Annotated in this window: 40 protein-coding genes (2 of these 40 cut by a window edge); 30 read left to right on the top strand and 10 right to left on the bottom strand. The window is 39.6% G+C overall.

All coding sequences use genetic code 11. The features are described 5' to 3' along the window. Both GSQ84_RS17430 and GSQ84_RS17425 read right to left on the bottom strand, forming a co-directional pair. A protein-coding gene (locus tag GSQ84_RS17430) for a RagB/SusD family nutrient uptake outer membrane protein (protein ID WP_158798545.1) crosses the window boundary here: on the bottom strand, positions 1-1418 show its 5' portion. Its footprint begins 115 nt before the window's first position; only the first 1418 of its 1533 coding nucleotides appear in the window; the start codon lies at positions 1416-1418; the stop codon falls past the left edge of the window. A gap of 10 nt (positions 1419-1428) precedes the next feature. Next, positions 1429-3594: a SusC/RagA family TonB-linked outer membrane protein gene (locus tag GSQ84_RS17425; RefSeq protein ID WP_158798544.1), complete on the bottom strand. Its 2166-nt coding sequence runs from the start codon at positions 3592-3594 to the stop codon at positions 1429-1431. Positions 3595-4334: 740 nt separating this feature from the next. Between GSQ84_RS17425 and GSQ84_RS17420 the strand changes: the two genes are divergently transcribed. From GSQ84_RS17420 to GSQ84_RS17400, 5 genes are all read left to right on the top strand, one after another. Next, entirely contained in the window at positions 4335-6902 is a 2568-nt protein-coding gene (locus tag GSQ84_RS17420) for a hypothetical protein (protein ID WP_158798543.1), read from the top strand. 174 nt (positions 6903-7076) lie between these two features. Next, entirely contained in the window at positions 7077-10250 is a 3174-nt protein-coding gene (locus tag GSQ84_RS17415; RefSeq protein ID WP_216848955.1) for a TonB-dependent receptor, read from the top strand. Between the two features lie 13 nt (positions 10251-10263). After that, positions 10264-12177 carry a RagB/SusD family nutrient uptake outer membrane protein gene (locus tag GSQ84_RS17410; protein ID WP_158798542.1) on the top strand — a complete coding sequence of 638 codons (1914 nt, stop codon included), beginning with the start codon at positions 10264-10266 and terminating at the stop codon, positions 12175-12177. A gap of 28 nt (positions 12178-12205) precedes the next feature. Continuing rightward, positions 12206-12967 carry a DUF3823 domain-containing protein gene (locus GSQ84_RS17405; RefSeq protein WP_158798541.1) on the top strand — a complete coding sequence of 254 codons (762 nt, stop codon included), beginning with the start codon at positions 12206-12208 and terminating at the stop codon, positions 12965-12967. Positions 12968-13013: 46 nt separating this feature from the next. Beyond that, complete coding sequence (locus tag GSQ84_RS17400; protein WP_158798540.1) at positions 13014-15263, top strand: hypothetical protein; 2250 nt, start codon at positions 13014-13016, stop codon at positions 15261-15263. Positions 15264-15417: 154 nt separating this feature from the next. On the opposite strand, the gene GSQ84_RS17395 is transcribed toward GSQ84_RS17400, so the two are convergent. After that, complete coding sequence (locus GSQ84_RS17395) at positions 15418-16623, bottom strand: AGE family epimerase/isomerase (protein ID WP_216848953.1); 1206 nt, start codon at positions 16621-16623, stop codon at positions 15418-15420. Further along, entirely contained in the window at positions 16620-17747 is a 1128-nt protein-coding gene (locus GSQ84_RS17390) for a glycoside hydrolase family 26 protein (protein WP_158798539.1), read from the bottom strand. The genes GSQ84_RS17395 and GSQ84_RS17390 overlap by 4 nt, the downstream gene beginning before the upstream one ends. A 322-nt stretch (positions 17748-18069) precedes the next feature. Here GSQ84_RS17390 and GSQ84_RS17385 point away from each other — a divergent pair, with 322 nt between their 5' ends. The 7 genes from GSQ84_RS17385 to GSQ84_RS17355 are packed head-to-tail and all read left to right on the top strand — an operon-like array spanning position 18070 to position 29489. Continuing rightward, positions 18070-21225 carry a TonB-dependent receptor gene (locus GSQ84_RS17385; RefSeq protein ID WP_158798538.1) on the top strand — a complete coding sequence of 1052 codons (3156 nt, stop codon included), beginning with the start codon at positions 18070-18072 and terminating at the stop codon, positions 21223-21225. Between the two features lie 20 nt (positions 21226-21245). Beyond that, entirely contained in the window at positions 21246-22907 is a 1662-nt protein-coding gene (locus GSQ84_RS17380; protein WP_158798537.1) for a RagB/SusD family nutrient uptake outer membrane protein, read from the top strand. 6 nt (positions 22908-22913) lie between these two features. Further along, a complete protein-coding gene (locus GSQ84_RS17375; protein WP_158798536.1) occupies positions 22914-24086 on the top strand; it encodes an IPT/TIG domain-containing protein in 1173 nt (390 codons plus the stop codon). 15 nt (positions 24087-24101) lie between these two features. Beyond that, on the top strand, positions 24102-25337 hold the full coding sequence (locus GSQ84_RS17370; RefSeq protein WP_158798535.1) for a glycoside hydrolase family 27 protein: 1236 nt from the start codon (positions 24102-24104) through the stop codon (positions 25335-25337). A 9-nt stretch (positions 25338-25346) separates the two neighbouring features. After that, on the top strand, positions 25347-26420 hold the full coding sequence (locus GSQ84_RS17365; RefSeq protein WP_158798534.1) for an SGNH/GDSL hydrolase family protein: 1074 nt from the start codon (positions 25347-25349) through the stop codon (positions 26418-26420). 4 nt (positions 26421-26424) lie between these two features. Further along, entirely contained in the window at positions 26425-28272 is a 1848-nt protein-coding gene (locus GSQ84_RS17360) for a sodium:solute symporter family protein (protein ID WP_158798533.1), read from the top strand. Between the two features lie 26 nt (positions 28273-28298). Continuing rightward, the gene (locus tag GSQ84_RS17355; RefSeq protein ID WP_158798532.1) at positions 28299-29489 is read left to right on the top strand and encodes a glycosidase; all 1191 of its coding nucleotides are present in this window, start codon (positions 28299-28301) and stop codon (positions 29487-29489) included. A 306-nt stretch (positions 29490-29795) separates the two neighbouring features. Here the strand turns inward: GSQ84_RS17355 and GSQ84_RS17350 are convergent, their stop codons facing one another. From GSQ84_RS17350 to GSQ84_RS17335, 4 genes are all read right to left on the bottom strand, one after another. After that, positions 29796-30671: an AraC family transcriptional regulator gene (locus GSQ84_RS17350; protein ID WP_158798531.1), complete on the bottom strand. Its 876-nt coding sequence runs from the start codon at positions 30669-30671 to the stop codon at positions 29796-29798. 301 nt (positions 30672-30972) lie between these two features. Next, positions 30973-31200, bottom strand: coding sequence for a hypothetical protein (locus tag GSQ84_RS17345; protein ID WP_158798530.1), 228 nt, complete (start codon positions 31198-31200; stop codon positions 30973-30975). 41 nt (positions 31201-31241) lie between these two features. Next, the gene (locus GSQ84_RS17340) at positions 31242-32528 is read right to left on the bottom strand and encodes an ATP-binding protein (RefSeq protein ID WP_158798529.1); all 1287 of its coding nucleotides are present in this window, start codon (positions 32526-32528) and stop codon (positions 31242-31244) included. A gap of 179 nt (positions 32529-32707) precedes the next feature. Continuing rightward, on the bottom strand, positions 32708-34489 hold the full coding sequence (locus GSQ84_RS17335; protein WP_158798528.1) for an ATP-binding protein: 1782 nt from the start codon (positions 34487-34489) through the stop codon (positions 32708-32710). Positions 34490-34874: 385 nt separating this feature from the next. Between GSQ84_RS17335 and GSQ84_RS17330 the strand changes: the two genes are divergently transcribed. Beyond that, positions 34875-36437, top strand: a complete 1563-nt coding sequence (locus GSQ84_RS17330; RefSeq protein ID WP_158798527.1) for an ATP-binding protein — start codon at positions 34875-34877, stop codon at positions 36435-36437. On the opposite strand, the gene GSQ84_RS17325 is transcribed toward GSQ84_RS17330, so the two are convergent. Beyond that, a complete protein-coding gene (locus tag GSQ84_RS17325; protein ID WP_158798526.1) occupies positions 36434-37063 on the bottom strand; it encodes an acyltransferase in 630 nt (209 codons plus the stop codon). The genes GSQ84_RS17330 and GSQ84_RS17325 overlap by 4 nt on opposite strands. A gap of 247 nt (positions 37064-37310) precedes the next feature. Here GSQ84_RS17325 and GSQ84_RS17320 point away from each other — a divergent pair, with 247 nt between their 5' ends. After that, entirely contained in the window at positions 37311-37682 is a 372-nt protein-coding gene (locus GSQ84_RS17320; protein WP_158798525.1) for a helix-turn-helix domain-containing protein, read from the top strand. Next, the gene (locus GSQ84_RS17315; protein ID WP_158798524.1) at positions 37679-38563 is read left to right on the top strand and encodes an IS3 family transposase; all 885 of its coding nucleotides are present in this window, start codon (positions 37679-37681) and stop codon (positions 38561-38563) included. The genes GSQ84_RS17320 and GSQ84_RS17315 overlap by 4 nt, the downstream gene beginning before the upstream one ends. Before the next feature lie 341 nt (positions 38564-38904). On the opposite strand, the gene GSQ84_RS17310 is transcribed toward GSQ84_RS17315, so the two are convergent. Then, positions 38905-39996: a GAF domain-containing protein gene (locus GSQ84_RS17310; protein WP_158798523.1), complete on the bottom strand. Its 1092-nt coding sequence runs from the start codon at positions 39994-39996 to the stop codon at positions 38905-38907. Positions 39997-40220: 224 nt separating this feature from the next. Here GSQ84_RS17310 and GSQ84_RS17305 point away from each other — a divergent pair, with 224 nt between their 5' ends. The 15 genes from GSQ84_RS17305 to GSQ84_RS17235 form a co-directional block, all read left to right on the top strand. Continuing rightward, positions 40221-41504 carry a nucleotide sugar dehydrogenase gene (locus tag GSQ84_RS17305; protein WP_158798522.1) on the top strand — a complete coding sequence of 428 codons (1284 nt, stop codon included), beginning with the start codon at positions 40221-40223 and terminating at the stop codon, positions 41502-41504. A gap of 49 nt (positions 41505-41553) precedes the next feature. After that, positions 41554-42405: a dTDP-4-dehydrorhamnose reductase gene (gene rfbD, locus GSQ84_RS17300; RefSeq protein WP_158798521.1), complete on the top strand. Its 852-nt coding sequence runs from the start codon at positions 41554-41556 to the stop codon at positions 42403-42405. An 81-nt stretch (positions 42406-42486) separates the two neighbouring features. Beyond that, positions 42487-43623 (top strand): GDP-mannose 4,6-dehydratase, encoded by a 1137-nt coding sequence (gene gmd, locus GSQ84_RS17295; protein WP_158798520.1) that lies wholly within the window; start codon positions 42487-42489, stop codon positions 43621-43623. A 29-nt stretch (positions 43624-43652) separates the two neighbouring features. Beyond that, positions 43653-46259 carry an SLBB domain-containing protein gene (locus GSQ84_RS17290; protein WP_158798519.1) on the top strand — a complete coding sequence of 869 codons (2607 nt, stop codon included), beginning with the start codon at positions 43653-43655 and terminating at the stop codon, positions 46257-46259. 22 nt (positions 46260-46281) lie between these two features. Beyond that, a complete protein-coding gene (locus GSQ84_RS17285) occupies positions 46282-47388 on the top strand; it encodes a Wzz/FepE/Etk N-terminal domain-containing protein (RefSeq protein WP_158798518.1) in 1107 nt (368 codons plus the stop codon). After that, positions 47381-48784 (top strand): lipopolysaccharide biosynthesis protein, encoded by a 1404-nt coding sequence (locus GSQ84_RS17280; protein WP_158798517.1) that lies wholly within the window; start codon positions 47381-47383, stop codon positions 48782-48784. Before GSQ84_RS17285 ends, GSQ84_RS17280 begins: the two co-directional genes overlap by 8 nt. Positions 48785-48829: 45 nt before the next feature. Continuing rightward, a complete protein-coding gene (locus GSQ84_RS17275; protein WP_158798516.1) occupies positions 48830-50080 on the top strand; it encodes an NAD(P)/FAD-dependent oxidoreductase in 1251 nt (416 codons plus the stop codon). Between the two features lie 15 nt (positions 50081-50095). Beyond that, positions 50096-51259, top strand: coding sequence for a glycosyltransferase family 4 protein (locus tag GSQ84_RS17270; RefSeq protein ID WP_158798515.1), 1164 nt, complete (start codon positions 50096-50098; stop codon positions 51257-51259). A 188-nt stretch (positions 51260-51447) separates the two neighbouring features. Beyond that, positions 51448-52617, top strand: coding sequence for a hypothetical protein (locus tag GSQ84_RS17265; RefSeq protein ID WP_158798514.1), 1170 nt, complete (start codon positions 51448-51450; stop codon positions 52615-52617). After that, positions 52611-53321: a glycosyltransferase family 2 protein gene (locus GSQ84_RS17260; RefSeq protein ID WP_158798513.1), complete on the top strand. Its 711-nt coding sequence runs from the start codon at positions 52611-52613 to the stop codon at positions 53319-53321. The genes GSQ84_RS17265 and GSQ84_RS17260 overlap by 7 nt, the downstream gene beginning before the upstream one ends. After that, a complete protein-coding gene (locus tag GSQ84_RS17255; RefSeq protein ID WP_158798512.1) occupies positions 53314-54228 on the top strand; it encodes a glycosyltransferase family 2 protein in 915 nt (304 codons plus the stop codon). The genes GSQ84_RS17260 and GSQ84_RS17255 overlap by 8 nt, the downstream gene beginning before the upstream one ends. A 10-nt stretch (positions 54229-54238) precedes the next feature. Then, positions 54239-55345 (top strand): glycosyltransferase family 4 protein, encoded by a 1107-nt coding sequence (locus GSQ84_RS17250; protein WP_158798511.1) that lies wholly within the window; start codon positions 54239-54241, stop codon positions 55343-55345. Next, positions 55345-56250: an NAD-dependent epimerase/dehydratase family protein gene (locus tag GSQ84_RS17245; RefSeq protein ID WP_158798510.1), complete on the top strand. Its 906-nt coding sequence runs from the start codon at positions 55345-55347 to the stop codon at positions 56248-56250. The genes GSQ84_RS17250 and GSQ84_RS17245 overlap by 1 nt, the downstream gene beginning before the upstream one ends. 4 nt (positions 56251-56254) lie before the next feature. After that, complete coding sequence (locus GSQ84_RS17240) at positions 56255-57232, top strand: glycosyltransferase family 4 protein (protein WP_158798509.1); 978 nt, start codon at positions 56255-56257, stop codon at positions 57230-57232. A gap of 46 nt (positions 57233-57278) precedes the next feature. Then, positions 57279-57671 carry the 5' portion of a hypothetical protein gene (locus tag GSQ84_RS17235; RefSeq protein WP_158798508.1) on the top strand. 261 nt of this gene lie beyond the right edge of the window, so 393 of the gene's 654 nt are visible here — the first part of the coding sequence; its start codon is at positions 57279-57281; its stop codon lies beyond the right edge, outside the window.

The raw sequence follows: 57671 nt of genomic DNA, 5'->3' as shown, positions 1-57671 counted from the left end.
CTTGCGGCTGTACCCCATCTGATCAGGTCAAAATAGCGGATTCCTTCACCTGCAAGTTCCAAACGTCTTTCATTCATGATGTTTGGCATCGTTACATCAATCGGGTTAAGGCCAACACGGGCTCTCACGGCGTTAAATAATATGTATGCCCTGCTTCCTGCAGAACCTGAACCGCCACTATTGATCAGCGCTTCCGCTTCCATCATATACGTATCTGCTAAACGAATCTCATAAATGTCCTGAGGAAAGTTCAGTTCAATTTGTCCGGTAGTAGTTTTATCAGATTGTCTTCCAATATATTTACCCAGGAAGTAACCAGTATTATCATAACCAGGAGAGTAATTGGCAATACCATTGGTTTGCAAACTGTCCAGGTTAGCCACTGTAGCCATATTCCTTGGGTCATAGTGAATAAAATCATAGAAAGCCTTGGTAAATACCAGGAAGCTGTATCCAGGATAATAATCAGGAGCACCTGTTTTCACGGTACTGTATCCCCTTGGGCCAGTAATAATGTTTAACAAGTTACCTTCGGAAGCGCCTGCATTACTCCATGCACCATTTGATGTGCTGCTATGGACAATCTCTAAAACAGATTCTGAATTGAATTTATTGGTTGGGTTCCACAAGTCTGCATAATTAGGCAATAAAGCATAACCATAAGTCGTGTTTGGTTGTCCCGGAGTAGTACCGTTAACAATCGCAAACTGTGCTGCGGCTAAATCATATTTCTTTTCAGTCAGGTAAACTTTTCCCAGGACAGCTTGTGCCGCGCCTTTAGTTAAACGTCCGCCTTCAGTAGCAGCTGGTACAGTTGCCGGAAGACCCGGAATAGCTGCGATCAGATCTTTTTCAATCAGCGCATACACATCTGTAGGAGGTGCTTGTACCACGTTATACAAATCAGTCTGAGGAACAGGTTCAGTTAACAAAGGAACGTTTTTAAAGAAACGAACCAGGTCGAAGTAAAATATCGCACGCAGGGCCTGGGTTTCAGCCAGGAGCCTTGTTTTCAGCGCCGCATCCATTGTGATGCCCGGAACTTTCTGCAAGACCACATTGGCCCTGTAGATCCCTGTAAATCCTCTGGTCCAAAGATACAATTGCGGACCAATCGTTGGGTTTAAGGTATAGTGCGAAAGTACCTGCAGATCGTTTAAATCTGTAGGGCTACCGCCTCCTGTAAGCTGATCATCACTGGCTACATCTGCAATAGCTACTTTGTCATACAATCCGCTGGTCTGATAACCAAACTGATCGTAAACCGAAACCACTCCTGCAAAAGCATCAGCTGATGTTTTATAATAATTATCTACTAATATACGGTCCTGGGGATTTACGTCCAGCGCTTTTTTACATGAACCCAGCAACATTACACCGGCTGCAAAGGCAATTATATAAGATATATTTCTTTTCATTTTCTTTAAATTAGAATCCAACATTTAAGCCAATCAGGAAAGAACGGGCCTGAGGATAAGCACCACGGTCAACGCTGAATACTCCACCACCACCAGCATCATTACTCACACCCAGTTCAGGATCATATCCGTTATATTTGGTGATCGTGAACAAGTTTTCGCTCATGATGTAGATACGCAGTTTCTGCATCTTCATTTTGTCTGTTATAGCTTTAGGGAAAGTGTAACCTACCTGAAGTGTTCTTAACCTGAAGTAATTACCGCTTTGCAGATAAACCGAAGAGAATTTGGTATAGTTTCCGTTTGGATCATTTGCCACCAGTCTTGGAATAGACGTATTGGTATTGGTCGGCGTCCATGCATTCAGGATATCTGTCTGATAATTTGCACTTGGAATATCCAGACGACGTAAGCCCTGGAAGATTTGGTTACCGGCAACACCACTGCCAAAGGCAACCAGATCGAAGTTTTTATAACCTACATTGATCGTTATACCATAAGTCATTTTAGGCGTTGGATTACCTATGTAAGTACGGTCACTGGCATCAATTGTATTGTCCCCGTTTAAGTTGGCAAATTTAATATCACCCGGTTTTGCGTTGGGTTGTAACAAAGCACCACTAGGTCCTCTGTAGGCATTGATCTCAGCCTGGCTTTGGAAGATCCCTAAGTTTTTATAGCCATAAAACTCATTATAAGCACCGCCAACAGCTGTACGGGTAATGTTTCCAAGTGTTTGGAAAGCTGCAGTATTGTCTTCAATATAATCAACACCTGGCAGTAATTTGGTGACTTTGTTTTTCAGGAATGAAGCGTTAGCATTGATGCCCAGATTAAAGTCGCCCACTTTTTTATGATAGCCTACTTCAAACTCAATACCGGTATTCTGCATATCTGCAGCATTCTCTGCAGAACTCAGGTAACCTACGTAAGCAGGAGTAGGTGGGTTCTGAAGGATACCAGTGGTTTTTTTTCTGTACCAGTCTGCTGTAAAGGTCAGGTTCTGGAAGAATGTTGCATCGATACCAATGTCAGTTTGTGCTGTTTGTTCCCATTTCAGGTCAGGATTAGCTGCCGTGGCTGGTGAATAACCTACGTTGATCAGCTGACTCGATCCTGAACCAAAAGGATAGTTAGATCCGCTGGCTACTAAAGGTACATAAGAGAAATCTCCGATTACGTCGTTACCTGTAATACCGTAACTGGCACGTATTTTCATGAAATTAAGGACATCATTTTTAGGGATGAAGTCTTCACGGGTTGGTACCCATCCTGCCGAGAACGAAGGGAAATAACCAAATTTGTGGTTGGCGCCAAACCTGGATGAACCATCTCTTCTCACCAATGCAGTAAACAGGTATTTCTCATCGTAGTCATATTGTACGCGGGAGAATAAAGAGTTTACAATATGGTCTGTTCCGTCAGAAGCATCAGAAGTCCTGTCTGCCGCTGTAGGTTTATAATTAAAAGAGGCAGAACCGAAATCTGTTGCCGGGATATTGTAAAACGTAGTATTTACACCTCTCGAGTAGTTATCCCTGTAATAACCTTCACCCAATAAAAAGTTGAAGTTGTTTTTACCAAAAGATTTAGTGTAAGTAGCTGTATTTTCCTGGGTATAAGCCAGTGTATAATTGATCGCCCTGTAGAAAGTTGAAGTAGCATTGCTAGACGATGTACTGTAATAAGCAACAGGTGTGAAAGCATCATTTCCGTAGAAAGACATTTTTGTACCTATCGTAGAGCGCAATTTTAATCCTGGAATTGGTGAAGCTTCTACATAAGCATTACCAACAATGTCATGCGACCAGTTGTAGTTTCCTAAGTTGTTTTGGATATAAGCCAATGGATTGGTCATCTCCTGGAACCCTAAACCTGGAATACCATAGTAACTTCCGTTAGGTGCTCTAACTGCTGCCGGGTTATTGTATAATAATCTTTGTGCCGGATCAGTGATGGTATTCAAATCTGAAACTGTAACCGGAGTAAGCGGGCTCAGGTTGATCGCTGAAGTAGCCCGGGTAGTGCCTTCTAAGCTAACTGTGACTCCAGGCAGCGGTCCTCCATCTGTCTGGTCAGTTACTTTTCCTGATACTTTGATGTCCTGTGCAAACAGCGCAGCAGGAAATAGGAGTATGCAGAAAATAAAGAAAATAAGAGTAGATCTCCCTTTCATACATTGTGATTTAAAGTAAATATTTGGTTAGTTAATGATGCGAATGGAGGTAAACTAATATCGTTTACGAGAGATTAAAAAGTTCATACAGTTTATATTTGGTGAGAATATGTTATTGTGTTTTTAACACTAACCCAAATCTAGAACTAAAATTTATTGCCTGTATATAAAATGTTAAATTTTGTTAAAATATTTTATATATATCTGAATTATAAATTATTAAAATTTTTAATAATGTGTCTTTTTAAACATTTTTGTCTTTTTGTTCTGTTTTTTTGACTACCTGATTCTTAATGTTTGAATAGTGTTATACGTACACTATGTTAAAATAATACCACTATATCTTTTAGGTTAAATGTTGCTTTTTAAGCACTAGGGGGCTATATATGTTTAAACGTGCAGCTAACGTTTATTATTAAATCGCGTTAAAATCGTATTAAAATGTCATTTATCGTTTTAATGCGAATTAAATGGGTTTTTTGACCTTTCTAAAGCATGAAAAACGAAGAAAATTTTTGAATGAGGCGCTATCTAGCCAGCTCATTCTTCTATAAATTCCGGGCCTCAGCAAAGCCGCCGGATGAACCCGATGTTCCTGAGTACTGCGGATCATTTAAGGCTCAGGCAACATAGACCGAAAATTAATCTTTGAACATGCGTATCCTGATTATAATAAAATTGTAATATTGCTTTTTCTAATTTCGTAACGGCGCTCAGCGGTTAATTAAAACTGTAATCTAATGACGATAAAATGTAAGGTTTTATGGCTTCACCAAAGGGCACATAAAATTGGATTTCTTTTATTTCTGCTTTTTCCTTTTATAAAGGGACATGCTCAGGGACTGCTGTTTAACTCCAATGATAGCCTGGTGGGCAAGCGGACTTCTTACGAGGTCTTCAAAAAAAATGTACCGGCATTTTCTGATCATTTACAAATCAAATTTGATCTCTCTTTATGGGATAATGATCACCTGGGTTATATCTTTAGTATCACCGACCAGCAACACAATTCATACAGTTTAAGTTACCTGCATACAGATACTGTTGGCTGGCTTAACTTTAATATTGACAGTAAAAGCAATAAGATTAAAATTCCCCTGGCTATCAGTCAGCTGGAAAAAAGGAAATGGATGAAAGTAACGGTCGATCTTAATTTGGCAGCCGACAGGGTAACTATTCTTTTCAACGGCAGGTCTTATACTGCACATGGTTTTGGGTTTTCACCTGCCCTCAGGCCGAAGATTATTTTCGGGAAAAATGAACGTTACAGTGAAGTGCCCAACATGGCTATTAAAAATTTAATAGTGAATGATAGCCACAGTGTTTATTCTTTTCCGCTGAATGAGTGGGCGAAAAATGGTGTGCATGACCAGGATGGGGAAGTGGTAGGAGAAGTTCAAAACCCGGTTTGGCTAATCAATGAGTCCTATTTCTGGACAGCAAGGTTAGTAAAAAGCTTTGATGAAATTGCAGGCTTAAACTATGATGACCGGCGACAGCAGCTATTTATATTTGATAAGGATCATTTAACAACTTATGATACCGAACACGATAAACTAGCTGTTCAGGCTTATCAGAACCCGCTTCCTTTAGTAATGATATTGGGCAAAAGCATTATCAACACGAAAGAGAATAAATTATATAGCTATGAAGCGAACAGGGTAAAGGAAAACGGGCCCAATGTAGCTGCCCTTGATTTGAATACGCTTAAATGGAAGGTTGAAGGAAGTGCCATGGTGCCGCAGCAAAGGCATCATCACAATATATTTTATGATCAGAAGCAGGAGCAATTCTTCCTGTTTGGCGGTTATGGGTCCTTTGCTTATTATAATGATTTCTTTGCGTTTAATAAAATGACCGACCATTGGGACCGCATTTCATTCTCGGGTGATACGATCAGACCGCGTTTCTTTTCAGGATGTTCGGCCGTCAATGAGCGGAATGAGGTGTATATATTTGGCGGTTACGGTAATGAAACCGGAAGTCAGGTAGTTGGCGGCAGGAACTTTTACGACCTTTACCGCGTAAACCTCAGCACCCGCAGCATAAAAAAATGCTGGGAAATTGTACCCAAGGGTAACGATTTTGTTCCGGCAAATAACCTGATCATTTCAAAAGACCAAAAGTATTTTTATGCCTTATGTTATCCGCATAGTACGCCAAAAACTACCTTAAGATTGTACCGCTTTTCTATCAAAGACGGTTCTTTTCAGCTGGTCAGTGGTGCTATTCCAGTGACTTCAGAACGTATAGAATCAGATATTAATCTATTTTTTAATCCTAAACTCCAGGAATTTGTGTGCGCTATACAAGAGTTTACAGATGTCAAACACTCTATTGTTAAACTCTATTCTTTATATGCACCACCCATTAGCAGACAGGAGTATTTAAATTCTTATGATAAAAAACCGCCTTCCAGAATTTTCTTTTTCTATGGTGTTTTCCTGATACTGCTATTGCTGGGCGGTGGTTTGATTTTCTTTTTTGTCAAACGCAAAACAATCCGTGTCAAATTAAACGAACTCTCTGCGCGCGATGAGGAGCTCCCTTCCTGTGATCCTGATATACAGGAAAAAAGAATAAACGCAGTTTACCTTCTCGGTGAATTTATAGTGTATGATAAAAATCAAAGGAACGTTACTTATCTCTTTAGTCCTAAACTCAAACAGTTATTTGTGCTGATCCTTTTACACAGTCAGGATGGTGCTGGTGTGGTTTCAAAGAAAATATCTTCGGTATTGTGGCCGGACAAAGAAATCTCCAGGACAAAAAATATCAAAGGCGTTACCATCAACCACCTCAGAAATGTAATTGCGGACATTGATGGAATTGAACTTACTTTTCTAAATGATACTTACTGTTTTAGCTTTAGCCCGCAATTCTTTTGCGATTATTTCGCCGTTATCCGTCAGATCAGTAAGCCTGCTTCCACCGTTTCAATACCTGAAATTTTTGATCATTTTGATCTCATTGCCAGAGGGAGCCTGCTGCCTTTCATCCCTGAACCATGGCTGGATGATTTTAAATTGGTTTATGAAGAAGCGCTCATCAGGATATTTCTTCCGGAACTGAAAAAAAGTTACGCCCTCAGGGACCTGAAAAAGGTGCAGGATATAACCCGTATTATCTTAAACATAGATCCTTTCCATGAAGAGGCGCTCCAGTATAAGTTAAAAGGCCTGCGCCGGACTAAAGGCATCGTCTATGCCCATAAAATATACAGTGGATTTGCGCTGGAATACAAAAGGTCGATGGGGGTGGACTACCCCGTGCCATTTGATCAGATCTGCGCTGGTGACGTCAAATAGTAAATCGTATTAGTTGTATTCAGAATAAAGGTTAACGATTTTCAGGAATATAATTTTATTTGGGCTGGTTAATAAGTTTTTATAGCAGTTAACCCATTTTTTAACCCGCCTTTTAATACCCTCCTGTCTATCATTGCGTGGCTTTTTAAGAAAGTCATCTAAACCAAATTCTGTATGAATAAAAATTTTACCAGCCTTAAGGGATGCCGCGGCATTCGTTACCGGGAAAAATTCAACGTGATGATACGCTATTGTATTTTCCCGCTTTTGTTTTTTATCCTGTCCAATTCAGCTTTAGCACAAGGGAGCTATTTCCTTACCGGAACCGTAACCGATGAAAAGGGAGTGCCCTTGCCCGGTGCAAGTATTACCGTTAAAGGAACTACCGTCGGGACAACAACCAATGGTGAAGGTAAGTATGCAATTAACGTTAGTGCAGGACAAATTATTGTCTTTACTGTAGTCGGTTATACCGCTCAGGAAGTAACGGTTAAAAGTCAGAAAACTATCAATGTGTCCCTTGCAGAGAAGACCAATACCATGAATGAAGTGGTGGTAGTGGGTTACGGTACCCAAAAGAAGGTTTCCCTAACCAGCTCGGTGGCCTCCATTTCTGGTGCAGACATCGTCACCACTAAAAATGAAAATGTCCAGAACATGTTAACCGGTAAGGTTGCCGGTTTACGCGTGGTGCAGCCTACCAGCGAACCCGGATCTTTCAGCAATACATTTGATATCAGGGGAATGGGTAGTCCATTGGTCGTAATTGATGGTATCCCCAGGGATAACATTACCCGTCTTGATCCCAATGATATTGAAAGCATTTCCGTGTTAAAAGACGGTGGGGCTGCGGTATATGGGGTACGTGCAGCAAACGGGGTCGTATTGATCACCACAAAAAAAGGTAAAAAAGGTACGGTAGAGTTTAACTACTCAGGAAATTATGGCATTCAGGTTCCTTCGGGCTTACCTAAGCCTGTTGGCGCTGTGGATTACATGACGCTGGTGAATGAAAGTTTAATGCACAATGTAAACGGCGGTCACCTGGGTTTTAGTGATGCCGATATTGCTGCTTACCAGAATGGAAGCAAACAAAGTACAGACTGGTACACCCCGGTGATCAATAACCATGCGCCACAATCGCAGCATAATTTAAGTGCCAGCGGTGGAAGTGAGAATACACGTTATTTCATCAGTTTCGGAACAACCGATCAGGATGGGTTTTTGAGAAGCAAAGACCTTGATTATAAGCGCTATAATATCCGTTCCAATATTTCTACCAAAGTCTCTAAAAACCTGACCGTTGATTTGAACCTCAACGGCACCATGGATCAAAAAAACCAGCCTTATACTGATGCCTGGAACATCTTTCGTTCTTATTGGCGACAACTGCCTACCCAATCTATCTATGCGAACAATAATCCCGCTTACCTGAACAATGGCCAGGTAGATGGTACCAATCCTATCGCACTGGCAGATCAGGATGTGTCCGGTTATAAGATCTATAACAACAAATGGTTTCAGTCGTCGGTCTCTGCGGTTTATCAGGTTCCTTTTATCAAAGGGCTAAGTGCCAAAGGATTGTTTAGCTACGATTATTACATGTCCAGCAATAAGATGTACCAGAAATCATATGATCAGTACAATTATGACGGAGCTGCCGATAGCTACAATTCTATAGCCAATCAAACACCTGCTACTATCCGCCAGGAGTTTTATGAAAAACCTAGTACATTAAGCCAGTTGTCACTGAACTATGACCATGCTTTCACTAGTGGCCACAATATCAGCGCTTTGCTGCTGTATGAAGAAAGTGAAAATAGCGGCAGTAATTTTTATGCACAGCGCGAGCTGACGCTGCCCGTAGATCAGCTGCTTGCTGGTAACAGCCTTAATCAACAAGGTTATACAGACCCAACGGTTATCTATCAGAATGCAAATAGAGGCTTAGTCGGCCGGATCAACTACAATTACAAATCGAAATATCTTGCCGAGGGAAGTTTTAGGGAAGATGGATCTTCAAAGTTTGGATCGGGGCACCAATGGGGCTTCTTTCCTTCCGCATCGGTAGGCTGGGTACTTTCTCAGGAGAATTTCTGGAAGAACAGCACAGCCTTGTCCTTTATTGATTTGCTTAAATTCCGGGCCTCTTTTGGCAGGCTGGGAGATGATTCAGCTTCCAGTTATCAGTTTATTTCGGGATATATCTATCCGGCAAACGGAGCGAATAACGGGCAGCCGGGTGGTTCTGTGTTTGACCAGAATTTTGTCAATGCAGTGCAGAGTAAGGGGATCGCCAATCCCAATATTACATGGTATACCTCTAATACGTATAATGTTGGTGTTGATCTGCAAGCCTGGAAAGGTTTACTGGGAATTACTTTTGATGTTTTCAGGCGTGACCGCAGCGGTTTGCTGGCTACAGAAGTGCTTAGTTTGCCGGGGGTAGTGGGAGCAGATCTGCCGCAGGAAAATCTAAACAGCGACAGAACGCAGGGTTTTGACATGGAACTGAGTCACCATAGCCACATTGGCAATTTCAATTATAACCTCAAAGGTACCTTCGGTTACACACGTACCATGAACAGGAATGTGGTCATGGCTGCAGCGGGTAATTCTTACCTCAACTATCAGAATAACTCCAACAACCGTTATGTTAACCTCACCAGCCCAAACAATATTACCTGGGGTTACGGGGGCTCCGGCCGTTATACTTCTTACGGTGATATAGCCAATAGCTCCGTTGCTGTAGGCCGCGGTACAGTGGTAGGCGATTATATTTACCAGGATTGGAATGGCGATGGACAGATCAACTCTCAGGATATTCATCCTATCGCTTATGACACCACACCGATGGTTACTTTCGGCTTAAATGTAGGCGGCTCTTACAAAAACTTCGATTTTAACCTGCTCTTTCAGGGAGCTGCACTGGTTAATGTAGAATATGCCGAACAGCTAACTACGCCTTTGTGGGGAGGAGGAAGTGCATTGACACAGTTCCTCGACAGGTACCACCCTACAGATCCCAAGGCAGATCCTTATGATCCAAATACGCAATGGACTTCCGGCAGTTTTGCTTATACCGGCACTACGCCATTCAGCAATTCCAGCTTTAATATTCAGAATGGAACTTATGTCAGGCTAAAATCTGCAGAATTAGGATATAGCTTACCGCAAAAGTTTGCAGAAAGGGTTGGTATTAAAGGCGCCAGGTTATTTGTAAATGGCTATAACCTGCTTACCGTTACTGGATTGAAGTATGTAGATCCGGAGCATAATTCTGGTAACTACGGCTATTCCTATCCATTAAACAAGACCTACTCCGTTGGCGTAAATATTAAATTATAGTAAACAGATCATCATGAAAAAATATATATATATCCTGCTCTTCCTCTCAGTCTGCTGGGCACCGGCGTGTAAAAAACTGGATATCGCACCCATGAACATTATACAGGATAAAGATGTGTTCACCACCGAAGGGGGGATCCAGTCTTATATGGCCAGAATATACAGTGAATTGCCTATCGAAGATTTCAGGTATTCCTCTACGATGGGCTTTAACCACTTCTGGCTGGTTAACCCCTTCAGCGCTACCAGTGGCGAAGCACTCAGCCGCGATCAGAACGGCGATACACAGGAAACCTTTGGTTACTGGGATGATGCTTATCATTTGATACGCGAAGCCAATTATTTTATGGAAACGCTGCCTTCTTTTAAAGGTTCTTACACCACTGCGCAAATCAATTCATGGCTGGGAGAAGCCCGGTTTATCAGGGCGGCAACCTATTTTGCTTTGGCCAAACGTTATGGTGGCGTGCCTATTGTAGATAAAGTATTACAGTATCCTGAACAGAGTATCGCAGAGTTACAGATTCCCCGGTCATCGGAGGAAAAAGTATACGACTTCATCGCTGCAGATTTGGATTACGCCTATGCCAATATAGGTGAAACTAATCAGGTGGGCAGGGCTAACCGCTATGTTGCCGCAGCCTTTAAATCGAGGGCCATGTTATTCGCCGGTTCCATCGCCAAATATAACCAGATCACCCTCTTTGATGGAAGCAACAACAGGTTATGCGGTATCCCTTCAGGCAGGGCGGCCGATTATTTTAAGGCAAGTTATGACGCTGCGGTTTTGCTGAATGGTAAATATAGCCTCTATAGAAAAACATGGGCACCGGGAGATAAAGAAGCGCAATTTCAGAATTATGTCAACCTGTTTTTTGATGCCAGCAGCAGTGAGAATATCTTTGTAAAAGAATATCAGTATCCTAATTCCGTACATGGTTATGATGCATATAACGTACCCCGCCAGCTGATGGGCGCCAATGGTTATTCTGCAGAGATCAATCCTACGCTGAATTTTGTGGAGCTATTTGACGGATTCCCTAAAAATGCAGATGGCACCATTAAAACTTTGGGTGCAGATGGAAAATATTTGCTGTATACCAATACGATGGATCTTTTTGCCAATGTTGAACCGAGGTTAAGGGCCACTGTAATTCTCCCTGGTGATGTATTCAAGAACCAGAATATCGAAATCCGCAGGGGCATTTTCACAGGAGGCGTTTCAGGTGGTATCAGTCCTTTACTGCCTCCGGGATCCACTTCCATTTACCCGACAGCTAATATCGTTTCTTCATCCACGGGAGCTTCACAAGTACCCTATACTTTGCCTGACGGAACCACCATGAACCCCGCGGGATTGAGCGGTGTGTTTACTGCCGATGGAACAGGAGCCGTATCAGGCTTCGCTATCCGTAAGTACCTGGTTCCTGATAAGCCTACTTCAGATGTGCTGGAAAATCACTCCGATCAGACCTGGATTGAAATGCGTTATGCCGAGGTGCTACTAAACCGTGCTGAAGCCGCGTTTGAGCTGACCACACTTGGCCAGGGAACTGGCAGTTATTTGTCGGATGCGTCCACGATCATTGACCAGCTGCGCGACCGTGCCGGAGCTGATCCTCTTGCGCTTACTGGCGGATTAACAGATGTCAATGTGATCCGCAGGGAAAGAAGAAAGGAACTCGGCTTCGAAAACAAAACCTGGTGGGACCTCAGGAGATGGAGGATCATTGATAAAGAGCAGAACAGTACTATCTACCGTACTCTAATGCCTTTTTACGCCGCCGGCGCCGGGAAATACTTTTTTGATGCCCGTTTGGATGAAAGGAACTCACGCTATACGTTTGACACCCGTTGGTACTATGAACAAATACCACAGGCAGACATTGCGAAAAGCCAAAACCTGATTCAAAACCCTGGTTACTAATCTTAAAAATCAGCTAAATCTTAATAAAATGAAACAACTATTCTATTATATCTTTCTCAGTATCCTGCTCTGTACGGCTTATTCCTGTAAAAAGGATAATTATGATGCTCCTAATGCTACCTTAAATGGCGCTGTAACAGATGCGGCCACAGGACAGACCGTTCAAACGGAAATAGGCAGTGGCGGCACAAGGATCAAATTGCTGGAGATCAGCTGGAGTGCTACACCCACACCCTATTATATTTTCTCCATGCAGGACGGAACCTATAACAATACCAAAATCTTTGCCAGCACCAATAAGATCACTGCCGAAGGGGCCTTTGTACCGATGGTACAAACCGATGCCGCGGGTAACACCACGATCGACCAAACGCAGACGGTAACAATCAAAGGTAAGGGTACTGCGACCGTGAATTTTTCTGTAGAACCCTTTTTAAGGATTGATTGGATAGGTACGCCGGTTTACAATGCCGATGGCACAATTACTGCCCAGTTTAAAATTACAAGAGGTACAGCTAATCCTGCTTTTCAGCTGAATATCAGCGATGTGTTCTTGTTTGTCAGCTCAACCAGGTACCTTGGTAACAACGACTATGATAACAGGTACTCCAATCACGTCACTTATGATGGGGCATCAGGAAATAATATCATCGGTCAGACGCTCACATACACTACTACCGGCGGTGCGCTGCCAACCAAAAGAGACTGGTTTTTGAGGATTGGTGCAAGGGTAGCCTATGGCCTCAATTACTACAATTATACTGACGTAAAAACCGTAACTGTACCCTAATTTTAATGATCAATAATTTTAGTTAATGATCTGTAATCGAAATCTAATGAAGAAAATTCCAATTTTTATTTGCCTGTTAGCCGCATCAATCGGCACTCAGGCACAGCTTTCCGATCCTGCTCTGCTACGTGCTGCGGCTCCACTTAAAGAAAAAACGGCTTTCCAGACCAGCAGCGCCTGGATACCCGAAATTGATGTGCGCTCCGATATAGCTATTGTTTATGGAGCGAATGATAAACCCGGACTTACTTTTGAACAAAGGGTGAAATCGTGGCGCGACCATGGTTACCAAACCCAGTTTATGACAGGGATTGCCTGGGGTGAATACCAGGATTATCACCTGGGTAAATGGGACGGAAAAAACCACTTGGGTGAAGGACAGATTACTCAAAAGGGAGATACGATCTTCCATGGCAGGAATATGCCTTATGTTGTTCCTGTCCAGTCTTTTATCGAGTACATGAAAACTGCAGTGGTCAAAAAGGTGATCGATGCAGGGATCAGTACCATTTTCCTGGAAGAGCCTGAGTTTTGGGCACGCGCTGGTTACGGAGAAGTATTTAAACAGGAATGGCAGAAATATTATGGATTCCCATGGAGGGCACAGGACCAGTCGGCAGAAAATACGTACTTATCCAGTAAACTGAAATATCACCTGTATTACAATGCTATTGATCAGGTTTCTACTTATGCCAAAGCCTATGGGAAAACAAAAGGAGTAGCCGTAAAAGTATTTATCGCCACACATTCCCTGGTTAATTATTCATCCTGGCAAATCGTAAGTCCGGAAGCCAGCTTAGCTTCACTGCCGGGTATTGACGGTTATATTGCCCAGGTATGGACAGGAACAGCCCGTGAACCTACCTATTTCAACGGAAAAGAAAAGGAGCGTGTTTTTGAAAATGCGTTTTTGGAATATGGCTCCATGGTATCTATGACTGCCCCTACAGGAAGAAAAATGTTTTTCCTCACCGATCCTATTGAAGACAGGGCGCGGGACTGGGCAGATTACAAAAGAAATTACCAGGCTACATTTACTGCCAAATTGTTATATCCCATGGTAGCCGATTATGAGGTGATGCCCTGGCCGGAACGCATCTATACACATCCTTACAAAGTAGCCAACAGTGACAAAAAGATATTGATCCCGCAATTTTATTCTACCCAAATGCAGATCATGGTGAACTCCCTCAATCAGATGCCTAAATCGGCTAACCGGGTATCCGGCGTAAATGGCATTGGCGTTTTGATGAGCAATACGCTGATGTTCCAGCGCTTTCCTACGCACAACGGTTTTGAAGATCCTCAGTTCTCTAATTTTTACGGACAAACCATGCCGCTGCTCAAACGCGGTATACCCGTTCAGACCGTTCATATGGAGAACCTTTCCTATGCGAATACCCTTGAACATATCAAAGTATTGATCGTTAGTTATTCCAATATGAAACCTGTGTCTGCGCTGGTTCATCAGCAGCTGGCCGACTGGGTGAAAAAAGGAGGGATATTGATTTACTGCGGCAGGGATGATGACCCTTATCAATCGGTAATGGAGTGGTGGAATACAAAAGGGAATACTTTTACCGCACCTTCACAGCACCTGTTTAAACTGCTGGATATATCTCCTTCAGCTCAGGTTTTGTCAGACGGGAAAGCCGCTGCTACTGATGTTGCTGTTCCTGCAAAAGCCCAGAAATATAAAGCAGGTAAGGGTGAGGTATATATCATCAGGGAAAATCCCAAAGAGTTTGTCCTGCAACCCAATAATGATGGCAATTACATTGATCTGGTTAAACAAGCTTATGAAAAAGACGCCAAAGCTGGTCGTTTGTTATTTAAGAATAACCTTTATGTAGAACGCGGCCCTTACGATATCGTATCGGTGCTGGACGAAAATAAAGATAGCACCTCATATGTTGTAAAGGGGCCCGTAATTGATCTTTTTGATCCCCAGCTGCCTGTGCTGGCAGAAAAAGTTGTTCATCCCGGGGAGCAGGCTTATTTGTATGATCCTTCCAGGGTAGCTGATAAAAAACAACCACAAGTGCTTGCTTCGGCATCCAGAATCTATAACGAAAAGGTGAAACCGGGAGTTTATTCCTTCGTAGCTAAAAGTCCGGCGAAAACATTAAACAGCATGCGCATCCTGCTGCCCGCTGCGCCTAAAACGATCAGCGTTACCGACCAGTCCGGTAAAGAACTTCCTGGCGTAAATACCTCATGGGATGTTTCTTCACATACTTCTTTTATCGGGTTTGAAAATAATCCTCAGGGTGTTCAGGTGACGATAAAATGGTAGACCATCGCGATTCAAAATAATTTTCCTAATCAATTGGAACCTCTCGGGCCAACCTTTTTAAAGGTTGGCTTTTTTGTATTAATGATTTTTCATTATTATAATAAATCGTTTTAAATATTGACTGATTATCAGACTCATTTTATGACAGGCATTGTCAAATAAACTTACCCAGTCCTAAGTGGTTTTCTTTAAAACGCTGAATCAATTCCAGCATGGCGCGTGAATTATGGTAAGGACATTTCCATAAACCTACTTTGTCTTCGTTAGGCATTAAGGTATCATCGTCATTGATACCCCAAACCCATTCACCTTCATCCGACTTGATCTTATGCTGAATAAACTGCCAGACGTTTTCGAAATGATCCAGGAAGATCTGTTCACCAGATAACTGCCAGGCATTTAAAAATCCGACCAGTGCTTCGGCCTGCACCCACCAATGTCTTTCCTTAACCAGGTGATCAGCTTCCGGTTCGTATTCGTAATATAAGGAACCGTCCTGTGCCAAGCCATCCGCTGCCGCCCTCGCCATAGATATCGCAAGCTGGCTTACCTGAGCGGCCAGTTTTTCATCGTTCAATACATGCACGGCCTCCAGCAACAGCCATGAAGTTTCGATATCATGCCCATAAGAAACGGTAGTTGATTTGGGCTGCCAGTTTTCATCAAAGAACAGGATGAGCCGGTTGTTTTGCCGGTCAATCATATGATCCAGGAAATTACCGATCACCGCCCGGATCTGCTTTTCCAAAAATTCATCTTTCCAAACACGATAGAGGTTAGTATAGGCCTCCAGCACGTGGAGGTGCGTGTTCATTGTTTTTTTCTCATTGGCATCTTTGGCACTTAAGCGCAAATCGGGCAGCTCTTGCCAATCCCGTGTAAAAGCTTCCAGATAACCACCTTTTTCCAGATCAAAACTGTATTTTTCTATATCAAGAAACAATTGCTGAGCCAGTTCCAGTGCTGCTTCATCTCCGCTGACGCGGTAATACTCTGTTAGGCCGTAGATCGTAAAAGATAAGGCATAGATTTGTTTTTTTGTATCGAGCGGTTTACCCTGGTAGTCTACAGTCCAGTAAACACCGCCATATTGCGGATCTATAAAATATTTGCGGATATACTGATAGGCCCGCTTAGCCATATTCAGTAATGCTGGTTTGGGATTTTGCTGATAAGCTGCGGAAAAGGTCCATAAAATCCTTGCATTCAGTACCGATCCTTTTGGGGCTTCGGGATCAACATTATTTTTATGATCAATTTTACCATAAAAACCCCCGTTGTTTAAATCGGGGGTGAAGATCATCCAATAGCTTAATATATTGTCCAGCTCTTTTTGAAAAGCAGCCACCTGGTTCATCATGGAGTCCAAATTTTTGAATAAATAGATGGTTTCAGTTTATCCTGAAAAATTATTCTGGGATCAGCATAGAACTTTTTGAAATCTTCTTCACTTGCCTGTCCCGGGTAAGGTGCAAAATAATGTTCTGTTTTCCAGTTCCTCCAGGTGAGCACATAAGCCGTTTTATACTTTGTAATAGCGGGTAGCAAAACATTGGTCCACCATTGCGGATCAGGGATCAGCACATAACCGGTTTCTGTCAAAGCAGGGATTTTATGGTGTTCCTGTGCTACTTTTTCCAGGATCTCGTAGCGGTTATTCAGGTCTTTCGTAAAATGGGCGGCATCTTTTTGCATATAGGCATCAAAGCCGATGATATCCACATAATTGTCTCCCGGATAACGTTCCAGGTAATCCTTTTCCGTTGCATAATCAGCTGCAGAATAAGCAATCAGGAGATGATGAATGTTTTTAGTATTTCGGAGATAATCAACGGTAAAACGCCATAGGGCGATAAAATCTTCAGGGCTGCATTCTTTATTTCCCCACCAGAACCAGCTCCCGGTATGTTCGTGAAAAGGACGGAAAATTACAGGGATCATTTCTCCCTTTGGCCCTTTCAGCTGACTGGCAAAAACGGCAAATTTATCCAGGTATTTTACATAGGCCTCGTGGTGGCTACCACCGGGAATAATCTGTTTCACTGTATTCAGGGGTTTGCTCCACGCGGTTGAATCCGTAACCGGATCATTAAAATGCCAGCTGAAAGTGTTAATGCCCCCACGGTTATAGACTTCTTTGACATGTGAAATGATCGCTGTAAAAGGTACGCCATCCAGGTTGTTGGGGTGGTCTAACTCTAAACGGCCCATGTCCCAGCCATATACCCCAGGGTAAGAACCCGTCACACTTTTAACATCAGATCGTCCTTTTTCATTTACCCAGCCTACGCCATAAGCCAGGTCGTCCTGGTGGCCGAAGATCACTTTGGTCTGTGCCATCTGTTGCAGGTTTCCGTACAAAAAACGTGTTTCTGTAGTGGCAGCAGGATCGGATGGTAAGATATGTTGTGCATATAAGGGGGCAGCGGTCAGCATTTCCATTAGAAATAAGCTGCAGAGGATCACTTTCAGGGATTTGCTCATGTTATTCAGGATATATTGGTTAAACTGTTGCCAGCCTTCAAAGCTATCATAGATTCGACCGCTATAATAATGGTTTTTTAACTTTCTTTAAGCATAATATCGATTTTTTCATCATAATCGGCACTTACCGTTCCTTAATTGGGCGTTAATTGAAAAAGATCTGTTTTTTGACTGAATAGTGTCAGGAGAAATCCTATTATAAGTCACAAAAATAAGCATAACGGTAAATTACTGCTTGAAATTGATAAAAAAATATTACAAGTGGATTGCTTAGCTATATACTTTTGAATAAAATTATATACCAAATATAAGCATAATAATTATGGGTAAAATTCTACAAGCAGTATCACTGCTTTTTGCAATGATTGTAATGAGTTCTTCCAGTGTTTTTGCTCAGAGCAGAACGATCACGGGAACTGTATACGATGAAAAAGGAGTAAGTCTTATCGGTGTATCCGTAACGGTAAAAGGCTCGAAAATCAGTGCAGGTACGGATGTAAACGGAAAATACGCTATTGCTGTCCCGGCGGGTTCTTCTACCCTTGTTTTTTCCTTTATCGGAAGCCTGAAACAGGAGGTGGTTACTGGATCCAGAACCACCATTAACGTAACCATGAAATCTTCAGTAAATGATTTAAGTGAAGTAGTTGTTGTTGGATACGGAACGCAAAAAAGAGGAGATGTAAATGGTTCCATATCTTCGGTAAAAGCATCAGACATTGCCAATATCCCGCAGGTAAGTGCAGATCAGCTGTTGCAGGGCAAAGTTGCCGGTGTTACTGTTACTCAAAACTCGGGGTCGCCGGGAAGCCAGACCTCGGTACACATTCGTGGGGTAACTTCACTGAGTTTGTCCAATGAGCCCTTGTATGTCATCGATGGCGTACCTATTTCTGGTGATGCCACCAATTCAAGTACAAGCGGGCAGTCTGTACAATTGTCGCAGAACAACAGTTCCAATGCGGTGAGCCCGCTGTCTATGATCAATCCCAGCGATATCGAAACCATTGATGTGCTAAAAGATGCTTCTGCTACAGCTATTTACGGAGCAAGGGCATCAAACGGGGTAATTATCATTACCACCAAACACGGTAAAAATGGAACTGCACGTATTGCCTATGATGGATATTATGGCATACAGCAACAAGGAAAGTTTCTGGACATGATGAACCTGCAGCAGTATGCGGGTTTGGAAAATACCCTTGCCGATCTGTCGGGAGTGGCCAGAAGAGGTGAATTTGCCGATCCAAGCCTGCTCGGTGCAGGTACCGACTGGCAAAAAGCAATTTTCCGTACTGCGGGTATGCAAAGCCATCAGGTTTCCATTTCTGGCGGTAAAGACGGTACTGATTATTATATTTCCGGGGGTTATTTACAACAGGACGGAACAATTATTGGCACCGATTATCAGCGCTATTCTTTCCACACCAGCGTGAACAGCCAGGTTAAAGACTGGTTTAAAGTAGGTACAACACTTTCAGGAAGCCATTCTGATCAGAATGCTACGCTGGGTGATAATACCGGTATTATTTACAATGCGCTGCTCAGTGCACCTGATCAGGCCGTATACAATGCCGATGGATCTTTTGCAGGTCCTCAGTCTACTACTCAGGGAACGATCAATCCTGTAGCACAAGCACGTAACCAGGTGAATAACCTGTTGAGGAGCAATGTGAACGGAAGCGTGTATGCAGAAATTAAGTTTATCAAAGACCTGACTTTAAGATCGGAGCTGAACGGGGATTTTAATGAGTCGACAGCCAAATTGTATAACCCTACCTATGCCTGGGGCGCTTATATCAATACTACGGCTAAGTTAACTGAGTATCTGGCCAACTCTTCTTATGTAGGCTGGAAGGAATACCTGACCTATAACCATACGTTCGCAGAAAAACATGCTTTGACTGCTTTGGTGGGATATGAGCTGAGCAAGTCTACCTGGGGTGGGGTCACTTCAGGTGTAAGCGGTTTCACCGCCGGGGATTCTCCCAATAACCAAACATTAAATAATGGTACTGCCTCTACGGCAACCAATGGGGAGTATAAAGGCGACCAGGAATTGGAATCTGCATTTGCCCGCGCCATCTATACGTTTAACAATAAATATAGCTTAACCGCTACGATTAGGGCAGACCGCTCCTCAAAATTTGCTGATGGCCATCAAACAGGTTATTTCCCTTCCTTCGCTGCAGGCTGGAAATTGTCTGATGAACCTTTTATGGCCGATGTAAAACAGTATGTTGACAATATTAAAATAAGGGCCGGTTACGGTGAGGTAGGTAACCAGAATGTAGCCAATTATAAATATGGTACTGCACTTACCGCTGTAAGCACAGGTTTGGGAACCGGTTTTGTGGTGGATAAGGTGGCCAATGCCAACTTAACCTGGGAATCTGCAAAACAAACGGATATCGGTGCTGATTTTAGTGTCGTGAACGGGCGTGTTAGTGCAACCTTTGATTATTTTAACAAGACCTCCAAAAATTTCATTTTCCAGGCTAATTTACCAGCTTATCTGTTAGGCGGGAGCGCCGAGTATTCTACACAAGGCGTTGTAGGTTCTCCTTTCATCAATGGAGGACAGATTAGTAACAAAGGATTTGATTTTAGCATCAACAGCAAAAATATTGATGGTAAAAACTTTAAATGGAGCACCAGTGTAGTCTTTTCTCATTATAAAAATATGGTGAACTCTCTGGCTGCGGGTACACCTTATATCGATGGAACAATTACTGTAAGTTATTTATCCCTTCCGGTTACCCGTACTGTAGTTGGAGGCCCTGTAGGAGAGTTTTATGGGTATAAAGTAAAAGATATTTTTAAAACTACCGATCAGCTGAAAAATGCACCAACGCAATTTGATCAGCCTGTTGCAAATGCTTCCGGCGGAACCTGGTTAGGAGATGTCCAATATGTGGATGTAAACGGGGATGGGAAGATTACTTCGGCCGATCAAACTGCTTTAGGTAGTCCTAACCCTACTTTCACCTACGGGATCACCAATAATTTCTCTTACAAATCTTTCGACCTGTCCATCTTTCTGAATGGCTCTTATGGTGCCAAGATATTTAATGCTTTAAAATATTCTACAGAAGGACTGTCAGGTTTGTATACCAACCAGCTGGCTGAAGCTGCAAATTACTGGACGCCGTCGAACCCTAATTCCAATATCCCGGCCCCTAAAATTGGAGATAACCCGAATTTATACAACTCTAACCGCTTTCTTGAAAGCGGCTCTTTCCTGAGGATACAGAATGTACAGTTGGGTTATACTTTGCCGGCCGACTGGGTGAAGCGCATCAAATTAAACCGCCTGAAAGTTTATGTAAGCGGACAGAACCTATATGTATTTACAAAATATAGCGGTCTGGATCCTGAAGTAGGTGCTTTTAACCAGAATGTGTTTTTAACGAATGTGGATATGGGCAGATACCCTATTGCCAGGACCATCACTTTCGGTATTAACGCAGAATTCTAACCACAAATCATAAAATTCATATGACTACATATAAAAAATATAGTGCTGCCCTCATCGCTGTTATTGCCCTGACTGCTACCAGCTGCAAGAAAAGTTTCTTCGATGGCACACCTAAAGATGGAATTACAATAGATAGCTTTTATCAAACCAATGCTCAGGTAGCTGCCAGTACCAATGCCTTATATACCGAACCCTGGTTTGGATGGGTTGGAAAATCAGGACTGGGCATTACGGAACTGTCGTCTGGTAATGCACGTACTTATTCTTCTGACGTGATCAATTTCCAGGACTGGACAGTAACCAATGTGAATTTTCAACTGGTCGGCACCTGGAATTCCCTGTTCACCGTAGTTGCGCAGGCCAATGGGGTCATTAATAATTTACCCACCAAAGCCGCTGCATCTATTACCCCATCCGTATTAAACAATGCCCTGGGTGAGGCACATTTGATGCGTGCCCTGGCCTATTTCCATCTGGTACGGATTTTTGGGAATGTACCTATTATTGAGAATTACTCAGATTATATCACCAATTATAAGGTGCATACCAATCTGATCACGGATATCTACAAGTTTATCCTGCTCGACCTGAAATTTGCTGAAGCGAATTGTACCAAAATGGTGAGAAGCGGATCTTCATCTGCCCAGGGGCATGTATCCAGCGGTTCTGCATCAGCGTTGATGGCAAAAGTTTACCTCTATATGCAGGATTATCCCAATGCCAGGGCAGAAGCAGAAAAAGTGATCAATAGCGGTGAGTTTAAACTGTATGGTGCTGATGTGGGTGGTAAAACATTCAACGACCTGTTTAAAACAGCGAATAATAACAATGAAGAATCAGTTATTGCACTGCAATGGGCAACTAACGGGCAATACGGACAGGGTAATCCTTGTCAGTCTTTATTGGCTTATACCACTACAATTACTGGTACCGGAGATGGTTATGGAGTATTGTCCCCAACTTACGACCTGTTGAATTTGTATAGTGCTACCGACACCCGCCGTCACGCTACGGTGATGCTGCCAGGAGATTTTTATCCCGAAATTTTACAGTCTACCGGCGGGTTTACCGTAGGTGCAGACGTGAATTCAGGAGGCACACATTCGGGAGTAAAGAAATATGTGGTAGGGACACCAACAGATAATGGGGGTGTGGGCGGAGCGCAGGCCACCGCTAATAATACGTACATGATGCGTTATGCTGATGTATATTTAATTGAAGCAGAAGCAATCATGAATGGTGCCTCTACCAGTACAGATCCGATGGCTTTAGCCGCGATCAATAAAGTGCGCAACCGTGCAGGTTTACCCGGCTTAACGGAAATCAACAGGATGTATAGCACACCTAATGCGGCTTATGATCCTGTCAGTAATCCAACAGCGCCCCAAACATTGATCCATGATGATATTTTAGAAGAACGCAGGAGAGAGTTTGCTTTTGAACATGATACCTGGTACGACCTGTGCCGCCTGGATGGTTACAATACCACTGCCCATCCAAAAGCGATTGCACTGATCAAACAGCAGGACAGGGGAACAGCCGATAACAGTACTGTTCCTGTACATTATGGAAATGGTTATTTAACCCCTACAAATGCAGATTTCTTATTGCCTATTCCGGCAACAGAAGTTACAGCCAACCCTTTGCTGGCTGAGCCACCTGTAGCTTACACTTTTAAATAATTAACGATGAAACTCATGAACACACCCTCAAAAATAATTGGTTTACTGGCCGCTGTATTGCTGTTGTTCGGCTATTCTGCCTGTAAAAAAAGCGACTCCGGAGATGCACCTGTCATCACCAGGATCCGCACCATCAGTACCACCAAAACCGTGACTACCATTACGCCGGCTACTTTAACAACCAATGATACCGTCACCACAGCCAAAATTGTAAGTGCGGATTCAACTACAAAAACAGGTTTGTTAAATACCCAATATGCTATTGTAGGGCAGCATTTAAAAACGACAACAAAACTAACTATCAATGGAGCTTCGGTATATTTTAGTCCAACACTGGTCACAGACAATACGATTATTTTTACTCTGCCTGCAACAGTGCCTTACAGCAGCAGTAGCACATCCAATAAAATAACGGTGACCACATTATACGGTTCGGCAGATTTTGATTTTGTGATTCAGCAGCCGGTAGCCACATTTACCAGCGCGAGCCAGCTTGCCGGCAATGCAGGAGATCAGATCACCCTTACGGGGACCACATTTAATGGATTGAGCAGTGTTAAATTTGGTACGGTGAATGCTACGATCGTATCCAGCACAGCTACCTCTGCAGTGGTTACTGTACCAACAGGCTTAACCGGGGCCGCTCCAATTTCCCTGACCACTACTGCCATTACAGGCGGAGGTACAGTACTGGGACCAGTGGTTTCGGGCGGTATCAATATGAGCGGTGCAGCTTTAACTACTGTAGCTCCTTTTGGCTTTAATACCCTGGGTTATGATGATGCCTTTAAAAACGGATGGTCTGATTCCGGATGGAGCAATACCCCTAACAATAGCAGTACAGCCGTGGTTAAACGCGGAACCAGTGCTATAGCTGTACAATACAGTGGTGGTTTTGATGGTTTTGTGATACAGGCAGGTGCACCTGTAACAGCAACGTCTGTTAAACTGTCTATCTATGGCGGTACGGGAACAGACGGAAAACTCATACATCTGTTAATCAACGATAATTACAATAATTATGTAACGATCACGCTGGTTGCAGGTGCCTGGACTACCTATAATATTCCGCTGTCTGCTTTTGGCACTGGCGCTACTGTTACAGTGACAGATCTGATTTTCCAGGAGTTTAGTGGCAATCCAAGTTTATTCTACCTGGATGATGTGGGTGTTATCTAAAATCTACCAATTGATATGAAACGAATCAAACTACTCGTTGCGGCCTTATGCCTGGCTGGCTCGGTTTACAGCCAGGGAAACAATTATACACAAGATTATACCAAGTACCAGGGCCTGGCTTTAACGCCACCAATGGGCTGGAACAGCTGGAATAAATTTGCCTGCAACGTAGATGAAAACCTGATCAAACAGGTGGCCGATGCGATGGTATCTACAGGAATGAAGGATGCCGGTTATACCTATATCAACATTGACGACTGCTGGCATGGCGACCGGGACAGCCTGGGCTTTATTCACCCGGATGCAAAACGTTTCCCTTCGGGGATGAAAGCACTGGCCGATTACGTACATGCCAAAGGGTTAAAACTGGGGATCTATTCTGATGCTGGTTCAGAAACCTGTGGCGGACGTCCGGGAAGCCGTGGGTATGAATTTCAGGATGCGCTGACCTATGCCAAATGGGGAATAGATTACCTGAAATATGATTGGTGTAATACTGAAGGTTTACATGGTGAAGGCGCTTATAAAACCATCGCGGCAGCCTTAAAAAAAGCAGGCCGTCCGATGGTATTGAGTATTTGCGAATGGGGGACAGACCAGCCCTGGAAATGGGGGCCGCAGGTAGGACACCTATGGCGGACCACCGGCGATATTTACAACTGTTTTGATTGTATCAAAGACAATGGAAGCTGGCATGCCAATGGCGTGATGAAAATCCTGGATATGCAAAAAGGCTTACGTCAGTATGCTGGTCCGGGTCACTGGAATGATCCTGATATGCTGGAAGTAGGTAATGGCATGGTGACAAATGAAGACCGTGCACATTTCACCTTATGGTGTATGATCGCTGCGCCGCTGATTGCGGGGAACGACCTGCGCAGCATGTCGCCGCAAACGGCAGCGATTCTCAAAAATAAAGAAGTCATTGCCCTTGATCAGGACTCCCTGGGAGTGCAGGGATACCAGTATGCCGTAAAAGACAGTTTGGAAACCTGGCTTAAGCCGTTGAAGGGTGGCGACTGGGCAGTTTGCTTTCTTAACCGGGGAACCGGGGTGCAGCCAGTAAATTTTGACTGGAAAAAAGAAGTGATCACGGATAGCCTGTCAAAAGCTATATTAGATGCACAAAAGCAGGTTTATACCTTAAAGAATTTATGGACAGGGAAAAATGCAGGTACAACGAAATCGCCCTTAAAGGGAGTAGTACCTGCACATGATGTCCTGATCTTCCGTTTACACCAACAGCGTTAACCTCTCAGCATGATTACAAAGAAACTCGTTCACCTGACGGCAATAGCAGTACTAATGTTATTGTCGTCTTTACAGGCAAAAAATAAAGTTCAGCTCCAATTCTTCCCTGCAGATCACCCCAATATTCAATATACCGGCAGGATAGATTTTTCTAATCCAAAATTACCCCGGTTCTGGTCGCCCGGCGTTTATATCCAGCTTAAGTTTAAAGGTGATCGGTGCCAGCTGATCATTCATGATGAAGTGTTATACCATAACACGTATAACTATATTGAAATTAGTGTCGACCATCAGCAGCCCTATCGCATTCAGACCAGGGGAACAACGGATACGATTACTGTTTCCAAAGGATTAACCCGAACTGAACATACCCTTACGATTTGCAAGGATACGGAAAGTGGTTATCTGGAATTTGAAGGGATCAAATGTGAACAACTGCTTCCTCTTCCGGCGAAGCCTAAACATCAAATAGAATACATCGGAGACTCTATCACCTGCGGAACAGGAAGCGACCTGTCAATCCCATGCAACCAGGGGCCATGGTATGATCAGCACAATGCTTACCTGAGTTATGGGCCATCATCAGCAAGGCTGCTGCAAGCCCAATGGCAACTGACAGCAGTTTCTGGTATTGGCCTGCTCCATAGCTGCTGTGAGATGAAGATCTTAATGCCCCAGGTTTTTGATAAAATGAATTTACGGGAAAATGCTGTCCCCTGGGATTTTAACCGGTATCAGCCTGATGTGGTGACGATTTGTCTGGGGCAGAACGACGGCGTTCAGGATTCGGTGAAATATGCAGCCGGCTACCTGGATTTTATTAAAACTATCCGTAGCCATTATCCCTCTGCTGCTATCGTTTGCTTAAACAGCCCAATGGCAGATGCTGCTTTAACCAGGGTGCTTAAAAATTACTTAACCGGGATTGTAAAAAGTATTAATGCTTCGGGAGATAAAATGGTGAGCAGCTATTTTTTCTCCAGGCAATTTAACCATGGCTGCGGCGGACATCCCGACCTGGCAGAACATGAGGTAATGGCTAAGGAATTGGCATCATACATTGAGAAGCTGGAAAAATGGTAACCATATGAAATTAAGATTAATAGATGTATTCATCCTCATTACCTATCTGGTACTGATGTTAATGATTGGCTGGTACATGCGGAAAAAGGCGAGTCAGAATAAAGAAAGTTACCTGATGGGCGGTAAAAAGCTGCCCTGGTACATGCTGGGTTTAAGTGATGCCTCAGATATGTTTGATATCAGTGGTACCATGTGGATGGTTGCCCTATGTTTTGTTTACGGGCTAAAAAGTATCTGGATCCCCTGGTTATGGCCGGTATTTAACCAGGTGTTTAACATGATGTTCCTGGCCAAATGGCTGCGGCGTTCCAATGCGAATACCGGGGCAGAGTGGCTAGCCACACGTTTCGGTGTAAGTGGTACAGGTGTAAAATCTTCACACAATGTAACGGTTGCTTTTGCACTGATTGGCTGTTTAGGCTTCCTTGCCTATGGTTTTATCGGGCTCGGAAAATTCATTGAGATCTTTGTTCCCTGGGATCTGGTACAGGGATATGTTCCTTTTCACGTTGCACCACAATATGTAGCGCATTTTTATGGTATCGTTTTTACGCTTTTTGCCATGTTCTATTCCATCCTTGGCGGGATGCACAGTATTGTGCTGGGGGATGTGATCAAGTATGCGATCATGACGGTAGGCTGTATTGCAATCGCGATTATTGCGATGATCCATCTGCATGGACAGGCACTCCATGTTCCGGAGGGCTGGAGCAATCCATTTTTTGGCTGGAGGCTCAATTTGAATTGGTCGCACCTAATTCCTGAAGCCAATAAAAAAATAGCTGATGATGGCTTTGGGCTATTTGGTGTTTTTTTTATGATGATGCTGTTTAAAGGGGTGTTTGCCAGTTGGGCGGGGCCGGCTCCAAATTACGATATGCAGAAGATGCTTTCTACCCAATCGCCAAAAGATGCGTCTAAAATGACAGGGTTTGTTTCTATCATGCTGCTGCCCATCCGGTATTCTATGGTGATCGGCTTGACAGTACTGGCATTGTTATATTACCATCAGCTTAACCTGACCGTGCCTGGCGGTGGTGTAGACTTTGAAAGGATCCTGCCGGGGGCTATCAATAGCTTTTTACCTGTCGGCATACTTGGGATTGTCTTAACCGGATTGCTGGGTGCTTTTATGGGAACTTTTTCGGGCACACTGAATGCTGCTCAGGCTTATGTGGTGAATGATATTTACCTGAAATATATCAATCCCGATGCGCCTACCAAAATGATCATCTCCATGAATTACCTGGTGGGCGTGGTGGTGGTTATCCTGGGTGTGACCTTAGGTTTTTTTGCAAAAGATGTGAATAGCGTGCTGCAATGGATCGTTGGTGGTTTATATGGCGGTTACATCGCTGCAAATGTGTTAAAGTGGTACTGGTGGCGCTTTAATGCCAATGGGTTTTTCTGGGGAATGGCCAGCGGTATTGCTGCGGCACTGCTGCTGCCCTATGTGAAAATATGGTTTCCATCGGTGTTTTTTAGCCTGGACCTGTATAACTGGCCTATGCTGTTTGTGATCTCCATTATCGGCTGTATCGCAGGTACCTATGCCGCCCCGCCAACAGATATAACCGTGCTGAAAAAATTCTATCGTACAGTAAGGCCCTGGGGTTTCTGGAAACCGATCCACGCATTGGTTGTGGCAGATGATCCTTCTTTCCGGGCCAACAAAAGGTTTAAGCTGGATATGTTTAATGTAGTGATCGGGATCATTGCGCAAGCCTGCTTTACCATCTTACCGATGTATATCATCTTATGGATGAAATTACCCCTGCTCATCACAGTCGTGTTGATTGCCATTATTGTCTTTATCCTCAGGAAAACCTGGTGGGATAAGTTAGAGAACTAAAATTACACCCTTAATATTACGCTGATATGAGAACAGATTACGATACGAGATTGACTGCTATCAAAAGCAGCTACGAACAATTAATTGAACAGGCCAACAACAGGAGCGAGCAGGGAAATGGGATTTTTAACCGCTACGAGTTCCCTATTTTAACGGCTGCACACATCCCATATTTCTGGAAGTATGACCTGAATCCTGAAACTAATCCATTTTTGATGGAAAGAATAGGTTTTAATGCAGCGTTTAATGCAGGTGCTATTAAATTTGAAGATCACTATGTGCTGGCGGTTCGGGTAGAAGGTGCCGACCGGAAGTCGTTCTTTGCTATTGCTGAAAGTCCTAATGGGATCGATCAGTTTCGTTTCTGGGATTACCCGATAGAGATGCCACAGGGAAATAATCCTGAAGACACGAATATTTATGATATGCGGTTGGTGAAACACGAAGACGGCTGGATTTATGGTCTGTTTTGTACAGAACGCCGTGATGCTTCCGCATCAGCTGGTGATCAGTCTGCTGCTATCGCACAATGCGGGATAGCCCGAACGCATGACCTCAAAACCTGGGAACGTCTTCCCGATCTGAAAACACCTTCAGCGCAACAGCGTAATGTGGTTTTACACCCTGAATTTGTAGAAGGGAAATATGCTTTTTATACCCGTCCGCAGGATAGTTTTATTGAAGCCGGAAGTGGCGGCGGTATTGGTTATGGTTTATCGGAATCAATGGATCCGGCTGTGGTATATCACGAAGTGGTGGTTGACAGAAGAGTTTATCATACGGTATACGAAGCGAAAAACGGCTTAGGCCCGGCACCGCTTAAAACAGCTCAGGGATGGCTTCACCTGGCGCATGGCGTGCGTAATACAGCTGCGGGTTTACGTTATGTCCTATACTTGTTTATGACGGATTTAGACGATCTGACCAAAGTTATACACAAGCCTGGTGGTTATTTTATCGCTCCCGAAGGCGAAGAAAGGATAGGTGATGTATCTAACGTGGTTTTCAGCAATGGATGGATAGCAGATGAAGATGGAAAGGTCTTTATTTATTATGCTTCATCAGATACCAGAATGCATGTAGCTACCAGCACAATTGATCAGTTGGTTGATTATGTGATACATACACCCGAGGATGGATTTACCTCAGCTGCAACGGTAAAGTCAATTTATCAGCTGGTGGATCGAAACGAAAATTCAAGCTATAATCAGGATTGATTCAAGTTGTATTGAGGTTATGCCCTGATTAGTCAGGTAGAACCTTAGTTAAACCTGGGAAGAACCCAGAGTGATACCATATTGCTTACAGACTTTCTCCAGTATGACTATAGTATTTTTTCTGAAAAACACTATAGTCATACTGGAGGGAGACCGGAGTGAGACTGCTCTCATTCTGGGTTCTACTCAAGTTCAACCCAGGCACAACCCGAATAAAAGCCTTTTAAAAGCTGCGTAAAATCCATTTTAAAATCGCATGATATAGCAGGAGTAAATTCGTCATGCTAATAGGATTTTTCTTTCAGGTCAAACAAAAATCCTGCTGCCAGAATAATTTGCCCTAAATTCTTTAGGCGTACAAACCTTTTTCTTTTTGAAAATACGGTTAAAGTGGGAGATGTTATTAAATCCGCATTTATAGGCAATTTCGGCAATGGTTTGGGAGGTATCGATCAGCATCCGTGAAGCGTGCCCCAGCCTGATCTCATTCAGGCTATCGATAAAAGTAACCCCGGTATGTTTTTTTATAAACCTGCTGAAAGAAACTTCGGGCATACTGGCAATTTTAGCTACTTCAGCCAGGCTAATTTCCCGGTTAAAGTTCGCGTTCATAAATTCAAATGCCTTTTCTATCCTGCGGCTGTTGTAAGTGGTATGTTCGGTGTTAAAAGCAACGTCTGAAAGATTCTGCATGTTCCTTGATACAGACAGGTCATGAAGGATGGAAAACAATTCCAATACAGAGTCGAAACCACTTTTCTGGCTTAATCCCAAAATGCGGGGTTTCAGGCGTTCAATCGTACTTTTAGAAAAGAGAATGCCCCGCTGGGAGCGGTCCAGCATATTGCGTAAAAAGCTAAGCTGATTTTTTTTTAGTAATTTATCATCTAACAGGTCTCTGTGAAACTGTATGGTTACCTCAGTAATTTCATCACTTTCACACTGGTGGGTAAACCACGCATGATACTGATTAGGGCCAATCAGTACCAATTCAATATCATCAATCGAATCAATATGATCACCTACAATTCGTTTAGCTCCTCTTGCGTTCAGGATCAGGTTCAATTCATAAGCCTCATGGTAATGCAACGGAAAATTGAAAGCTTTTTTAACCCTGGAAAAGATAGTAAAACAGTCATTCTGAGTGAGGGGAGTGATCTCTTTAATAATATTGTTGTTCATACTTGGTTCGCTAAAGATAATCCCTGTAAATTTAATTACAATGCAAGGTAATAAATATCGAATCCATACGGATGAATAAAATATATATAATTTAAGTTTAGAGGATCAACTAAAAGATGAAGCGGTTCAAGAATAGGTTATGATACCAAATTCCCTGGCAAGACTACAGCAAGCTACGGTCAAGCGTAGCCTTGTCAATCACCTGATGAAGCGAAATATAATTAAATACAATACGGTTGGCCACTTACAGGAAATTTCTCAGAGGCTTATGCCAAATTGTAATTGTATAGTTTTCAGGTCGTTAATAATTGATGATGGCTTTGGTGATCTTTGCAGTTGTTCCAGCATTCAACAACTGACCTGCATTCATGCTCTTTTTATAGATCCATCGGGAATATTCGTCCAGCAACAGGTGTCCTAAGCTTAATTCTTCGTAAGCTATTTTAAAAATTCCTTTTCCTTTTCTTTCTATATGGAATGGCACCAGCCATCCATTAAGATCTATTTGAATATCAAATTTTGCGCTCATACCTGTAATTGGCCAAAAAGCCTGCCAGCTTTGTCTTCTGCTCAGGTAGGTACTGTAATACTAAAGGTAGTTCCTTTACCCGTTTCGCTCTGCACGGTAATATTACCATTCATTTCAACAACCTGTTTTTTTACGAGATAAAGTCCTATACCGTGACTGTCCAGACCAGTATGGAAGGTTTTAAACAAACCGAACATTTCATTTCCATATTTCTCCATGTCAATGCCCCTGCCGTTATCTGTAATGTTTAGCCTGAGGGTATCTCCTTCCTGATAAGTTTTAAGTATAATACAGTTAGTGCGCAGGGGATCCCTGTATTTAATGGCGTTGCTGATCAGGTTTTGCAGAATGCTCTGCATATAAATTTTCACAAAGAGGAGTTCATCAGCTTCAATAAAATCGGCTTCAATTATTGTTCCTGACCTTTCTATCTCCATTTTATGGCTGATCTTTACCTCTCCAAGGAGCTGCGAAAGGCTAATCGTTTCTTTCAGTAAAATTCCGCCCTGTCTTTGCCTAAGTAATATAATGAGATCATCTAGCTTACGGAATAAGCCCAGGGAAGCATTTTTCAGCATTTTAAATACAGGGTCTGTTTCATCGGCCAGACCATCTTCTTCCATAATCTGGATCAGGGAAATCATGTTACTTAGCGGACCGCGCAGGTCGTGCGAGATAATATGGGTAAAGTGCTCCAGTTCGGCATTTCTTGCAGAAAAATCTATGCTTAATCCTTTTAACTCCTGTTGCTGCGTAATCAATTTGGAATTCTGTAATGCTAATTCCTCAAACAACCGGATGTTTTTTCTCCTTCTGTTGTACAATTTTACACGCATTATAGTAATGACAATGATCACTAAAACACTGAAAATAGAAATGCTGATTTCGGTCATTGCCAGTGTTTCTGATACCTTTTGGTCTTCCTGACGAACGTTCACATAAAAAACATCGAGCATATCATTGCACATTTTTCTGATAGCGTTCATGTCATTCTCCCCCATATCCGAATTGATCAGCTGGAGCACTTGAATATTTTTGTTCTGGTCTTTTAGGTCAATTGTCTTTTTGAGCTCAATCAATTTCGCTGTGATCAGGCTGTTCAGCCGCGCATTGGTTTGTATGCTGCGGTTATCGAAGTGTGCCTTTATCAAAGAAGTAAGGGAATACTGAAAACCGGAGATGATCCGAAGTGCTTTTGTATAGGGAAGAATATATTTTGATCTGCCGGTAAGGAGATAACCACGCTGGCCCATTTCGGCATCTTTGATGGTACCCAGAATCTTTCTTACCAGTACCATCGCGTTTTCATTCAGCTCCTTTTTTCTCATGCTCTCTTTATTTTGTCGCATTAAATGAAAAAAGAGGCATCCGTTGATCACTACAGCACTCATAATCAGTAGTATCAGTAACTGAACCGTCCGGGTACTATGTGGGTTTTTATTTGGTTTGAGAGCGTTGAGCATTATACAGATGGTTACATCTTTAGTTTTATAGTCTAAACATACAATTATTTAGTTGTAAGTTGTTGTACCACAGCTTCTAATTTTTCTTTTAATAGGGAAGGTGAAAAAGGTTTAAGTAAATAATCATCAAGATAGGTAAAGTTGAACGATTGTTGTATGTCTACATCGCTTGAGGCAGTCAGTGCAATGATCTTAATTTTGGAAATCGTTGCATCAGGCAATTCCCTGATATGTCTTGATGCTTCAAAGCCATCCATTACAGGCATGTGAATATCCATTAGTACCACATCAAATTCGCCTGTTTTTACCATTTCCAGTGCTTCCTGACCATTTTTTGAAAGTGAATAACTGCAATTCCACTGGTCCAGTATTTTTTTCAGCAGCATGATATTAATGATGTTGTCTTCTGCTATTAATATGCTCAGGTTACTGATATCCGTAGGTGCAGCTGTGATCACAGGTTTTTGTTCGGTCATTTCTTCGGCAGCAGCCAGTTCATACCTGATTTCAAAAGAAAATACAGAACCTACATTTTCCTCACTAACCAGCTTTAGCTCACTTTCGTGCATGCTGATCAGCCTTTTGGCAATAGCCAGTCCCAGTCCTGTACCGCCATATCTTTTCGTGATGTTATTGTTGGCCTGTAAAAAGGGTTCGAAAATAATATCCTGTTTGTTTTTGGGGATGCCTATTCCCGAATCTTTAACGGCAAAGAGGAGTACAATATGGTTTTCAGAACGTGCTACGGTGATGACATTGATCTCCACACGGCCACTGCTTTCTGTAAATTTTACCGCGTTGGATATCAGGTTATTCAGTATTTGGGTAAGACGATTCTGGTCGCCATTGACATCAATAATGTTTTCAAAATCTGTTCTGAGTCTTAGATCGACGCCTTTTTGTTCTGCTCTGGCTTTAAAAGAAGCATGCAAATTCTGCAGCAGGGCATTTAAATTAAAAGCTGAGTTATTGAGCACGATCTTATCTTCATTCATTTTACTGAAATCCAGCGTGTCATTGATCAGGGCCAGTAGATTTTCTGCAGAGAAACGCAGGATGGCCAGGTTTTCTTCCTGGTCTTTTCTTGGATTTTCTATGCTCAATACATTGATCATCCCAATAACGGCATGAAGAGGGGTACGGAGTTCGTGCGACATGGAAGAAAGGAAGTCTGATCTAAGTTTGGTGGCTTCCTGAGCTTCTTTAAGTGCATTTTCTAGTTTTGAATTGAGTTCCCTTTCCGCATGATGGCTCTGATAAAAAGATTTAAAAAATTCATAGTGCATGATAATCAGGATGCCAAAGTTGACCGTGAGCGCCAGCATAAACGAGTTATTATGTATCTGGACAGCTGTAATTGACACTTTTCCGCCCTGCATACGGGTACTGATGATATAAGCTAGTACGGGTATTACATTGGCAAGCGAGTAAATGATGCCCCAGTTCTTCCCGAGAATATAAAAACTTGCTGAGATGATGATAAGCGAAAGTTGAATGGTTACGAGGTTGATCCCGAATTTAAAAAAGATCAGATTTGTCCAGATATAGATACAAAGAGCCAATAACAAAATGTGTCCCGACTGCCGCCACATTCCCTTTTCAATCAGGACGTATAGAGCTACAACGAGCGATAACATTAAGATAACCAATCTGCTGATTACAATAGCGTTTATCCTGGTAAAAGAGTTGATCAGTACAATCAGTGTCAATGTAATCAGTAACAGCAGTCCATAGGTTAAAATCCTTATTCTGGACTGCGTAAGGGGAATCTGGGTGTCTGCTAATAGCTGATTATATTTATCCCGAAACCGGTGAATTGTGTTCATAAATATCTAATGTAGATCAATAATACAAAAAAAATGATTGCTGTTAAGTTTGTTTCGGGAAATTGGGGAGGTAGCGTTAACCGTGACTGTTTCTTATCCTTTTATGTTAACTGGCCTGCTTATTGATCACAGTATATCCAGGTTAATCGTTTTAATAATAATTTTTTTTGAAGAAATTTACAACCGGCTGGTGTGCTAAACGGTTTCCTGCGGGTGTAAAGAGTATATATATTGTTCAGTAAAACAATTTAGCAATTTTCAGGAAACAATTGATGGGTGTAATTAAAAATTTCCACTTTGGATATTAGTGTTTCTTAGCAGTTTAGGTGTAATCTAAGTACTGAAAATCTTATATTTGACGAGCCAAAATACCAATGAGGTTGTAATGAATAGAAGACCAAAAATACTTTATCTCCGGAACCCTCCGCATGATGCGGAACATTTACTGGAGATATTGGAAGAGTTAACTCCAACATATGAGTATTTAGCTGTCCAGACGATGGAAGACTATATCAATTGTCTCCAGGAGTTCAGGCCTGATATTATCATGGCTGATGAGGATATAAATACCTTCAATACGAGGGAAGCACTAGATGTGATTGGACATCAGGAGAAAGATATTCCTTTTATTCTGATTAGTTCTGCCAGTAGGGAGGATTATGCGCTGGAATTTCTAAAAGCCGGAGCTGTGGATTATGTGCTTAAAGAAAAACCCCAGCGATTGCTGTTTGTATTGTTCAACCAGGTAGCCAGACTGCGCGCCATTAGTGATATGGAGCAGGCTTTAAGAGAAAAAGAGCGGCTTTATAAACGGAATCTGGCCGATACTACCGCACTTAAGATCAGTGAGAAGCAGATGATGAAGTCTAAAGCCAATCTAAGAACGCTGTTTGATCATACAGATACAGCTTATTTCATGGTCAATGATGATTTTAAAGTCATTTCTTATAATCTTCCTGCACTAAGGATGACCGAAGAATTTTCTCAGCCAACATTAGCTGTGGGAAGTCATATCCTTGATTTTTTTCCTGCTCAGCGAAAACCTGAAATTATAAATATTATCCAGCGGGTAATGGATGGAGAAAGTGTGTCTTATCACTCTACTTTTCCGGATCACAAAGGCGACGATCGCTGGTACAGCATCAAGTGGATTGGAGTAGGTAATGATCAGCGCAAGCATTGGGGATTTATCCTTTCCGTAAGGGATATTACAAAATCCAAGACTATTGAAATGACCCTTGCCGAAACCAATATAGAGCTGACTAAAAGAAACAAAAGTCTGGAACAATTCACTTATATTGTTTCACATAACCTGCTTGCACCGGTGGCCAACATAGTTAGTTTAACGGAATTGCTAAAGGATGTAACTGCGTCAGAACATGAAGAACTGGTAGAAGGCCTACAGACTTCTATTAAAACTATGCATACGATCATTAAGGATCTTAATCAGACATTACAGGTGAAAGATGCGGTTCATAAGAAGAAGGAAGAGGTACATTTCCGTCAGTTAGTAGAAGAAATCACTTTTAGTATCAATAACCTGATGATTTCTGAAGAAGTGAGCCTTCATTGCGATTTTGAAGCGAAACAATCCCTGTTTACTGTTAGAGGATACCTTTACAGTATTTTTTATAATTTGATGCTGAATAGTATCAAGTATCGCAGACCAGAAGAAGCTCCAATCATCAGTATTAAAAGTATGGTGAATATGGATCAGATCTTCCTCACCTTTGAAGATAATTGCAAAGGTATCGATATGGAAAAGAATGGTGCACAGCTTTTTGGCCTTTACAAACGTTTTGATACCAGTATAGAAGGCCGGGGTATGGGAATGTTTATGGTTAAAACACAAATTGAAGAGCTTAACGGCAGTATTGAGGTAGAAAGCCAGTTAGGTAAAGGTACAAAAATCACTATTCGTTTTCCTCTTCCGCCAAATCAGGCTTAAGATTTTAAACTAAAGTTTTCGAACTTTGTTTTTGCATTTCCGTATTTCACTGCGCTGGAAAGCCTTGCAGAAGGTTTCTCGATAAATTGCCAGAATAACCAGGCCACTCCAAAACAAACCAACGTTGCAAAGATGAACAGCGCCCAGTTTAATGAAGGGCTGATGTGTCTTTGTAATAAATTAATCAGTTTTGTTCCCAATGGGAAATGAAGCAGGTATAGTGAATAAGATATTTCTCCTGGAAATTCTAAAACAGGGCTTACAGGTTTTCTGAAATATAGGATAACCAGGATAGTTAAAGTGGCTACAATGCCTGCCGCCAGTTCATAAAAAACAAAGGAAAACGCAATTGACACAGCAAGTGCCAGATATTCCAGGATAGTATTCTCTTCTTTAATGTAAATCAGGTATCCAATTGTGCCGATGAGAAAATAGACGATAAAATTGAAAAATCCGGTGTAATTGATTACCAGGGTCTGGCTTAGCAATAACAATACAGGAACGCCGATGATAATGGAAAGCTTTGGGAATTGAGTTAACAATACGAAAAACAGGCCTATAAAAATATAATATTCAGCTTCGATGCGCAACGTCCAGAATACTGGATTGTCGGCAGGGGCATGCATATAAAATAGACTTTGAAATATGGTTAAAGGTGTTTCAGGGTTAATCAGATGTCTTGATCTGTAAGAGGCAGCAGCAATCAGGAGGGTTAGGGCTAAGGCAATTAGATTATCATTGTAAACCCAAATTAGTAATTTACTTTCTTAATGTAAACTTATGTCAGTATAGGACATAAATGAAATTATCATTAAATTGCGTTTGTCCATTCCTGAAATGAGTTTACATAAGAAAGTTTTTCAAGCCAGAAAAATGAGTAAAGAAAACGAACGTCCAAGTAAAGGCAAAGGAGGCAGAATCTCACCACATTCAGAGAGCTTCAGGGTACAGGTTGCCCTTGAATATATCAACGGGGATTATAGTTATCCACAGGTAGGAAGAAAGTATGGATTACCGGAACAAACGATCGCCGGATTTGTATCTTGGTACAAAAAGAATCAAGATCAATTTATGCCAGAGGAACCAGTTTCACCCGAATCAATCCCTCTAAGCCCAAAGGAACAGCAAGATTTGGAAAAACGTCTTGCATTGGCAGAAATGAAAATAGCAGTTTTGGAAAAGGTGATTGCTATCGCAAATGAAGAGTATGGTACTGATCTCAAAAAAAAAGCTGCTACCAAGTGATCCAGGAACTTAGGGGGACGCGCAAACATTATAGTATTGATCATCTTTGCGCGGCATTTGGCTATACCAGGCAAGCTTGGTATAGCCATTTAAGAAGTTTAAGATTATATTTTATAGAGCAGGAGATTGTGCTGGAAAGAATAGGAGAAATCAGAAAAGAGCTTCCTAAAACTGGGTGCATCAAGCTTTACAAAGAACTAAATAACGGATTTTTACAGGGACATGGCATATCGATGGGCAGAGATGCCGTATTTAATCTAATGCGATCCCAGGGAATGTTGATTAAGACAAAAAAGAAATGGGCACGTACGACGAACTCTTTTCATCGGTTCAAAGTGCATCCAGATCTGGTTCAGCGCAGGGCTGCGGTACAGGCGGAGGAAATATGGGTAAGTGATATTACCTATTTACGTACTAGTACTTGTTTTATCTACCTCTCACTGGTCACTGATGCCTATTCCAGGAAAATTGTGGGGTACCATCTGGCGAGCGATTTGAGAACAATTGGTTGCATTAAAGCCCTGAAAATGGCTTTAAAAGGAAGGTTATACCCTATAAGGCCACTTATTCATCATTCAGACAGAGGTACGCAATATTGTTGTGATGACTACATCTGCTTACTCAGGGAAAATAAAATATTCATCAGCATGACCCAATCAGGAAGTCCTTACGATAATGCAATTGCAGAACGGGTAAATGGAATTCTTAAGATGGAATTTGATCTGGAAAAAACCTTTAAAAATATTGCCCAGGCAAAGGCTTGGGTTGAACTGGGAATACATAAATACAATAATGTACGATTGCACACGAGTTGTGACTTTCAAACACCTCAAAACACCCATTTATTAGAAAATGTAGTCCCAAAAGCGCAAAAAATCTAAAACTTTTAAAAATGTAAACATATGCCAGGAAAATCCAAAAATAATGTAAACACCAAACAGGAATTAAAACTATTATTGTAAGCTGTTGTAAACAGCAGGCAGTAAATCAAAAATTCATCGTAAACACTAATCAGTAATTTACTTTTTTACTGTAAACTAATCTCAGTATAAGACAGTTTGACTTGGTTATGACTTAGTTTTGCCTTTAAAAGGTATTGTCAGGGCCAAAAGTGGGGGTTGGTTCGGCGATTACCCGAACCAACCCCCTATCAACACCCTACCAACCCCCTACCAACACCCTATCAACACAAAGCGAAAACAGAACCATGACAGAAAAACAATTATTTATGGGATGCGGCGTGGGTAACAATTTTACGGATCTTTTCATCCAGATCCATTACTGCACGTTCCATCATCATCATTTCCTCTTTTGAGGCACGGTAATCATCAGTTTTAAACACATTCATTAATCCTAAAATGGAAGAAACAGGGCTTCTGATCTCATGTGATTGAATATAAGCTATGGCCTTTAACGAAGCGTCTTTTGCATCAGACAGCGTCTCTTTCAATTTTAAATCTGAAATATTCACTGCATTATAAGAAACACCAATAATTTGACCATCTGCGTCAAAAGCGGGAACATAATCATAGTTCCACCAGATCTTGACATCTCCCCGGATCATCTCACTTTCATTTTTGATATGTTTACCCAGTAAGGCTTCCTTAAAGCATACTAGAAATTCGGGCATAAAAAGATCATCAATATATTCAGTCACACTGTTTCCGATACGCATTTCTACGTTATTGTTGACCCTCATGATTTCAGAGAAAGTTTTGTTAAAAGCTAACACTTCCAGGTTTTTCCCTACCAGAAGGTGACAGGAGACCGAACTTTCAAAAAAAGAACGCAATTTTATTTCTGATTTTTTTGCTTCAAAATATTGTTCCTGTAAAAGGGCAAGACTAAAATCGAAATTCAGGATATGAATCACCTGCCTGGATAGTACGGCCAGCATTTTTAACTGGATGTCTGATAAATGATTAGGCTTGCTATCAATTACACATAAACCACCTAGGCTATATCCTTCCTGGGTTTTCAGCGGGGCTCCTGCAAAAAAACGGGTATTTAACTCACTATATGCTGAATTTGCTAAAGAATGCCTGGCTGATTCCGTATCGGGTATCATAAATATTTCATCCTGCTCAATCACATAATTACATAAAGCGTTTTTGCGGGGAGTTTCCCTGATGTTTATGCCTATGCTGAATAGAATATATTGTGTGTCGTCATCTAATAACACAATGGCTGCCATTGGGGTATTGCAAATTTCAGCTGCATACCGGACGATTTCATTGAGCTCTTCCTCCCTGCTTATTTTTAGCGCTAGAAATCTGTTCACGGCCTTTAGACGTTCCAATTCGTTGTGCAGCATTACTGAAGAAGGGTAAAATTATTTTATGGGTATACGTGAGTTTTTTTAACAATAGCATTTGAAGATATAAAATATATTTTATTCTTCAGCTAAATCTTGTTTTTTCTAAATCACTGTATGTTGTATATTTATTTGATAATCCTTTGAAAACAGGTTATGCGTTTGTATAGTCGTTTCAGCAGCAGACAATAATTAGTATGTTTGCAGACCCAAAAACTTTAAAAATGCACATTCATCCTCCGGCAAAAATTGCGATTATTGGATTAGGTTACGTAGGTCTGCCTCTGGCAATTGAATTTGCGAAAAAGTATAAGGTGCTGGGTTATGATATCAATGCTGATCGTATTGCTGAACTCAATAGTTATCAGGACAGTACCCGTGAAGCAGATATCCCTGCACTAAAAAATGTATTGAAAGACGCGGAAACCGGATTACGCTTATCAGCAGATCCGAACGACCTGGCTGTAAATACCATATTTATTGTTACTGTGCCTACACCAATTGACCATTTTAAAGTGCCGGATTTGAAGCCGCTATTAGCTGCAAGTCAGTTGATTGCCATTTATCTCAAAAAAGGTGATACTGTAATTTATGAATCTACCGTTTATCCTGGCTGTACGGAAGAAGATTGTGTGCCCGTACTGGAAAAATATTCGGGATTAATATTTAATACTGATTTTTATTGTGGTTATTCTCCTGAAAGAATCAATCCGGGGGATAAGGTAAATACGCTGACTACGATTATGAAGGTTACTTCTGGTTCTACACCTGAAGTAGCAGAGGCTATAGATGTGTTGTATGGTAGTATCATTACTGCAGGTACTCATAAGGCACCAAGCATCAAAGTGGCTGAGGCTTCCAAAGCTATCGAAAATGCACAGCGTGATGTAAATATCTCTTTTGTTAATGAACTGGCACTAATTTTTGATAAATTAGGTATTGATACATCAGATGTGATCGAAGCAGCAGCCACTAAATGGAATTTTCTTAAATATAAACCAGGATTGGTAGGCGGGCATTGTATCGGGGTTGATCCTTATTATCTTGCTTATAAATCTAATGCCCTGGGGTATAATCCTCAGGTAATCCTGTCGGGCAGGAGCGTCAACGAAAACATGGGAATTTTTGTTGCCAATAAAGTGGTTAAAATGATGATTGCCAGAGATGATAAAATCAAAGGAGATAAAGTACTTATTCTGGGCTTCGCCTTCAAAGAAAATTGTCCGGATATCAGAAATACCAGGGTAATTGATATTTATAAGGAATTGGAACAGTTTGGTTTGTCGGTTGATATTTATGATCCCTGGGCTAATACAGAAGAGGTGAAGAAGGAATATCAAATTGATTTAGAGCCTGTTTTATCTTTAAAACCTTATAAAGCTATTATTCTGGCCGTAGCACACAAAGAATTTTTAACTATAGATTACGCCAGTTACCGGGCTCAGGGCGCCATCGTTTTTGATACCAAGTCTTTTATCGACAGAAGTTTCGCAGATGCGAGGCTTTAAGCTGATTTATGCTATTTTTGTGGCATTCTAAACATCTTTTGAAAAATATATGGGTAATGTAATTGTAATCGGCGGTAAAGGACAACTTGGACAGTGTCTGCAGGAAAAAATTAAGTCTGGCGGAGATCATGATTTTATATTTTTAGGATCGGCTGATCTGGATATCACCAGTGATGTGCAAACCAGGGAAATATTTGACAAGTACCAGCCGGTGTATTGTATCAATTGCGCAGCCTATACTGCGGTTGATCAGGCAGAAGAAGATTTAGACCGCGCTTTTTCGATCAATGAGTTCGCTGTTAAAAGACTGGCAGAAAACTGTCTAATCTATCATACTGTCTTAATTCATATTTCTACTGATTTCGTTTTTAATGGCGATTCCAGTATTCCCCTAACTGAAACACTGCATACCAGCCCTGTAAACGTTTATGGTTTGTCTAAATTGAAAGGCGAGCAGGAGATTCAGGAAGTAATGGAAGCTTATTATATTATCCGTACCAGCTGGTTATACTCTGAGAAAGCTAATAATTTTGTTAAAACAATGCTGAAGCTGGCACAGAGCAGGAGCGAGCTGACTGTAATCTATGATCAGGTTGGCACGCCGACTTACGCTATGGATCTGGCAGAGGTGATTATTGGGATTATAGCTCATGATCCTAAAGCCTATGGTTTATATCATTATAGTAATGAAGGAGTGGCTTCCTGGTATGATTTTGCTAAAGCGGTTTTCGAATTTGCTGAGGTAGATATGAAGGTATTGCCGGTAGCTTCATCTGCGTTTGTGACTAAAGCTAAGCGGCCTCATTACTCAGTTTTAGATAAAACTAAGATTAAAACAGCTTTAGGTATTGAAATTCCTTATTGGAGAGAGAGCCTGAACCGATGTGTTCAAAATTTATAGCAAGGAGAAAATTCAAGTATTTCTCAGGAATCAAATAATTCGCCTATCTTTGAACTTTTAAATTAAAATCCTACCTACTGAATGAAAGTTGCCTTAATTACAGGTATTACAGGACAAGATGGAGCATATCTGGCAGAATTTCTTTTGAAAAAAGGTTATTTTGTTCATGGTCTAAAAAGAAGATCATCTTTGTTTAATACTGATCGCATTGATCATTTGTATCAGGATCAGCATGAGAATGAAGTTAATTTTAAGCTTCATTTTGGAGATCTGACTGATTCTACGAACCTGATCCGGATTATTCAGGAAACACAACCTGATGAAATTTATAACCTGGCGGCGATGAGCCATGTGCAGGTGAGTTTCGAAATGCCTGAATATACTGCTAATGCAGATGGTATAGGTACCTTAAGGTTATTAGAAGCAGTACGTATTTTAGGATTAGAAAAAAAGACCAGAATTTATCAGGCCTCTACTTCAGAGTTATATGGTCTGGTCCAGGCCGTTCCCCAAAGTGAAACCACTCCCTTTTATCCAAGATCTCCTTATGCTGTAGCTAAAATTTATGGTTACTGGATTACTGTGAATTACAGGGAAGCTTATGGGATGTTTGCCTGCAACGGTATCCTATTCAACCATGAAAGCCCGTTAAGAGGTGAAACTTTTGTTACCCGTAAAATTACCAGGGCTGCCTGTAAAATTGCTTTAGGTCTTCAAAAGTGTTTATACCTGGGGAACCTCTCTGCACAGAGAGACTGGGGCCACGCTAAAGATTATATTGAAGCCATGTGGCTGATTCTTCAGCAGGAAAAGGCTGAAGATTTTGTGATTGCTACGGGTATTACCACTACTGTTCGTGATTTTGTAAAAATGAGTTTTGCTGAATTAGGTATCGAAGTTGAATTTAGTGGTAAAGACGAGTATGAAAAAGGAGTGATCATTGATATCGATTACGAGCTTGCAAATAGCTTAGGGCTGAATACAGATTCACTCCATTTTGGAATGGATGTTGTTAGGGTGGATGCTAAGTATTTTAGACCTACAGAGGTGGACCTTTTACTAGGCGATCCAACAAAATCTAAAACCCAATTGGGCTGGGATCCTAAATATGATTTACCATTATTGGTAAAAGATATGATTCAGTCTGATTTGCAACTAATGAAAAAAGACGAATATTTGAAAAAAGGTGGCTTTAGAACCTTAAATTACTTCGAATAATATATAAAATATTACTACCTAAAATATCTATGAATTTTAAAAAAATCTTTGCTGTATTATTGTTTTTTTGCAGCATAATTATTTCTCAACATGCATTTGCGCAAACTAGTTACGCTGATGTTAAAGTTGATGATTTAACTGATGCACAAGTGCGCCAATTGATGCAAAAGGCAGAGTCTGCTGGTTATAGTGATGCTCAGATGGAACAAATGGCTGCCGTACAAGGTATGCCGGCCGATGAGGTTCAAAAATTAACAACTCGTGTGGAGCAATTGAGGAAGCAAGGCGGAAATTCTCAAAACAAAATCAAAAATCAAAATGATGATGGAAGTGATGACGATGATCAGGGTCAATCTAATAAGTCATCATCAGGAAGAAACTATGATAGAGGAAATCTGGCAGATACTTCAAAAACTTCAAGGCTAAATCATTCGGACAGAGATAAGAAGCAAATGAAAGATGCCTTCGGGAACCTTATTCCGAAGGTGTTTGGTGCTGACTTATTCAAAAATGATAATATAACCTTTGAGCCAAACTTAAGAATGGCTACGCCTAAAAGTTATATTATTGGCCCGGATGATCAGTTATTGATTGATTTAACGGGTGATAATGAGGCAAACTATAAATTAACAGTAAGTGCAGAAGGAACTATTCGTTTGCAATATGTTGGACTAGTTACTGTTGGCGGATTATCAATTGAGGAAGCAACATCCAAGATTCGTGCTGCCATGGGTAAAACATACGGTGGCTTAAAAAATGGCCGTACCAATGTTGCTATCAACCTGGGAAATATAAGAAGCATTAAAATTACTTTATTGGGAGAGGTAGTTAAGCCTGGTTCTTACACCTTGTCTTCTCTGTCTACGGTTTTCAATGCCCTAAGTGCCTCTGGAGGTCCAAATGAAAATGGATCTTTTAGAAAAATACAGGTTATAAGAAACAATAAAATTGTATCTACTATAGACGTCTATAGTTTTCTTTTGAAAGGTCTGCAGACTGGAAACATCCGTTTACAGGATCAGGATATAATCAACATCCCCGTATATCAAACGCGTGTAGAAATGTCTGGAGAGGTTAAAAGACCAGCATTGTTTGAAGTATTGAATACCGAATCGTTGGAAGATGTAATTGGTTTTGCCGGAGGTTTTTCAAACAAGGCCTACACAGCAAAAATTAAAGTCTTACAGAATACCAATAAAGAAAGACGTATTACAGATGTCAGTGCTGATGATTTTGATAAATATACTCCCTTAAATGGAGATAAATATGTGGTAGAAGCTATATTGGATCGCTTTGCTAACCGGGTTGAAATTAAAGGAGCTGTTTTCCGACCAGGACAATATGAGCTTGATAAAGGGCTTACTTTGAAACAGCTGATTTTAAAAGCAGATGGATTAAAAGAGGACGCTTTTTTAAATAGGGGCTATATATCAAGATTAAACTCGGATAATAGCCTTGCATTGATATCATTCGATGTAGATAAAATTTTAAAAGGTACAGAACAGGATATCCCTTTAAGAAGAGAAGATAAGGTAACCATATCTTCCATATTTGATTTGCGTGATGAGTATAAAGTAGATATCAAAGGGGAAGTAAGATTACCCGGCACTTTTGACTATGCAGACGGAATGACTATCCAGTCATTAATTCAAATGGCTGGAGGTTTTAAAGAAGGTGCAACGCCGAACCGTATTGAAATTGCCAGGAGAGTAAAAGATGGGGATGCCAATTCGATTACAGCTAAAACTGCCGATGTGCTTAATGTTAGTATTTCAAGAGATTTAACTATACAGGATTCTTCTTTTGTACTTCAGCCATTTGATATTGTATCGATTCGAAGTGCTGAAGGTTATCAAACTCAGCAGCAGGTTAAAGTGCAGGGAGAAGTACTTTATCCAGGAATTTATACCATTACGAATAAAGATGAACGTATTTCTGATGTAATTAAAAGAGCTGGAGGATTAACAGTGCTTTCATTTGCCGAAGGTGCTTCCTTAAAACGCCCCGGACCAGAAGTAGTTGAAGATACAGATTCATTAGATAGAGATGGTAAGCTTAAAAAAGGATATAGATCAGGAAGTGCTGGTAAAAATGTAAAGGTCAAAAAGGAAGAGGATAGAGAAAAATTAGCTAATCTAAAGAGACTGCAAGGTGGTGATGGCGTTACAGATACTACACATTTAGATCAGGAAGCTAAAAATCTGGGAAGTGATCTGGTTGGGATTGATTTGGTAAATATTCTGAAAAAACCTAAATCTAAAAACGACTTGCTATTGGAAGATGGTGATGTAATTAATGTTCCTAAAGAATTACAAACTGTTAAAGTTTCCGGTGAAGTTCTCAAGCCGATTAATATTGTTTATAGTCACAATAAGAGTATGAAAGATTATATTAATGGTGCTGGTGGATTTACCTACAATGCTAATAAAAAAGGTGCATATATTCAATATGCAAATGGATCTGTTGATGCTAATAGGAAATTTTTGTTTTTTAATAATTATCCCGAGGTAAAACCAGGAGCAGAAATTTTCGTTCCGAAACATGCTCCAAGAACACCATTAGGGGCTGCTGGATTAATTGGTATTTTCTCTGGTTTAGCAACGGTAGCAGCAGTTTTAATTAGTGTTTTAAGATAACACAAATATTATTTAAGAGTTTATGGAAGAGAAAGTGGTTCAAGAAAGGATCGAAGCGCAAGATCTTTCTTTGAAAGAAGTGGTTTTGAATCTTTTAAAATGGACTAAATTTATTGGTTCCAAGAAGTTAGTAATACTATCATTTTGTATTATTGGTGGACTAGCAGGTTTTTTATATGCTTACTTAAAAGACCCGGCTTATACTGCATCAACAACATTTGTATTAGAAGAATCTGACAAAGGTAGTGGTATGGGACAGTATGCAGGTTTGGCATCGATGGTGGGATTAGATTTAGGAGGCGGTGGTAGTGGTATTTTTCAGGGAGATAATATCATTGAACTTTATAAGTCTAGGGCAATGATCCAAAAAACACTTTTGACGAAAGTGAAATATGAAAGCAATAATGCCCCGCTTTTAATTGATAAATATATCTTGATAAATGAGCTACGAAAAAAATGGGCTGATAATTTGCTTCTTAGTAAGATAGAATTTACTTCAGACAGTAGTAAAAAAGGTCAATCAGAAATTTCGCTTAGCCGTCTTCAAGACAGCGTTTTGGGAACAGTTGTCGATGATATAAATAAAAAATATTTGACCGTTGAAAAACCAGATAAAAAGTTAAGTATAATCAGGGTGGAGGTTAAAGCAAAAGATGAGTTATTCGCTAAAGAATTTAATGAAGAAATAGTGAAAAACGTCAATGATTTTTACATTCAAACGAAGACAAAAAAGGCTTTAGCTAACGTTAATATAATGCAACATAAAACTGATTCCGTTCGGTCAGTGATGAATGGTGCGATTTATTCTGCTGCAGCTGTTTCAGACGCTACTCCTAATCTTAATTTAACGCATCAGGTACAGCGTTCTGGTCCTGTGCAAAAATATCAGTATAATGCTGAAACGAATAAAGGAATTTTAACTGAACTAGTGAAAAACTTAGAATTATCAAAAATGAGTTTACTTAAAGAAACTCCTTTAGTTCAGATTATTGACAAACCAATTTTACCTTTGGAAAAAGTACATCTTAGTAAAGTCAAAACTGCCATTATTTCTATTTTATTGTTCGGACTATTAACAGTCATTTTTTTAGTTGTTAAAGAATCCCTAACTAAAATGCTGAATGACTGATAATTTCGATTCTGACAAACAGATTAGAGCAAAAAGTAAAATTGATAAATTACTAGGTATTGTTTTAAGTAAGGATCAAAAGTCCAAACTTATTCAAATAAACACGATTTTAACAATGTTGTTTCGTGGTTTAGGTATCCTATGTAGCTTCCTTATAGTTCCTTTAACATTGGGATACTTAAATAAGGATAATTATGGTGCATGGCTCACTTTAAGCTCAATTATTTCTTGGCTATCTTTTATGGATGTAGGATTAGGTAATGGGTTGAGAAATAAACTGGCAGAAGCCATAGCTATAGATGACCGTGAGCTGGCTAAACAGTATATTAGTACTACATACTTCGTTTTTTCATTGGTTATGATAGCGCTCATATTAGTTTTTTCATTAATAAATCCCTTTTTAAATTGGGATAGTATATTGAAAATTAATATCCCCAATAAAAACCTGATTTTGTTGACCTACATAGTAATTATAACTTTTTGTATCCGTTTGGTACTTGAGCTTGTTGGAATCATTATGATATCACTACAAAGACCTTTTGTAAAAGCTATGATTGACTTTTCTATAAGCTCACTGAGTCTTTTAAGTGTATATATTTTAATAAAAAGCAGTACGCCATCTTTTGTTCTTTTTGGATCTGTCATATGTATTATGCCAATTATTGTTTTAATAATATTCAGCTACTCTATATTTAATAAAAAATCCATATATAGTTATTTATCTCCATCAATAAAATATTTCCGTAAAATCCACATTCATTCTTTGCTTAATCTAGGACTGCAATTTTTTGTAATTCAATTAGCAGTATTAATTATATTTTCCACTGATAATATTTTAATTACGCAGCTTTTTTCTTCGGCAGAAGTTTCGTCGTTTAATATTGCCTACAAATATTTTAGTATTTCTACACTCGTGTTTTCTATCGTAGTTCTCCCGTACTGGTCTGCTTTTACAACTGCATTTTTAAAAAACGATACATTATGGATTAAAGGTGCTTTTAAAAAATTATTAACAATATGGTTCCTGCAAGTTGGCGGTGTATTGTTATTAATTTTTACAGCCAGAATATTTTATCAGATGTGGGTTGGTGACAGTGTTCATATTCCTATGGCCTTAAATTGGTACCTTGGGTTTTATGTGATAATATACAATTGGAATAATATTTTCGCTTATTTTTTAAATGGAGTTAGTAAAATTAAGCTTCAATTATTTAGCGCAATTTTTGTAGGATTGATAAATATTCCTTTATCATATTATCTTTCCAAGCATACCAATTTAGGGGTTTCGGCAATAGCACTTTCTAATTGTATATGTTTATCGATCACGGCAATTTGGGCACCTGTTCAATGTTATAAAATTGTTAATAATACGGCCAGAGGGCTATGGAATCGATAAGATATAGTTTACATTTATATAAGATAAATTTTTAATACATTAAATATGAGAATTGGCATATTAGGGGCAGGAATCTCAGGTCTAAGCTTGGGTAGATTATTATCAAACGACTTTACAGTTGAGTTGCTTGAGAGGGGCAGTATATATGGTGGGATAGCGCGAACCAAAAATGTGAATGGTATAGCTTACCATAAAGTTGGGGGACATTGCTTTAATTCAAAATACAATGATGTTTTGGATTTTGTTTTTAAAGAGGTTTTAAGTAAATCTAAATGGCATAATATTCAAAGAAATGCCGTTATTAAATATAAAAATGAAGAGGTTTCTTATCCTATTGAATTTGCTGTAAAAGAGATCTACAACTTTGATAAGGAGCTTGCATTAAGTATTACGAAGGACTTCCTGAATGCGAACGACGATTTTGAATATGCAGATTTGGAAGATTGGTTTAGAAAGAAGTTTGGAAATACATTAGCCGACAGTTACTTTCTTCCATATAATGAGAAGATTTGGAATAGGCCACCTAATGAGATGAGTCCGGCATGGGTAGAGGGGAAATTACCAATACCTAATAAAATGTCATTTTTCAATGCTCTCATAAGTAATGAGGAAGATAAGATGCCTCATTCTACATTTTATTATCCTGATTCTAATGACCAAAATACGTTCATCGATAGCCTGGCTCAGGGACTAAATATAACTTGCAATTATAACGTCGATCAGATAGTTTATAATTCAAATAAAAAATGTTGGATTGTTAACGGTGATAAAGAATATGACATTTTAGTAAGTACTTTACCAATGAATATTTTACCTTCTCTTATTGCCGATATCACTTCGGAAATAATCGAAGCTGCCGGAAATTTAAAATATAACAAAGTGACAACTATGTTGTGGGAAACTAAGGGCACTGAGCGCACCTGGACATATGTTCCTGATAAGGCAAACTTTTTTCATAGATATATTCATATTGGCAGCTTTTATTATCCTCGAAAAAACGTGTCTATTACGGAAGTTGTCGGGACTAAAACTTATGAAGAAATGGTGGAAAATGGTAAGCAAGACCCATTTTTAATTAAACCTCTGGATTATAATGTGTCAGATCATGCTTATGTTGTATTTGACGAGAATTACGAAATTGCTACGGAAAAGATTAAACAATATCTTGCTAGTCGTGATAATATTTACACGCATGGAAGATTTGGAGAATGGCAATATTATAACATGGATGTGTGCATCAAACAAAGTATAGATCTGGCAGCAAAGATAAATAGCAAGTATTCTGGTAATAGTTAGAATGAAACGTAAATTATGAGAATTACTATTTTAATAAATGAATTAAATATAAGAGGTGGTACGCATAAACAGATGCATCGCTTAGTTGAATATCTAATCCGGGCAAATCATGATGTGACCATCGTTACCAAGCAATATGATCCGGACAAGTGCTATCCAGGAATAGAGAAATTTAATATCTTATCATTTGATAAATATTTTAAAGATTATTCGAAGATGAATTTATTATCAAAAATTTATAATAAGGTAGTAGGCTCGTACAAGATGTCAACGGCTGCTGTAAAAGATGCAGAATGCATAAATATTCATGATAACGGCTTTGGATTAATTTCTTATTTTATTAAATTAAAAAGGAAAAAACTTCCTGTTTTTTGGCAAATAAATGATTTACCGCCTGTATTTTCATTAGGAAATAGCAAAGGTGAACATGGGAACTGGACCTATGGTTTGCGTAAAAGATTTTATATTAGAATGGCTAAAAATGTAAATCAGATTACAGTGAATGTGTCCAAAAATGCATTGCGGGTAAAAGAATATCTTGGTGTTCAGGCTAAGGTATTGCACTGCGGTGTAGATTTAAGATATACTAATTTTAATGGAAGAACAAATTCCGGAGAAAAAATTCGTCTCTTATCCACTGGCGTATTTCTAGCTTATAGAAATTATGAAACTTTCTTAGATGTTCAAGAAAAATTATCTAAAATGGGATATATTGTTGAATCAGCAATAATTGGTTCAACGGCATTAAATCCTGGTTACACTGAGAAAATCTCAGACCTTATTAAAGAAAAGCAGTTAAATTGTCGCATAACTGGTGACATCCCTGAAAAGGAGCTTATAGATATTTATAACAATTCGGATTATTTTCTATTTCTAAATATCGACCAAAGCTGGGGTTTAGCCGTATTTGAAGCGATGAACTTTGGGTTGCCTACGTTTGTGTCCCAATCAGTCGGCGCAGTGGAATTACTAAATAACGATGTTGATTCAATGATAGTAGATCCACTCGACGCGGAAGCAATTGCAATAGAGATCGATCATCTGCAAAAAAATGCTGCTAAACATCAGTTAATTACCCGAAATGCATTTGACTCCACTTTGAAAATGACATGGGATAAAATGTATAGCTCAAAATTGGAAAAAATTATGATTGATGAAACGTCCTGCAGAAAAGCTTAAAAAGTAAGCGTAAAGAAGTTGAAATAAATTAGAGAATGTATTTATAAATACTTTATATGGATTTTGTACTATTCCTGGAGAAGATTTTGTCGAACTTGTGGGTAAATATATTAATATATGTGGTTTTTATATTGGTATATCTTTTTATGTTTCGTAAACGAATCTGGTCAATTGTTGACCCACTTTTTATGCAAACTATATCAATGGCAAGTGCATCATATTGTGTATACATACTAACATATTATCAACTTATAAAAAGCGAATATTCCTTATCTTTTCTTTTAACTGAGGTTGGTTTCTTACTGGGATTCTTTGTGGTAAAAAACGTAAAAAATAGAAAAAGTAGTGTTGCATCAGAAATAAATTTCAACTTCAAAGAGCTGCAAATATTTATTTTCACTTCTGCTTTTGTTTACTTCATCGCTCAAATGGTAACTTTTAAAATTATAGGGTTTATTTTGTTCAAGGATGATACAAACCATGTATTTGCTTTTCAAGAACACAGTACGCTAAGAGTTTTTTTAAATTATTCAAGAGTAATTTTTTTAATTTCGGTTTTTTATAAAAAACATCTGCTAGGGCGATTCTCTACTATAGAAAAGGTCTTTATTTTTTTTACAGTGGTATGTACTATGTTAGAAGGCTCCAAGTCTGCTTTACTGACATTTTTTGCATTATATGTAATAGTCAACTTTATATATGCTACAAGAAATGGACTGCCGGTTTTTAAAATAAGTAAAGTTTTTATATTTATTCTAATATTTTCCTCCGTGTTAATAATCTCGGTACAAAACAATGCTGGGCTTTTAAATTCAGTTGTATCTCTTTATTATCGCTTTATAGGAAGCGGTGATATATTTGTTCTGGGCTACAATGAAAATGTTATCAATTCAATACATGAGAAGTCTGGACTTAAATATATATTTTATCCTGGACTTGGGACGTTTATGAAACTATTTGCTAATATAGAACCTCCGCATATTATTGGAGTAGATATAACCGAATATCATACAGGAAAAACAGACAGCGGACCTAATGCACGCCATAACTTTATTGGGATGCTTTTTTGGGGATATGGGGGAATTATATTTTCTTTTATATGTGGATTCTTAATATCATGGGTTAGGAACTTCCTTATCTTCGCAGATAAAAAGAATAGGCAATTTATCTATTTTATTATTGTTTCATTAATTACTTACTCAATTACGGATTTAATTTCTGATGCTAACCTCTTTATGAATAATTTTGTTTGGTCGTTGTTTATGCTTGTTATCATTTACTTTTTGTCTTCATTTGTTTCGATTCTCGTACTCACTAAAGCCAATGAAGAGATAAATAAAATCAAATTAATATGTTAATATCTATTGTTACTGTGGTTTTCAATGCAGTGGATACTATTGAAGAAACTATAAAAAGTGTTATTGATCAAAAAAACGATGATATAGAATATATCATTATTGACGGGCAGTCTTCTGATGGAACAGTTGATGTTATCAAAAAGTATGATGATAAAATAAGTTATTGGATTAGCGAGCCTGATAAGGGGATCTATGATGCGTTAAATAAAGGAGTTTCAAAAATTAAAGGTGATTTCGTTTTATTTCTTGGAGCGGATGACACTTTAAACAATGTGCTTCGAAATTTGAATGAGTATCTGATAGATACTACAACCATCTACTATGGTAATGCATATATGACAAGGAGCAAGATTAATTATGCCGGAAAGTTTGATATCTTCAAAATTTCACACCAAAATATATGTCAACAAGCAATCTTTTATCCTGCAACGGTTTTTGAAAGGTATAAGTTTGATGTGACTAACAAAGTACACGCTGATTATCAATTAAATTTACTTCTTTATTCCGACATTGATTTTAAATTTCAGTTTCTAAATAGAGTTATCTGCAATTATAGTGAAACAGGGTTCTCTACACTTAATAAAGACAATTTTTATAGTATCGGACGATTTGATATCTTAAAATCCAAATATCCTTTTTATGTATATCTGTATTCAAAAGCAAGATATATTGTAACCAAAATTTTAAAAAAAAATTATGACTAATGCTGTCTCTTCGATAACAGTTACATATAATCCTGACCTAGATCTTCTTTCTAGACAAATTGGGTCTTTAGCACACCAAGTATCGCATTTAATAATCATAGATAATGCCTCGGCAAATATCGATGCTATAGAGCTTTTGGTGATAAATTTTGTCAATCAAGGTTTTTCTATTCAACTAAAAAAACTAGATGAAAATAAAGGATTGGGTTTTGGACAAAACCGGGGAATCGAGCTGGCAAAAGAATCAAATTCCTCACATATAATTATCCTTGATCAAGATTCTATTCCTTCTCCTGAGTTTATAACCAAGATGTTATTGTCTGAGAAAGTACTTCTTTCAAAAGAACTCCCGGTAGGCGCTATAGGACCAGTTTATTTTAATGAGGTTTCAGGGGAAATATATCCGATTACAAAGTATTATGGTCCGTTTATTGAAAGAATTAAACCTAAACACGAACCTGTTGAAGCAACCTTTCTGATTGCTTCTGGTTGTTTTATAAGGATGTCTGTATTAGAAGATGTAGGTTTAATGAATGAGGATTTATTTATTGATTATGTAGATGTTGAGTGGTGTTTTAGAGCGAAAAGTAAAGGTTATTTAGTGTATGCAGATCCGGAGATTGTAATGTCTCATACCATCGGTGATAATCGTGTTTCTATCCTCGGGCGTACTATATCAGTTCATAGCCCTATACGTCGATATTACTTATATAGAAATAGCATCTTCATGGTAAAAAACAAATCAATAGATTTTGGGTATAAATTACGCGAAGTAACATTCAATATTTTAAGATTATCTATTTTTCTGATTTTGTCTAAAGAAAAGAAAAAATACTTTAAATATAGTATGAAAGGATTTTCAGATGGTTTTAAGGGGGTTGTTGGAAAATGTCCGTATACTTTTTAATCTTTAAGCTTTGAAAGTTTTAATTGTTATAACAAGGGGAGATTCAATAGGAGGTGCTCAAACTCACGTGTTATCTTTGGCTAAATTATTTAAAAAGGATGGACATGATGTTTTAATATGTTATGGTGGGAAGATTGAAGGTCCGTTTCACAATTTAATTTTGGAAGAAGGTTTAAAGTTTGTAACCATTTCAAATCTAAAACGGCAAATTTCAATCATTGATGATATTAGTTCTATTTTTCATTTGCGTAGTATTATTCGGCAGTTCAATCCGGATATTATATCATTACACTCTAGTAAGGCTGGTATAATAGGTCGGCTAAGTTCTGTTTTACTTAATATTCCGGTTGTTTTTACCGTCCATGGGTGGGCATTTACAGAAGGGGTGAGTCGATCAAGCTCTATTTTGTATAAATTTCTTGAACGGAAGCTTTCTGTATTTGCAGACAAGATAATTGTAGTGTCAAACTTTGATAAGCAAATAGCCGTAAAATACAATATAACTTCGTCAAAAAAAATAGAAGTTGTGCATAACGGTATTGATATCCTTGACAATACAGATATTCAGAGCAGGCCACTTAATGACACCATTAACTTTATTATGGTTGCGCGCTTCGATAAGCAGAAAGATCACGAGACCTTAGTAATGGCTTGTAAAGACTTGGATAATATCAATGTCCACTTTGTTGGAGATGGACCAAATCTTAAGTACATTCAGGAATTGACAATACGATTAAATGTCAAAGAGAAATTTGTATTTCATGGATATAAAAGTGGAATTCAGCAGATGCTTCAAAACTCAGATGTATTTCTATTGATATCTAACTGGGAAGGTTTCCCAATTTCAACTTTAGAGGCTATGAATTGCTCGCTTCCGGTAGTCGTAAGCGATGCTGGCGGGGCTAAAGAAGCAGTTATTGAGGGATTTACAGGCTATGTAGTTGCCCGGAAGGATATATTATCTTTAAAAAATTGTTTAATGAAATTAATAGATGATAAATACCTAAGAATTTCGATGGGAGAAAGAGGCAGGATTAATCTTATTGAAAATTTCTCATCTACTAAAATGTATGATAGCACTTTTAGGGTGTTTTCTATGGCAATAAATAAAAAATAATGAACATATTATTAACAGGGAGCTCAGGTTTTTTAGGGAAGATTATTTGTGATACTTTAAAGACAAGATTTCCCTCTCTACAAACTTTAGGAAGATCTATTCAGGACAATATTAAATTTGATTTTGCGCTAGATAATCCTGTAACAATTACGTCATCTTTTGATTTAATAATTCATTGCGCGGGTAAAGCGCATAGTGTACCAAAATCTGCTAGCGATGCAGAGGAATTTTTTAAAGTAAATGTTGATGGAACGAGATTGTTATTGGATGGACTTAGTATGGCGCCCCAGATTCCCAAATTTTTTATTTTTATAAGTACAGTTGCGGTCTATGGAAAAGAAGAAGGTACACTAATAGATGAAACGAGCCCCTTACTTGCCGTAGATCCTTATGGACTCAGTAAAATACAGGCAGAAATTCTCGTGCAAAAGTGGTGTGATGAACATGCCGTAATTTATACAATTTTAAGGTTACCGCTAATTGCGGGACCTTGTCCTCCAGGAAATCTTAAAAGCATGATTCGGGGTATTGAAAAGGGATACTATTTCAATATCGATAATGGAAAAGCAAAAAAGAGTATAGTACTTGCAGAAGATGTTGCAATTGCGATATTAAAAGTTTTTACTATAGGAGGCATATATAATTTAACTGACCGTGAGCACCCATCATTTTATATGTTATCGTCGCTCATAGCCAGACAACTCGGTCGTAGTACTCCCAAAAAAATACCTTTATGGCTGGCAGTAGTTATGGCTAAAGCTGGTGATTTATTCGGTCAAAAATTTCCTATTACTAGTAATAAGCTTAAAAAGATCACCAGTGATCTCACTTTTGATGATACAAAAGCTGTAGAAACCTTTAGCTGGAATCCGGGTCAAGTTTTAAATAGCTTTAAAATCATTTAATAAGATGTCCAGTTTACTTCTCTTATCCTTTTTACCTCTGTTGTTTACAATTGAACTTCTTTATTTTATAATCGCTGATTATTTCGGTATAATTGACAAACCTAATCATAGAAGTTCTCACAGTAAAGTTACGCTGAGAGGCGGGGGAGTTATCTTTTCCATTGCATTATTAATATATCCACTGTTTTTTGGTTATGAATATCGTTGGTTTCTTATCGGACTGACACTTATATCTGTCATTAGCTTTGCTGATGATATCAAACCGGTAAGTAATAAATTAAGAATAGTAATGCATCTGGCTGCAGTTTCTTTAATGTTTTTTCAATTGCAATTATGGAGCCTACCATGGTATTGGGTGGTTCTTGCTTTATTCTTTGTAATTGGTAGTATTAATGCTATCAATTTTATGGATGGAATTAATGGCATTACCGGATCTTATGCATTAATTGCATTCATATCATTCTTGTATATTAACATGTTCGTGCAAGAGTTTATAAATGCTAATTTTCTACTCGTTTCAGTTGTGGCTGTCATGGTATTCAATTTTTTTAATTTTAGAACAAAAGCGAAATGTTTTGCTGGCGACGTAGGAAGTGTAAGCATAGCCTTTATTATTCTTTTTATTTTATTGGAATTAATCATTAAATCTCAAAACTTTAATTATTTATTGCTTCTTCTGTTATACGGTTTAGATGCTGTAACTACTATTGTATTTAGATTATTTAGAAAGGAAAATATATTTGATGCTCATAGAAGTCATTTTTATCAATATTTGGCAAATGAAAGGAAATGGCCACATTTAATAGTTTCATCTGCTTATGCAATAACCCAATTGATCTTAAATGTGTTAGTCATTTTATGGCTCCCGAATTCTATATTTTACCTTTGCTGCTTCATATTTTTAAGTGTTGCGGCTTTTATTATAATGAGATTTTCAACAGAGGGGGCTGGAAAACTGCTGGGTAAACAAATGTTGGTTTAATATTTATATGTAACTTTACACCTCGTTACTATTGTTGAAATTTAATATGAACAAACTTTTACTTCTCAGTTTTACTTTCATTATCTTACTTAGTTCCTGTGCTAAAACAGTTCAAAATGAAGTTCAGGTATACTCAAATGATTTTGAAAGTGCCAATCTATCAGGTATCACTGGTGGTATTATTTCATCTTTCAATGGTTCCAAAGTTTTAGGAAACTATAATAAAGGAGAGTTCAACCTAACTATAAATGATCTGCCTAAACACGATTTGGTAGATATATCATTTGATTTATATATCCATGATAGCTGGGAAGGAGTTCAGCAAATTGGAAGTGTTAGCGGTCCTGATATATGGGCTATGAATGTTGATAGAAAGAGCTACATTTATACCACATTTGCAAATTTTGATTGCGTAGCAGGTAATTTTTGTCCCCCACAA

The sequence above is a fragment of the Pedobacter sp. L105 genome (assembly GCF_009765875.1).
In the GTDB taxonomy this organism is placed as follows: Bacteria; Bacteroidota; Bacteroidia; order Sphingobacteriales; family Sphingobacteriaceae; genus Pedobacter.
The sequence above is the reverse complement of the archived record's forward strand: the minus strand, read 5'-3'. Positions and strand labels throughout refer to the sequence as shown.

Excerpts from the sequence above, each read along its gene's own strand:
- GSQ84_RS17425 (WP_158798544.1), bottom strand. The coding sequence starts at position 3,594 with ATGAAAGGGAGATCTACTCTTATTTTCTTTATTTTCTGCATACTCCTA.
- GSQ84_RS17420 (WP_158798543.1), top strand. The coding sequence starts at position 4,335 with ATGACGATAAAATGTAAGGTTTTATGGCTTCACCAAAGGGCACATAAA.
- GSQ84_RS17415 (WP_216848955.1), top strand. The coding sequence starts at position 7,077 with ATGAATAAAAATTTTACCAGCCTTAAGGGATGCCGCGGCATTCGTTAC.
- GSQ84_RS17410 (WP_158798542.1), top strand. The coding sequence starts at position 10,264 with ATGAAAAAATATATATATATCCTGCTCTTCCTCTCAGTCTGCTGGGCA.
- GSQ84_RS17405 (WP_158798541.1), top strand. The coding sequence starts at position 12,206 with ATGAAACAACTATTCTATTATATCTTTCTCAGTATCCTGCTCTGTACG.
- GSQ84_RS17400 (WP_158798540.1), top strand. The coding sequence starts at position 13,014 with ATGAAGAAAATTCCAATTTTTATTTGCCTGTTAGCCGCATCAATCGGC.
- GSQ84_RS17395 (WP_216848953.1), bottom strand. The coding sequence starts at position 16,623 with ATGATGAACCAGGTGGCTGCTTTTCAAAAAGAGCTGGACAATATATTA.
- GSQ84_RS17390 (WP_158798539.1), bottom strand. The coding sequence starts at position 17,747 with ATGAGCAAATCCCTGAAAGTGATCCTCTGCAGCTTATTTCTAATGGAA.
- GSQ84_RS17385 (WP_158798538.1), top strand. The coding sequence starts at position 18,070 with ATGGGTAAAATTCTACAAGCAGTATCACTGCTTTTTGCAATGATTGTA.
- GSQ84_RS17380 (WP_158798537.1), top strand. The coding sequence starts at position 21,246 with ATGACTACATATAAAAAATATAGTGCTGCCCTCATCGCTGTTATTGCC.
- GSQ84_RS17375 (WP_158798536.1), top strand. The coding sequence starts at position 22,914 with ATGAAACTCATGAACACACCCTCAAAAATAATTGGTTTACTGGCCGCT.
- GSQ84_RS17370 (WP_158798535.1), top strand. The coding sequence starts at position 24,102 with ATGAAACGAATCAAACTACTCGTTGCGGCCTTATGCCTGGCTGGCTCG.
- GSQ84_RS17365 (WP_158798534.1), top strand. The coding sequence starts at position 25,347 with ATGATTACAAAGAAACTCGTTCACCTGACGGCAATAGCAGTACTAATG.
- GSQ84_RS17360 (WP_158798533.1), top strand. The coding sequence starts at position 26,425 with ATGAAATTAAGATTAATAGATGTATTCATCCTCATTACCTATCTGGTA.
- GSQ84_RS17355 (WP_158798532.1), top strand. The coding sequence starts at position 28,299 with ATGAGAACAGATTACGATACGAGATTGACTGCTATCAAAAGCAGCTAC.
- GSQ84_RS17350 (WP_158798531.1), bottom strand. The coding sequence starts at position 30,671 with ATGAACAACAATATTATTAAAGAGATCACTCCCCTCACTCAGAATGAC.
- GSQ84_RS17345 (WP_158798530.1), bottom strand. The coding sequence starts at position 31,200 with ATGAGCGCAAAATTTGATATTCAAATAGATCTTAATGGATGGCTGGTG.
- GSQ84_RS17340 (WP_158798529.1), bottom strand. The coding sequence starts at position 32,528 with ATGAGAAAAAAGGAGCTGAATGAAAACGCGATGGTACTGGTAAGAAAG.
- GSQ84_RS17335 (WP_158798528.1), bottom strand. The coding sequence starts at position 34,489 with ATGAACACAATTCACCGGTTTCGGGATAAATATAATCAGCTATTAGCA.
- GSQ84_RS17330 (WP_158798527.1), top strand. The coding sequence starts at position 34,875 with ATGAATAGAAGACCAAAAATACTTTATCTCCGGAACCCTCCGCATGAT.
- GSQ84_RS17325 (WP_158798526.1), bottom strand. The coding sequence starts at position 37,063 with ATGCATGCCCCTGCCGACAATCCAGTATTCTGGACGTTGCGCATCGAA.
- GSQ84_RS17320 (WP_158798525.1), top strand. The coding sequence starts at position 37,311 with ATGAGTAAAGAAAACGAACGTCCAAGTAAAGGCAAAGGAGGCAGAATC.
- GSQ84_RS17310 (WP_158798523.1), bottom strand. The coding sequence starts at position 39,996 with ATGCTGCACAACGAATTGGAACGTCTAAAGGCCGTGAACAGATTTCTA.
- GSQ84_RS17305 (WP_158798522.1), top strand. The coding sequence starts at position 40,221 with ATGCACATTCATCCTCCGGCAAAAATTGCGATTATTGGATTAGGTTAC.
- rfbD (WP_158798521.1), top strand. The coding sequence starts at position 41,554 with ATGGGTAATGTAATTGTAATCGGCGGTAAAGGACAACTTGGACAGTGT.
- gmd (WP_158798520.1), top strand. The coding sequence starts at position 42,487 with ATGAAAGTTGCCTTAATTACAGGTATTACAGGACAAGATGGAGCATAT.
- GSQ84_RS17290 (WP_158798519.1), top strand. The coding sequence starts at position 43,653 with ATGAATTTTAAAAAAATCTTTGCTGTATTATTGTTTTTTTGCAGCATA.
- GSQ84_RS17285 (WP_158798518.1), top strand. The coding sequence starts at position 46,282 with ATGGAAGAGAAAGTGGTTCAAGAAAGGATCGAAGCGCAAGATCTTTCT.
- GSQ84_RS17280 (WP_158798517.1), top strand. The coding sequence starts at position 47,381 with ATGACTGATAATTTCGATTCTGACAAACAGATTAGAGCAAAAAGTAAA.
- GSQ84_RS17275 (WP_158798516.1), top strand. The coding sequence starts at position 48,830 with ATGAGAATTGGCATATTAGGGGCAGGAATCTCAGGTCTAAGCTTGGGT.
- GSQ84_RS17270 (WP_158798515.1), top strand. The coding sequence starts at position 50,096 with ATGAGAATTACTATTTTAATAAATGAATTAAATATAAGAGGTGGTACG.
- GSQ84_RS17265 (WP_158798514.1), top strand. The coding sequence starts at position 51,448 with ATGCAAACTATATCAATGGCAAGTGCATCATATTGTGTATACATACTA.
- GSQ84_RS17260 (WP_158798513.1), top strand. The coding sequence starts at position 52,611 with ATGTTAATATCTATTGTTACTGTGGTTTTCAATGCAGTGGATACTATT.
- GSQ84_RS17255 (WP_158798512.1), top strand. The coding sequence starts at position 53,314 with ATGACTAATGCTGTCTCTTCGATAACAGTTACATATAATCCTGACCTA.
- GSQ84_RS17245 (WP_158798510.1), top strand. The coding sequence starts at position 55,345 with ATGAACATATTATTAACAGGGAGCTCAGGTTTTTTAGGGAAGATTATT.
- GSQ84_RS17240 (WP_158798509.1), top strand. The coding sequence starts at position 56,255 with ATGTCCAGTTTACTTCTCTTATCCTTTTTACCTCTGTTGTTTACAATT.